The 57103-nt window shown below is 64.3% G+C and carries 50 protein-coding genes (2 of these 50 only partly in view); 28 read left to right on the forward strand and 22 right to left on the reverse strand.

From position 1 onward, the window contains the following. The 6 genes from AC3WLT_RS14055 to AC3WLT_RS14080 form a co-directional block, all read right to left on the reverse strand. Positions 1-830: the 5' portion of an ABC transporter permease gene (locus tag AC3WLT_RS14055; protein WP_492592319.1), read on the reverse strand. It extends 130 nt beyond the left edge of the window; the window shows 830 of its 960 coding nt (coding positions 1-830); the start codon lies at positions 828-830; its stop codon lies off the left edge, out of view. Further along, entirely contained in the window at positions 827-1780 is a 954-nt protein-coding gene (locus AC3WLT_RS14060; protein ID WP_492592320.1) for an ABC transporter permease, read from the reverse strand. Before AC3WLT_RS14060 ends, AC3WLT_RS14055 begins: the two co-directional genes overlap by 4 nt. Before the next feature lie 175 nt (positions 1781-1955). Beyond that, positions 1956-3572, reverse strand: a complete 1617-nt coding sequence (locus AC3WLT_RS14065) for an ABC transporter substrate-binding protein (protein ID WP_492592321.1) — start codon at positions 3570-3572, stop codon at positions 1956-1958. A 70-nt stretch (positions 3573-3642) separates the two neighbouring features. Beyond that, on the reverse strand, positions 3643-4917 hold the full coding sequence (locus AC3WLT_RS14070; RefSeq protein WP_492592322.1) for an NAD(P)/FAD-dependent oxidoreductase: 1275 nt from the start codon (positions 4915-4917) through the stop codon (positions 3643-3645). A 126-nt stretch (positions 4918-5043) separates the two neighbouring features. Next, the gene (locus tag AC3WLT_RS14075; RefSeq protein WP_492592323.1) at positions 5044-5712 is read right to left on the reverse strand and encodes a haloacid dehalogenase type II; all 669 of its coding nucleotides are present in this window, start codon (positions 5710-5712) and stop codon (positions 5044-5046) included. Positions 5713-6055: 343 nt separating this feature from the next. Next, positions 6056-7597: an aldehyde dehydrogenase family protein gene (locus AC3WLT_RS14080; protein ID WP_492592324.1), complete on the reverse strand. Its 1542-nt coding sequence runs from the start codon at positions 7595-7597 to the stop codon at positions 6056-6058. Between the two features lie 279 nt (positions 7598-7876). Between AC3WLT_RS14080 and AC3WLT_RS14085 the strand changes: the two genes are divergently transcribed. The 4 genes from AC3WLT_RS14085 to AC3WLT_RS14100 all read left to right on the forward strand — a co-directional run bounded on the left by AC3WLT_RS14085 (position 7877) and on the right by AC3WLT_RS14100 (position 11875). Continuing rightward, entirely contained in the window at positions 7877-8788 is a 912-nt protein-coding gene (locus AC3WLT_RS14085) for a GNAT family N-acetyltransferase (protein ID WP_492592325.1), read from the forward strand. 6 nt (positions 8789-8794) lie between these two features. Beyond that, positions 8795-9721, forward strand: a complete 927-nt coding sequence (locus AC3WLT_RS14090) for a 2-hydroxyacid dehydrogenase (protein ID WP_492592326.1) — start codon at positions 8795-8797, stop codon at positions 9719-9721. Between the two features lie 207 nt (positions 9722-9928). Beyond that, positions 9929-11326, forward strand: coding sequence for an aspartate aminotransferase family protein (locus AC3WLT_RS14095; RefSeq protein ID WP_492592327.1), 1398 nt, complete (start codon positions 9929-9931; stop codon positions 11324-11326). Between the two features lie 51 nt (positions 11327-11377). Further along, on the forward strand, positions 11378-11875 hold the full coding sequence (locus AC3WLT_RS14100; protein WP_492592328.1) for an Lrp/AsnC family transcriptional regulator: 498 nt from the start codon (positions 11378-11380) through the stop codon (positions 11873-11875). An 87-nt stretch (positions 11876-11962) separates the two neighbouring features. On the opposite strand, the gene AC3WLT_RS14105 is transcribed toward AC3WLT_RS14100, so the two are convergent. Both AC3WLT_RS14105 and AC3WLT_RS14110 read right to left on the reverse strand, forming a co-directional pair. Beyond that, the gene (locus AC3WLT_RS14105) at positions 11963-12283 is read right to left on the reverse strand and encodes a hypothetical protein (protein ID WP_492592329.1); all 321 of its coding nucleotides are present in this window, start codon (positions 12281-12283) and stop codon (positions 11963-11965) included. A gap of 23 nt (positions 12284-12306) precedes the next feature. Then, on the reverse strand, positions 12307-12540 hold the full coding sequence (locus AC3WLT_RS14110) for a DUF2866 domain-containing protein (protein ID WP_492592392.1): 234 nt from the start codon (positions 12538-12540) through the stop codon (positions 12307-12309). Positions 12541-12919: 379 nt separating this feature from the next. Here AC3WLT_RS14110 and AC3WLT_RS14115 point away from each other — a divergent pair, with 379 nt between their 5' ends. Further along, entirely contained in the window at positions 12920-14563 is a 1644-nt protein-coding gene (locus AC3WLT_RS14115) for an ATP-binding protein (protein ID WP_492592330.1), read from the forward strand. 4 nt (positions 14564-14567) lie between these two features. Then, positions 14568-15266, forward strand: coding sequence for a response regulator (locus AC3WLT_RS14120; RefSeq protein WP_492592331.1), 699 nt, complete (start codon positions 14568-14570; stop codon positions 15264-15266). On the opposite strand, the gene AC3WLT_RS14125 is transcribed toward AC3WLT_RS14120, so the two are convergent. Beyond that, entirely contained in the window at positions 15248-16255 is a 1008-nt protein-coding gene (locus AC3WLT_RS14125; RefSeq protein ID WP_492592332.1) for a LysR substrate-binding domain-containing protein, read from the reverse strand. The genes AC3WLT_RS14120 and AC3WLT_RS14125 overlap by 19 nt on opposite strands. Before the next feature lie 124 nt (positions 16256-16379). On the opposite strand from AC3WLT_RS14125, the gene AC3WLT_RS14130 reads away from it, so the two are divergent. The 8 genes from AC3WLT_RS14130 to AC3WLT_RS14165 all read left to right on the forward strand — a co-directional run bounded on the left by AC3WLT_RS14130 (position 16380) and on the right by AC3WLT_RS14165 (position 24668). Further along, a complete protein-coding gene (locus AC3WLT_RS14130) occupies positions 16380-17462 on the forward strand; it encodes a tartrate dehydrogenase (RefSeq protein ID WP_492592333.1) in 1083 nt (360 codons plus the stop codon). A 77-nt stretch (positions 17463-17539) separates the two neighbouring features. Continuing rightward, on the forward strand, positions 17540-19012 hold the full coding sequence (locus tag AC3WLT_RS14135; protein WP_492592334.1) for an NAD-dependent succinate-semialdehyde dehydrogenase: 1473 nt from the start codon (positions 17540-17542) through the stop codon (positions 19010-19012). A gap of 20 nt (positions 19013-19032) precedes the next feature. Then, the gene (locus AC3WLT_RS14140) at positions 19033-20010 is read left to right on the forward strand and encodes a M14 family metallopeptidase (RefSeq protein ID WP_492592335.1); all 978 of its coding nucleotides are present in this window, start codon (positions 19033-19035) and stop codon (positions 20008-20010) included. Between the two features lie 33 nt (positions 20011-20043). Further along, positions 20044-20388: a cupin domain-containing protein gene (locus AC3WLT_RS14145; protein WP_492592336.1), complete on the forward strand. Its 345-nt coding sequence runs from the start codon at positions 20044-20046 to the stop codon at positions 20386-20388. A gap of 382 nt (positions 20389-20770) precedes the next feature. Beyond that, positions 20771-22183 (forward strand): cytochrome ubiquinol oxidase subunit I, encoded by a 1413-nt coding sequence (locus AC3WLT_RS14150; RefSeq protein WP_492592337.1) that lies wholly within the window; start codon positions 20771-20773, stop codon positions 22181-22183. Positions 22184-22243: 60 nt separating this feature from the next. After that, positions 22244-23248 carry a cytochrome d ubiquinol oxidase subunit II gene (gene cydB, locus AC3WLT_RS14155; protein ID WP_492592338.1) on the forward strand — a complete coding sequence of 335 codons (1005 nt, stop codon included), beginning with the start codon at positions 22244-22246 and terminating at the stop codon, positions 23246-23248. Then, positions 23223-23402: a hypothetical protein gene (locus tag AC3WLT_RS14160; protein WP_492592339.1), complete on the forward strand. Its 180-nt coding sequence runs from the start codon at positions 23223-23225 to the stop codon at positions 23400-23402. Before cydB ends, AC3WLT_RS14160 begins: the two co-directional genes overlap by 26 nt. Positions 23403-23912: 510 nt before the next feature. Further along, positions 23913-24668: a response regulator transcription factor gene (locus tag AC3WLT_RS14165; RefSeq protein WP_492592340.1), complete on the forward strand. Its 756-nt coding sequence runs from the start codon at positions 23913-23915 to the stop codon at positions 24666-24668. A gap of 31 nt (positions 24669-24699) precedes the next feature. Here the strand turns inward: AC3WLT_RS14165 and AC3WLT_RS14170 are convergent, their stop codons facing one another. Further along, positions 24700-26667, reverse strand: a complete 1968-nt coding sequence (locus AC3WLT_RS14170; RefSeq protein ID WP_492592341.1) for an ATP-binding response regulator — start codon at positions 26665-26667, stop codon at positions 24700-24702. A gap of 443 nt (positions 26668-27110) precedes the next feature. Between AC3WLT_RS14170 and AC3WLT_RS14175 the strand changes: the two genes are divergently transcribed. Together AC3WLT_RS14175 and AC3WLT_RS14180 are read left to right on the forward strand one after the other, a co-directional pair. Beyond that, complete coding sequence (locus AC3WLT_RS14175) at positions 27111-27902, forward strand: hypothetical protein (protein WP_492592342.1); 792 nt, start codon at positions 27111-27113, stop codon at positions 27900-27902. A gap of 284 nt (positions 27903-28186) precedes the next feature. Then, positions 28187-31600 carry an alpha/beta fold hydrolase gene (locus AC3WLT_RS14180; RefSeq protein ID WP_492592343.1) on the forward strand — a complete coding sequence of 1138 codons (3414 nt, stop codon included), beginning with the start codon at positions 28187-28189 and terminating at the stop codon, positions 31598-31600. A gap of 24 nt (positions 31601-31624) precedes the next feature. Here AC3WLT_RS14180 and AC3WLT_RS14185 read toward each other — a convergent pair whose 3' ends face one another. After that, positions 31625-33025, reverse strand: coding sequence for an FAD-binding oxidoreductase (locus AC3WLT_RS14185; RefSeq protein WP_492592344.1), 1401 nt, complete (start codon positions 33023-33025; stop codon positions 31625-31627). Then, complete coding sequence (locus AC3WLT_RS14190) at positions 33022-33999, reverse strand: isopenicillin N synthase family dioxygenase (RefSeq protein WP_492592345.1); 978 nt, start codon at positions 33997-33999, stop codon at positions 33022-33024. Before AC3WLT_RS14190 ends, AC3WLT_RS14185 begins: the two co-directional genes overlap by 4 nt. A 284-nt stretch (positions 34000-34283) precedes the next feature. Here AC3WLT_RS14190 and AC3WLT_RS14195 point away from each other — a divergent pair, with 284 nt between their 5' ends. From AC3WLT_RS14195 to hutC (AC3WLT_RS14215), 5 genes are all read left to right on the forward strand, one after another. Further along, a complete protein-coding gene (locus AC3WLT_RS14195) occupies positions 34284-35111 on the forward strand; it encodes a transporter substrate-binding domain-containing protein (protein WP_492592346.1) in 828 nt (275 codons plus the stop codon). A gap of 86 nt (positions 35112-35197) precedes the next feature. Then, entirely contained in the window at positions 35198-35848 is a 651-nt protein-coding gene (locus tag AC3WLT_RS14200) for an amino acid ABC transporter permease (RefSeq protein ID WP_492592347.1), read from the forward strand. Positions 35849-35871: 23 nt separating this feature from the next. Beyond that, on the forward strand, positions 35872-36534 hold the full coding sequence (locus AC3WLT_RS14205; RefSeq protein WP_492592348.1) for an amino acid ABC transporter permease: 663 nt from the start codon (positions 35872-35874) through the stop codon (positions 36532-36534). 19 nt (positions 36535-36553) lie between these two features. Beyond that, positions 36554-37423 carry an amino acid ABC transporter ATP-binding protein gene (locus tag AC3WLT_RS14210; protein ID WP_492592349.1) on the forward strand — a complete coding sequence of 290 codons (870 nt, stop codon included), beginning with the start codon at positions 36554-36556 and terminating at the stop codon, positions 37421-37423. A 56-nt stretch (positions 37424-37479) separates the two neighbouring features. Beyond that, positions 37480-38283, forward strand: coding sequence for a histidine utilization transcriptional repressor HutC (hutC, locus tag AC3WLT_RS14215; RefSeq protein ID WP_492592350.1), 804 nt, complete (start codon positions 37480-37482; stop codon positions 38281-38283). A gap of 49 nt (positions 38284-38332) precedes the next feature. On the opposite strand, the gene hutC (AC3WLT_RS14220) is transcribed toward hutC (AC3WLT_RS14215), so the two are convergent. The 9 genes from hutC (AC3WLT_RS14220) to AC3WLT_RS14260 form a co-directional block, all read right to left on the reverse strand. Continuing rightward, the gene (hutC, locus tag AC3WLT_RS14220; protein WP_492592393.1) at positions 38333-39016 is read right to left on the reverse strand and encodes a histidine utilization transcriptional repressor HutC; all 684 of its coding nucleotides are present in this window, start codon (positions 39014-39016) and stop codon (positions 38333-38335) included. Positions 39017-39266: 250 nt separating this feature from the next. Beyond that, positions 39267-40904, reverse strand: coding sequence for an HAL/PAL/TAL family ammonia-lyase (locus AC3WLT_RS14225; RefSeq protein ID WP_492592351.1), 1638 nt, complete (start codon positions 40902-40904; stop codon positions 39267-39269). An 11-nt stretch (positions 40905-40915) separates the two neighbouring features. Next, a complete protein-coding gene (locus tag AC3WLT_RS14230) occupies positions 40916-41719 on the reverse strand; it encodes an ABC transporter ATP-binding protein (protein ID WP_492592352.1) in 804 nt (267 codons plus the stop codon). A gap of 35 nt (positions 41720-41754) precedes the next feature. After that, a complete protein-coding gene (locus AC3WLT_RS14235; RefSeq protein WP_492592353.1) occupies positions 41755-42510 on the reverse strand; it encodes an ABC transporter permease in 756 nt (251 codons plus the stop codon). Between the two features lie 15 nt (positions 42511-42525). After that, complete coding sequence (locus tag AC3WLT_RS14240) at positions 42526-43248, reverse strand: ABC transporter permease (RefSeq protein ID WP_492592354.1); 723 nt, start codon at positions 43246-43248, stop codon at positions 42526-42528. Positions 43249-43339: 91 nt separating this feature from the next. Beyond that, positions 43340-44164, reverse strand: a complete 825-nt coding sequence (locus AC3WLT_RS14245) for a transporter substrate-binding domain-containing protein (RefSeq protein ID WP_492592394.1) — start codon at positions 44162-44164, stop codon at positions 43340-43342. Between the two features lie 326 nt (positions 44165-44490). Next, positions 44491-45171 (reverse strand): methyltransferase family protein, encoded by a 681-nt coding sequence (locus AC3WLT_RS14250; protein ID WP_492592355.1) that lies wholly within the window; start codon positions 45169-45171, stop codon positions 44491-44493. A 4-nt stretch (positions 45172-45175) separates the two neighbouring features. Beyond that, a complete protein-coding gene (locus AC3WLT_RS14255) occupies positions 45176-46030 on the reverse strand; it encodes an arylamine N-acetyltransferase family protein (RefSeq protein ID WP_492592356.1) in 855 nt (284 codons plus the stop codon). A 216-nt stretch (positions 46031-46246) separates the two neighbouring features. Further along, on the reverse strand, positions 46247-46933 hold the full coding sequence (locus AC3WLT_RS14260; RefSeq protein WP_492592357.1) for a hypothetical protein: 687 nt from the start codon (positions 46931-46933) through the stop codon (positions 46247-46249). A 333-nt stretch (positions 46934-47266) separates the two neighbouring features. Here AC3WLT_RS14260 and AC3WLT_RS14265 point away from each other — a divergent pair, with 333 nt between their 5' ends. From AC3WLT_RS14265 to AC3WLT_RS14290, 6 genes are all read left to right on the forward strand, one after another. Beyond that, complete coding sequence (locus tag AC3WLT_RS14265) at positions 47267-48790, forward strand: carbohydrate porin (RefSeq protein WP_492592358.1); 1524 nt, start codon at positions 47267-47269, stop codon at positions 48788-48790. Between the two features lie 114 nt (positions 48791-48904). Next, positions 48905-50068, forward strand: coding sequence for an NHL repeat-containing protein (locus tag AC3WLT_RS14270; protein WP_492592359.1), 1164 nt, complete (start codon positions 48905-48907; stop codon positions 50066-50068). A 139-nt stretch (positions 50069-50207) separates the two neighbouring features. Further along, positions 50208-51500, forward strand: coding sequence for an iron uptake transporter deferrochelatase/peroxidase subunit (gene efeB / locus AC3WLT_RS14275; RefSeq protein WP_492592360.1), 1293 nt, complete (start codon positions 50208-50210; stop codon positions 51498-51500). A 77-nt stretch (positions 51501-51577) separates the two neighbouring features. Then, entirely contained in the window at positions 51578-52609 is a 1032-nt protein-coding gene (locus tag AC3WLT_RS14280; RefSeq protein ID WP_492592395.1) for an iron ABC transporter substrate-binding protein, read from the forward strand. After that, a complete protein-coding gene (locus AC3WLT_RS14285) occupies positions 52610-54214 on the forward strand; it encodes an ABC transporter permease (protein WP_492592361.1) in 1605 nt (534 codons plus the stop codon). Between the two features lie 40 nt (positions 54215-54254). Further along, positions 54255-55313: an ABC transporter ATP-binding protein gene (locus tag AC3WLT_RS14290; RefSeq protein WP_492592362.1), complete on the forward strand. Its 1059-nt coding sequence runs from the start codon at positions 54255-54257 to the stop codon at positions 55311-55313. 9 nt (positions 55314-55322) lie between these two features. Here AC3WLT_RS14290 and AC3WLT_RS14295 read toward each other — a convergent pair whose 3' ends face one another. After that, on the reverse strand, positions 55323-56216 hold the full coding sequence (locus tag AC3WLT_RS14295) for a LysR substrate-binding domain-containing protein (protein ID WP_492592363.1): 894 nt from the start codon (positions 56214-56216) through the stop codon (positions 55323-55325). A gap of 101 nt (positions 56217-56317) precedes the next feature. Here AC3WLT_RS14295 and AC3WLT_RS14300 point away from each other — a divergent pair, with 101 nt between their 5' ends. After that, positions 56318-57103, forward strand: the 5' portion of a protein-coding gene (locus tag AC3WLT_RS14300; RefSeq protein ID WP_492592364.1) for a DMT family transporter. 135 nt of this gene lie beyond the right edge of the window; the window shows 786 of its 921 coding nt (coding positions 1-786); it begins with the start codon at positions 56318-56320; its stop codon lies off the right edge, out of view.

Genomic DNA, 57103 nt, shown 5'->3' on the forward strand with positions numbered 1-57103 from the left:
TTCTCGCGCACGAGCGAACCCCAGTCGGCGTTCGGCGGTTGCACACCGAGGCCGAGGAAACTCAGTCCGCTGAGCAGCAGGACGATGAACACGAAGCGCAGGCCGAAATCGGCGAGCATCGGATGGATCATGTTCGGCAGCACTTCGACGCGCGCGATGTAGAAAATGCCCTCGCCGCGCGCTCGCGCCACCTGCACGTATTCGAGGCCCATCAGGTTCACCGCGAGCGAGCGCGAAATCCGGAAGGCGCCGGGAATATAGGCGAGCGCGGCGACGGTCGTCAGCATCGGGATCGACGAACCGAACGCGGCGACCACGACCAGCGCGAGGACCTTGCTCGGAATCGAAATGAGCGCGTCGAACAGGCGGCTCAGGATCTCGTCGACCCAGCGTGTGGACACGGCCGCCAGCAGACCGAAAAACGTGCCGATCACGCTGGCGAGAACGGCCGCCGCCAGCGCGAGGCCGACCGTGTAGCGCGCGCCATAGAGAATCCGGCTCAGCATGTCGCGGCCGAGATAGTCGGTGCCGAGCGGATAAGCCGCGCTGTAGGAGCCGAAAATTTCCGTCGAGGTCAGCGCGCCGCCCTTGTACGGCGCGACCAGCGGCCCGATGAACGCGACGATCAGCCAGAAGGCGACCAGCGTGAGGCCGATCAGGCCCAGCACGGAGAAGCGGTGGACCAGCCGTTGCAACGCGCCTTGTTTCGGCGCTGCCGGCGCGGCTGCCGACGCTGCTGCCGGCGGCTCGACGACGAGCTCGTCGCGGCTCACGTCGTACAGTTCCGTGCCGGCGTGAGGAACGTGGGGGTGGGTGGGTCGGCTCATCATTGACGCAGCCTCGGGTTGGATACGATTTGACACAGGTCCGCGATCAGCACGAGCGCGAGATACGCCGCGCAGAACACCATCACGCATCCCTGCACGAGCGGCATGTCGCGGTTCGTGACGGCGTCGACCATCAGGCTCGCGAGACCGGGATAGTTGAAGATCGACTCGACGATCACCACGCCGCCGAACAGATACGACAGGCTCAACGCCACCGCATTGGCGATCGGGCCGATGGTGTTCGGCAGCACATGCCGCAGCACCACGCGCACCGGCGAGGCGCCCTTGAGCACGGCCATTTCGACATACGACGAATTGAGCTGATCGAGCACCGCGGCGCGCGTCATGCGCGCCATCTGCGCGACGATCACGCAGCACAGCGTCATCACGGGCATCGCGTAGATCCGCAGCAGCGCGCCGAGCGAGTGCACTTCCGACAGATACGAGAGCGCGGGCAGCCAGCGCAGCTTGACAGCGAAGATCAGCACGGCGATCGTCGCGATCAGGAACTCCGGCACGGCGACCGTCGACAGCGTCAGCACATTGAGCACGCGGTCGAGCAGCGAGCCGCGGAACATCGCCGACGAGATACCGATTAGCAACGCGACCGGCACCGAGACCAGCGCCGTCAGACCGGCCAGCACCAGCGAGTTGGGCAGGCGTGTGGCGATCAACTGGCTGACCGGCAGGTTGTTCGACATCGAAGTGCCGAAGTTGCCGCTGACAATATGAACGAGCCACTCGAAGTAGCGCTGCAGCGCCGGCTGGTCGAGTCCGAACTGATGCCGCAAGGCCGCCACGGCTTCGGGCGTCGCCGCCTGGCCGAGCGCCTGTTGGGCGGCGTCGCCGGGAAGCAGGCCGGTGATGGCGAACACGACGGCTGAGACCAGCAGCAGCGTAAGCAGCGCGAGGCCGAGGCGCGCGGCGATGAGTCGTTGCGCGTGTGCTTTCATCGAGAGTCGCCTCCTGTGTCGACCAGAGTTAGCGCTTTAGCGCTTACTCCGATCCCATGCAAGATAGTTGCGGTTAAAACCGCACGCCGGCAAAAGCGGCGTGCGTGTTGCCGGGTTTGACTTTCCAGTTCGTCAGACTGGAAACCCTTCCTTCATGCAGCTCAGGCGTCAAAGCTCAGGCGTCGAGCCAGACGTTTTCCGCGAACATGAAACCCATCAGACCCGCGAGCGGGATCGAGCCGAGGCCCTTGAGCTTCGTCGTGTAGGCATCGAGCGAGCTCTGGAACAGCGGAATGCCGACGCCGCCGCTTTCATGCACCAGCACCTGCATGTCGCCGTAGATCTTCTTGCGCTTGGCGTCGTCCGGTTCGCCGCGGGCCGCGACCAGCATCTGATCGAACTTCGGGCTCTTCCAGTTCGCTTCGTTCCACGGCGCGTCGGACTTGAAGAACTGGGTGAAGATCACGTCGGCGCTCGGACGTGCGTTGATATTGCCGAAACCCAGCGGATGCTTCATCCAGTGGTTCGACCAGTAGCCGTCGGACGGCACGCGCGACACCTGCAGATTCAGACCGGCTTGCGGCGCCACCTGCTGCAGGAACATCGCCATTTCAACCGATCCTTCCGCCGCCGGCGACGCGAAGATCTGGATCGGCGTGCTGCCGATCTTGGCCTTCTGGAAATGGAACTTCGCCTTGTCCGGATCGAAAGTGCGCTGCGGCAAACCGGCCAGGTAGTACTTGTTGGTCGGATCGATCGGCTGGTCGTTGCCGATCGCGCCGTAGCCCTGGAAGATCGCGCGGCGCATCTGCTCGCGATCCTGCAGGTACATCATGCCTCGACGAAAATCGTCGTTGCCGGTCATGCCGCCTTCGTCGCGGACAATCAGGTCGGTGTACTCGCCCGTCTTGGTCTCCAGCACGGCGAAACCGCCGGCGCCCTTGATCTGCGCGGTCGAACGCGGGCTCACCGCGTTGATCAGCTGCACGTCGCCCGAGAGCAATGCGTTCACGCGTGCGGATTCGTCGCCGATGCCGATCAATTCGACTTCGTCGAGGTGCGGCAGGCCCGGCTTCCAGTACTTCTCGTTCTTCACGCCGACCGTGCGCACGCCCGGCGAGAATTCCTTGACCTTGAACGGGCCGGTGCCGACCGCCGTCTTGAAGTCCTTGGTGCCGTCCTTGATGATGAGGAAATGCGAGGTGGCGAGAATCACCGGCAGATCGGCGTTCGGACCTTCGAGCGTGATCGTCACTTCGTTCGGGCCGGTGGCCTTCACTTCCTTGATCTGGTCGGCCAGCGTCTTCGCTTTCGAGGCGGTCGCCGGATCCTTGTGCCGCATGATCGAATACACCACGTCGGCGGGCGTGAGCGACTTGCCGTCGTGGAACTGCACGCCGCTGCGCAGCTTGGCGACCCACACCGTCGCGTCGCTGGTTTCCAGCGATTGCGCGAGCGCCATCTTGGCGCCGAGATGCGAATCGAGTTCGGTCAGACCGTTGTAGAACATGTTGCAACGGACGTAGTCGGTGCCGAGCGCGCCCTTCGCGGGATCGACCGTATCGGCTGCGGACGCGGACTGCGTCGCCACCCGGATCTTGCCGCCCTGCTTCGGCTTGGCCTGCGCAAACGCGGCGCCGCTCGCGGTGAGCAGGCCGGCGCCTGTCATCGACATCATGCCGGCGGCGGCCATTGCACGCAGCACGTCGCGCCGCGCGGCGCCTTTGGCCGTCAACTGCTCCAACCCGGTGTCGAGTTGGACAGCGCCATGTTGCGAGTTTTCCTTATTCATCGAACGATTCTCCGCGAGGGTTGGCAGGGATGCTTGCGTGGTGTTGACTTACAGATAAAACAACGAGGACTCAGTAAAAAATGTCTTTGATGCGGTAATACGTCCCCACGAGCGGCAGGAACCAGGGTTTGCCGGTGTGGCCGGGAATGGCCGGCCACTCGGACGCACGCCACGGATTGCGCTCCTCGTGGCCGTCCATCACGTCGGCCATCACCTGGCCCATGTGCGTCGACATCTGCGTGCCGTGGCCGCTATAACCGATCGAGAAATAGATACCGTCGTGCTGCCCGGCATGCGGCAGCCGGTCGGCGGTCATGTCCACCAGACCGCCCCAGCAATAGTCGATGCGGGCGTTCGCCAGCATCGGGAACATCCCGGCGAGGCCTTGCTGCAGAATCCGCCCGCTCTTCGCGTCGGACGGCCGCTCGGACGCCGTGAAACGCGCCCGGCCGCCGAACAGCAGCCGTGCATCGGGCGTCACGCGAAAGTAGTTGTGCATCAGCCGCGTGGTGGTGTACGCGCGCCGGTTCGGGAACACCTGCGCCAGCAGTTCCGGCGGCAGCGGTTCCGTCACGACGATGAACGAACCGACCGGTGCGAGACGCCGCCGGTACCAGCCGAACGGACCATGCCGCGACGGTCCGGTGGCGATCAGCACCTGCTTCGCGCGCACTTCGCCGCGCGCCGAGGTGACGCGGTAGCCGCCACCGTCCTTCACGATCGCGGAGACCGCGGCGTTCTCGTAGAGCTTCGCGCCGAGGCGCACGGCGGCATCGGCGAGACCGACCGTGAACTTGCCCATGTGCATCTGCCCGCCATGCCGCTGCAGCAATCCGCCATGGAAGCTGTCCGACTGGATTTCGCTGCGAATCCGCTCACGGCCGATCAGTTCGATATCCGTATCGACTTCGCGCCGGATCAGCTCCGCGGTCTTCTCCAGATGCGCCAGGTGGTGCGGCTTCGACGCCAGTTTCAGCTTGCCGGTGGCCGCATAATTGCAATCGATGTTTTCTTCGCGAATCAGACGCTCGACGGTGTCGACCGCATCCGCATACGCCCGATAACAGGCGCTCGCCCGCTCCACGCCGAGTTGCGCGACCAGCGCGACGAAGTCCTGCGCGACGCCGGTATTGACCTGCCCGCCGTTGCGCCCGGACGCGCCGCCGCCGATGCGCCCGGCGTCGAGCACCGTCACCGAGGCGCCGCGCCGCCCGAGCGCCTGAGCCGCCGACAGCCCTGTGAAGCCGCCGCCGATCACGACCACATCGGCCTGGCTGTCGACCGGACCTTCACACGCCGAGAGCAGCGGCGGCGCGGTATCGAGCCAATAGGAGTCGAGCTTCATCCGGTCTGTCCTTGGGTTGGGCAATGAGCGAGGCGGTGAATGGGCAAACGGCTTGTGCAAACGGCTTCCGGGCAACGCGTGCAAACCGCGCGCAAACCGCGTGCGAACAACGCGCACAAACCGCGCTTACAGGCCGAGTTCCGACGCGAGATGCGGAATGTCGTTGACCTCGTAATACTGATAGTACGGGGTCGACGGCTCGTGGCCGCGTTTGACGAAGGCCTTGTGCCTGATACCCAGATCGTGCGCGGTCATCAGGTCGTAGCGCAGGCTCGACGACACGTGCAGCACGTCTTCCGGATTGCAGTTCAACTGGTCGAACATGTATTCGAAGCCTTGCATGCGCGGCTTGTACGACTGCGCCTGCTCGGCCGTGAAGACCGCGTGAAACGGCGCGCCGAGCTTGTCGACGTTGCTCTGGATCTGGTTGTTCGACGCGTTCGACAGGATCACCAGCTTGTACTTCTTCGCCAGCCGCGACAGGCCTTCCGGCACGTCCGGATGCGGACCCCAGGTCGGCACCGTCGTGTAGATCTTCTCGGCTTCCACTTCATCGAACTCGACATTCATGCGCTTGCAGGCACGGCGCAACGCGTTGACCACTACGTCGCGATACGGCTTCCATGCGCCGAGCACTTCGTCGCGGCGATAGCCCGCATAGAACGCGACGAGTTTCTCGAGGTCTTCGCCCTGCAGCACGTTGCCGAACATTTCGCGGGTCATGTCGGCCATGCGGAATTTCGTGAGCGTGCCATAGCAATCGAAGGTGATGTATTTCGGTTCGAATTCGATCATGGTGTCAGTCCTTATCGTTGGGATGAACTCGCGGCGAGTTCAGTGGCGAAAACAGCAACTATCTTGCATGGGATCGGAGTAAGTGCCAAAGCGCCAACTCCGATCGACAGCGTTGCATGGGACCGCAGTAAGCGCTAAAGCGCTAACTGCGGTCGACAGGGAAAGCTCATTCCTGTAAAAGATTTAATCAGCGCAAAAACATAGATGTTCCTGATTCGGGCGCCGCCGGTGACACAAAACGTTCGTTTTGAGGCCGTCGCACAGCAGAGTCTGCGGCGACCGGGCGGAAAGCCCCGCCGATACTGGCCCGCTGGTCTGCTCGGGGCCGCGCTCAGAGCAGGCTTCAGGGCCGCAGATCGATCAGCACGCTCTTGAACCGCAGATTCGCCTCATAGGCCTGGCGGCCGAGATCCTTGCCGATGCCCGAGCGCTTGTAACCGCCCGTGGGGATCATGAAGTCGGAGGTGCGGCCGTAGCGGTTGACCCACACCGTGCCGGCTTCGAGGCCGCGCACGAAGCGCAGCGCGCGGCCAAGGTCGGCTGTATGCACGCCCGCAGCGAGCCCGTACTCGGGATGCTGGGCGAGCGCGAGCGCTTCTTCTTCAGTGTCGAAGGTTTGCAGCGTCAGCACCGGGCCGAACACTTCCTCGCGCACGGCCTCGGAGTGGGCCGTGACGTCCGTGAGCAGCGTCGGCGTGTAGAACGCGCCTGCAAACGCACCCGCCGCACCCGCCGCACCAGCGCCGCCGTCGGCCCGCACGCCGCCAAAGCGCAGCGTCGCGCCCGCTTCCAGGGTGCGCCCGACAATGCCTTCAATGCGCGCCGCCTGCTGCGCGGAAATGATCGGCGAGAGCGTGGTGCCGGTGGACCACGTCGCGCCAGGCTTCAGTTCGGCGAAGATCTTGCCGATGCGCTCGGCCAGCGGTTCCGCGAGGCTTCGCTCGACCAGCAGCCGCGAGCCCGCCACGCAGACCTGTCCGGCGTTGCCGGTGATCGCGCCGGCGATGCGGCGCGCCACGTCATCGAGCCGCGGGGCGTCGGCGAACACGATCTGCGGACTCTTGCCGCCCAGCTCGAGCGTGACCGGCTTCGTGCCGCTGCCGGCGCAGGCCGCCATGATCGCGGCGCCCGTGCGCGTGGAGCCGGTGAAGGTGACCTTGCTGACCTTCGGATGACGCACCAGCTCGTCGCCGGTGACGCGTCCGTCGCCCTGCACCACGTTGAAGATGCCGGCCGGCACGCCTGCCTTCACCGCCAGTTCGGCAAGCCGCAGAGCCGAAAACGGCGTCATCTCGGACGGCTTGAGCACGACGGCGTTGCCCGCCGCCAGCGCGGGCGCGATCTTCCATGACGCCATCACGAGCGGAAAATTCCACGGTGCGATCGCGCCGATCACGCCGTACGGTTCGGCGATCGTCATGCCGAGGTGATCGTGATCGGTCGCGGCCACGTCGCCGCCCAGCTTGTCGGCGAACTCCGCGTAGAAGCGGATGCCTTCGGCGGTGAACGGCACGTCCCAGCCGATCGCCTGAGCGATCGGGCGGGTCGAGCCGAGCGCTTCCAGACGGCCCAGGGTCATCGCATCGGCTTCGACCAGATCGGCGAAACGGCGCAGGATCTTCGCGCGTTCGCGCGGCGCCATCCGCGCCCAGCCGCTGCTCCTGAACGCCTGCCACGCATTCTCCACCGCGCGATCCACCATCGCCGCGCCGGCGAGCGGCACGGAGGCGTAGATCACGCCGTCCGAGGGGCGCGCCACCTCGATACGGCGCTCGCCGCTGCGCACGCCGCTGCGCCCGCCTGCGTCGACACCTTCGTCGACATACTGGCCGCCGATGAAGTGCCCGCTGCGAACCGCGACGTCGTCCGGATTGAAACTGTCCATGAGAAAGTTTTCCTGAGTGGCTTGCTGATGGCCTCGGGCAGTGCGCCTGAACGGCGCCGCCGGCATGACGAAATCGTAGGGCCACGCGCGCGGCATATGTCGCCGACAAAAATCTCCGTTCAGCAGATCACGCTTGTTATGGACGCCCAGACCAGGCGTTTTGCGTCGAACTTCGCCGCGGGGCTTGCGAACGGCCGTGATAAAAAGATCGTCCTAGTCACGCTGCGCGCCGGATGACAAAGTGACGGCGTAAGTCTTCAGCCATTCAGGGAGTACGGCGTGTCCGAACCGATTACCTACAGACGCTTCACCAACGACGATATCGCCGCCGCGCACGCGCTGACGGTCGAGTTGAAATGGCCGCATCGCGCGGACGACTGGAGATTCGTCGCGCAGCTCGGCATCGGTTTCGTCGCGGAAGACTCTAACGGCGTGATCGGCACGTCGCTGTGCTGGAAGTTCGGCGCGGACCGGGCCTCGCTCGGCATGGTGATCGTGTCGCCCGCGCAGCAAGGGCGCGGCATCGGCAAAAAGCTGATGGAGCGGGTGCTGGAGGAACTCGACGGCCGGGTCACGTTCCTGCACGCGACCGCCGCGGGTCAGCCGCTGTATGAGAAGCTGGGCTTTCGCGCAGTCGGCACGCTCGATCAGCATCAGGGCGCGGCGTTCCAGCCGCCCCTCGTTTCTCTGCCGCCGGGCGAGCGTCTGCGCCCGCTCGGTTCGAGCGACACGGCGCGGCTCGTGGAACTGGCGTCGCAGGCGAGCGGCCTCGACCGCGGCGAAGTGTTGCCCGCGCTGTTGAGCTGCGCCGACGGCATCGCGCTCGACCGCGACGGCGAACTGGTCGGCTTCGCCCTGTTTCGCCGCTTCGGGCGGGGGTTTGCGATCGGACCGGTGGTCGCTCCCGGGTCGGCGGACTCGAGCCGCGCCAAGGCGCTGATCAGCCACTGGCTCGCGCTCAACGAAGGCGTATTCGTGCGGATCGACACGCCGGGCGAGAGCGGTCTGACTGAATGGCTGGAACAGCTGGGGCTGCCGCGCGTGGATACGGTCGTGAAAATGGTCCGCCATCCGGCGCCGGACGGCGCGGCTAATTCAACCGGTGCAGCCAACGCAGCCAACGCCACCCACGCAGCCGGCGAGGACGCGCCTTATCTGCAGTTCGGCATCATCAATCAGGCGCTCTGCTGATTCACCATGGCCTTCCTCTATAAAGCCGACCCGGCGCGCGGCGCGCAATGGGCCAGGCTGTTCGCGCAAAAAGCACCCGATTTGCCGTTCCACATCTGGCCGGATCTCGGCGACCCGGCCGCGATCCGCTACCTCGCCGCCTGGCAGCCGCCCGCAGACCCCACGCGCATCTTCCCGAATCTCGAAGTTGTGTTTTCGGTCGGGGCCGGCATCGATCAGTTCGATCTGTCGGGCGTGCCGGCTCATGTGCCGGTCGTGCGGATGATCGAACCGGGGATTGTCGAAGGCATGGTGGAATACGTCACGCAGGCCGTGCTGACGATTCATCGCGATCTGTTCGACTACGGTCTTCAGCAACAGCAGCAGGTCTGGCGGGAACAGCCGGTGAAGCCGGCCGGCGAGCGCCGGATCGGCGTGCTGGGACTGGGTGTGCTCGGCACCGCGGTGCTGGAACGGCTGCGCCTGTTCGGCTTCGCCTGCTCTGGATGGAGCCGCTCGCCGCGCGAGATCGAAGGGGTCGATTGCCATGCAGGCGAAGACGCGCTCGCTGAGTTTCTCGCCCGTACCGATATTCTGATCTGCCTGCTGCCGCTGACGCCCGCCACCCGCGGCCTGCTCGACGCAAAGCTGTTCGCGAAGCTGCCGCGCGGCGCGTCGCTGATCCAGACCGGACGCGGTCCGCATCTGAATCAGCAGGATCTGCTGGCGGCGCTGGACAGCGGCCACTTGCACAACGCGGTTCTCGACGTGACCGACCCCGAGCCCTTGCCCACCGGCCATCCGCTGTGGACCCATCCGCGCGTGCGGATCACGCCGCATATCGCCAGCGCCACGCGCCCCGAAACGGCCGTCGACGTGGTGCTGGAGAATCTGCGCCGGCATCGCGCCGGTCTGCCGATGATCGGTCAGATCGACCGGACTCAAGGATATTGAAGGGACACTGAAGGGACACTGAAGGGACTTCGAGCGCGGCATGGCCGGCCCACATCCGCTTTTCAGCGTCCGCAGCAGAAAATGCTAAGCACGTGCAGCAAAACGCGTCGCGCGCGCTTTTCAGACAATTGTTTAGATGAGCGGGCACTCGTCGCAGGTCAGTAGTATGGAACGGTCAACAGCCCCTTTCCGCGACGAGAAACCACCATGCCGATTCATTCGCTCATCGAAGCCGACCGCAAGCATCTGATTCACCCGGTCATCAACTACCGCGCGCACGAGGCTCGCGGCGTCACCGTTCTCGACTCCGCCAGCGGCGCGTTTCTGCGCGACGCGGCCGGCAACGAACTGCTCGACGCGTTCTCCGGCCTGTGGTGCGTGAACGTGGGTTATGGCCAGCAGAGCATCGTCGAGGCCGCCACCGAGCAGATGAAGAAACTGCCCTACGCGACCGGCTATTTTCATTTCGGCTCGGCGCCGGCCATCGAACTGGCGGAAAAGCTGGTCGAGGCATCGCCCGCTTCGTTGCAGCACGTTTACTTCACGCTCGGCGGCTCGGATGCAGTCGACTCCGCCATCCGTTTCATCACGCATTACTTCAACGCGACGGGCCGGCCGTCGAAGAAACACATCATCGCATTGCAGCGCGGCTACCACGGCTCATCGTCGATGGGCGCGGGGCTCACCGCGTTGCCCGCGTTCCATCGGAATTTCGATCTGCCGCTGCCGACCCAGCATCATCTGCCGTCGCCGTACGCGTACCGCAACGATTTCGCCGACGACGCCGCGCTGATCGCCGCTTCGGTCGCCGCACTCGAAGCGAAGGTCGCGGAACTGGGCGCGGATCATGTCGCGGCCTTCTTCTGCGAACCGATTCAGGGCTCGGGCGGCGTGATCGTGCCGCCGGTCGGCTGGCTGAAAGCGATGCGCGATGCCTGCCGCAAGCTCGGCATCCTGTTCGTCGCCGACGAAGTCATCACCGGTTTCGGCCGCACCGGTCCGCTGTTCGCGTGCCAGGCCGAACACGTCGAACCGGATCTGATGACGGTGGCGAAAGGACTGACCGCCGGCTATGCGCCGATGGGCGCGGTGTTGATGTCTGACGAAATCTACCAGGGCATCGCCGACGGCGACGCCGAAGCAATCGTCGGTCACGGCCACACGTACTCCGCGCATCCGGTCAGCGCGGCGATCGGCCTCGAGGTGATGCGCCTGTATCACGAGGGCGGCCTGCTCGCTAACGGCGTGGCGCGCACCCCGCGTTTCGCCCGCGGCCTGGATGCGCTGCTCGCGCATCCGCTGGTCGGCGACTCGCGTCACCGCGGCCTGCTTGGCGCGCTCGAACTGGTTGCGGATAAGGACAGCAAAGCGGGCTTCGCTCCTGCGTTGAAACTGTCCGACCGGATCGCCGCCGCCGCGTATGAAAACCGCCTGATCTTCCGCGCGTTTGGCGACAATATTCTCGGCTTTGCACCGGCGCTGTCGTACACCGAGGCGGAGTTCGATCTGATGTTCGAGCGACTCGAAAAAACCCTCGACGACGTACTCGCGCAAGCCGATGTCCGGGCCGCGCTCAGGGACAAAAGCCATGCCGCTGCGTGCTAGAGTAGAGGGCCCTTCGACCCATTCATCCATCGCCGGAGCGATAACGTTACGATGAGCAGCGACTGCAAGCTGGACCGGATTGACCTGCGCATACTTTCACAGTTGCAGAAGAAAGGCCGCATAACCAACGTCGAGCTTGCCGACGCGGTCGGCCTTTCGCCCAGTCCTTGCCTGATTCGGGTCAAGCGTCTGGAGAAGGCCGGCTACATCATCGGCTACGGTGCGCAGATCCAGCTCGAAAAGCTCGGCGACGTGCAGATCGTGTTTACCGAAGTGACGCTTGCCGATCATCGGCGGGAAGACTTCATCAAGTTCGTCAACGCGATCCGCGACGTCGACGAGATCGTCGAGTGTCATCTGGCGAGCGGCGGCTACGACTATCTGCTGAAGTTCGTCACGCGCAGCGTGAGCCACTATCAGAGCATCATCGAAGGCTTGCTGGAGCGCGATATCGGCATCGAAAAGTACTTCAGCTATGTGATCATCAAGTCGCCGTTCGTGAAGAGTCACTACCCGCTCGAAACGCTGTTCTCGCAGAACCACAACTAGCGCACTCATTCTGATCTTGAACGCCCGCGCTCATTGCATGAGGACCGTGGGCGTCATACGCACCATTCAGCCGCGTTCTCAGCGGCGCTATTCCCGATCTTCCGCCACCGCTAGCCGTGTCAAAGGCAACGTGATCGCGGCGTCGATCACATCGAAATAGTCGGCATACGGGTCACGGGTCGCAGCCAGGAGACCGCCGAGCCCGTAGTGGAAATCCGCCGCAACGATTGGCCTGAACCCCGACGCAGTGTGGGCTCTCGCCGTGCACGCGTTCAGATCATCCGCGGCGCCGTCGAAAACGCTGCCATTGTCGCGAGTGAAAGCATCGATGCTGTCCAGGCGCAAACCATGGCGGATCGCAGGACAACAGATCGATGCGGCGGCCAGCACGAGTATGAGGATGCGCATAAATGAAACCGGTTCAGCAGCGCTCAGGCGCGCCGCAGACGCACGCGGTCCGCAGGCGTGCTGGAGTCGTCCGTCAGGGTGTGACGCCGGCCGTTGCGGTGCATACGCACGCGCTCCCTGATCTCCGCCGCGGTAGCGGCGCCTCGCACAGCAATACAAGAGTACTCGCCATTGCGATCGATCCACTCGACGATCCGGCAGCACTCGCCCCATGGTTGGATGAGCGGCGCAGAAACGCGGCAGCCGCGTATCTTCACCGCGTCCGTAACCCGTGGCGTGCTAACACCGCTTTCAGCTTCGCCGCGAGTTCTGGCAGCGGTGACTGTGTTTCGGCCGGGCCGGAAACCGCGTGACACGGCACGGTTCACAGGTGAGGAGACTTGCATGGGAATGCTCCACTGATGGAACTGACCACAGGACATGGCCTCTTTGTCAGGCCACCGTAAAACTGCCACGCCATCGTATCCAGACATCGCGCAGACACGACGAAGAAAGGAAGGAGAAGTTATGGAGATTCGCCGGCAAGTGCGGATCGACGCAGCATTCATCTAGAATCCGGCCATGCAAAGCGAAACTATCCGCACTCGTCCGAGCCGCCCTTTCAGGACCATGCTCTCTCACGCGCGGCAACGGCGAATGAAGGTGCGCTTTGGCATTACCTGGAAAATGTTCCTCGCGGTATTGGTCGCCTGCCTGGCCATTTCCGTCACGATGGGCTACGCCGTGCGCGTGAGCTTCGAAAACGGTTTCCTGCACTATGTGCGAGAGCGCAACTCCGGGCGCATCAAAGCCGTCATGGCGAAAGTGACGGCGGAATACGCCGCTCACGGCAACTGGAATTTCCTGCGGGAGCACCCCGATGCATGGCTCGCGCTGCTGGACGGCGCCGCACACGACGCCCTGCGCGAAGAACTCGCCGCAGCGCAGTTGGGCAAGCTGCCGGGCTGGAGAACTTTCCCCGGCAGCGGAAGCGTTCAGCAACTGCTCGGGCCGCTCTCCGGCCCGTCTGAAGGACCGCACTGGGGCATGCGCCTGCCGCCGGCTCCGCCGCCGTCCAATCCGGGCATCATGATGGAGCGTGACCGTGTGTCCGCGAGCGGTGTCGCGGGCGGCGAGAATAACTATGAACGCCCTCCCCCTCTCCCTCCGTCCCCGTCGCATGACGGCACGAGCCGTGGCACGCCGCCCGAGGGTCCGCCCGTCACACTCTACGATGCCAGCCGCGAACTCGTGGCGAGCAGCGGCCAGCCTGCGCCGCCCGGCAGCCCGATGCGACCCGTCGTCTATAACGGCAAGCTCGTGGGCTGGCTCGCCGCGAACGGGCCCGATACCCTTTCGGACGCAGCCGACATCGCATTCCAGGCGCAGCAGGCGCGCGCGACCTGGGAAATCGCAGGCGTTGCTGTCGTGCTCGCGGCGCTAGTTGCGCTGGTGCTTGCGCGCATCGTTCTCGCGCCGGTCAGGCGCCTGATGAACGCGACCCACCGCCTTGCTGGCGGAGACTACACGACACGGGTGCCGGCCGGCAGACGCGACGAGCTTGGCAGGCTGGCGTGCGACTTCAACGTATTGGCCGATTCGCTTCAGAAAGCCGAGCGCTCCCGGCGCGATTTCATTGCCGATATTTCACATGAGTTGCGCACGCCGCTCGCGGTGCTGCGCGGCGAGCTGGAAGCCATAGAAGACGGTGTGCATGTATTCGACCGCGATTCGCTCACTTCACTGCAAACCGAAGTGAACATGCTCAACAAGCTCATAGAGGATTTATACGAGCTGTCCCTGAGCGATGTCGGCGCACTCAGCTATCGCAAAACGCCAACCCAGGTCGGGCAGCTGGCGCGGGCTTCGATCGAGGCCATGCGGGAGTCGTTCAAGGCAAAACGAATTGCGCTCGACCTGAGCTGCATGCCGGAAATCGCCAGCACAACGTTCGCGGTCGACTCCGCACGTTTCGTTCAATTACTGAAAAACCTGCTGCAAAATTCGTTGCGTTATACCGATCCGGACGGCCACGTACGCGTGTCGCTTTCGCAGAGCGCCGGCGGTTGGCAACTTGACGTGCAGGACTCGCTGCCCGGTGTGCCCGAGGCCGCGCTCGACAATCTGTTCGACCGCTTCTATCGCGTGGACGAATCACGCAGCCGGCAGAGCGGCGGCGCGGGTCTGGGCCTCTCGCTGTGCCGCGCTATTGTGACGGCGCACGGCGGCACGATCGACGCCAAAGCCTCGCCTCTGGGCGGCGTCTGGATCACTGCCCGCTTTCCACCGGAAGGAGGCTGACATCATGACCGAAGGGCGCGCTTCGCACATCCTGATCGTCGAGGATGAACCCAAACTCGCCGCCGTACTCGAAGCTTATCTGCACCTCGACGGCTTCAGCACCACGACCCTCGACGACGGCCATAACGTGATGCCATTCATCCGCTCGACGCCGCCGGCGCTGATGCTGCTCGATCTCATGCTGCCCGGGCGCAGCGGCATGGACATCTGCCGCGAGCTACGGCAATTTTCGGCGTTGCCCGTCATTATCCTGACTGCGCGCATCGACGAAATCGACCGTCTGCTGGGTCTCGAGATCGGCGCCGACGATTACGTCTGCAAGCCATTCAGCCCACGCGAAGTGGTGGCGCGCGTCAAGGCGATCCTGCGCCGTGCGATGCCTGCCGCCGTGGCTATGGACGGTTTGACCCAAGCGCCACGCGGCCTCGAAGTCGACGAGCAGTTTCATCATGCTTTGCTCGACGGCAAGGAGCTCAAGCTCACGCCTCTTGAATTGCGGCTCCTCGCGCTACTGATGAAATCGCCGGGGCGCATCTTTTCTCGCGACTATTTGCTGAGTCATCTCTACGCGGATCACCGGGTGGTCACCGACCGCACCATCGACAGCCATATCAAGAACCTGCGTCGCAAGCTGCAGGGAGCGCGGCCGGACAGCGAGCCGATCGCGTCAGTGTATGGCGTAGGTTACCGTCTGGAAATCTGACCGGGTTCAGTTGCAACCGCTATGGCGCGGCCTTTCGCCTCCAGGCCGCCTGGCCCGCCGCCGTTCGGCGTTGTTTCGGACGGCGGACTCCAATGCGCGAATTCCTCGCTCAGAAAGTCGACACACACCCGCACCTTCGCCGATTGCGCGAGCCGCGCCGGATACACCGCCCACAGGTTCGCGGGTTGGGTCACGTCGGGAAGAATCTGCTGCAACTGGCCGCTTTCAAGCAGCGGCCGCACGTCCCACATCGAGCGCAGCACGATCCCGCGGCCGGCCAACGCCCATTGCACGGCCACTTCGCCGTGATTGGTGGACAACGGCCCGGTAACCTTGATCGACACCGTCTCGCCACGCGTGGTCAGACGCCAGAGACCGAATGGATGATCGCGCTCCTTGATCGCCAGACAGGCGTGCGACGACAGGTCGGCGAGTTGCCGCGGCGTGCCGTGCCGCGCGAGGTAATCGGGCGACGCGCACAATACCCGGTGATTCGACGCGAGCCGCTTCGCTATCAGATGCGCGGCGATTTCGTCGCCGATCCGGATATCGAGGTCGAAGCCCTCGGTGCCCACGTCGACGAGGCGGTCGAACAGATCCAGCCGCACGCTCAGTTGTGGAAAGTGGTCCGAGAAACGGGCGAGTGCGGGCGCCACGAAGCGGCGGCCAAAGCCGAAACTGCTGGAGATGCGCAACTTGCCGGCCGGAATGCGGCGGGTGGTGGAGACGTCTTCCACGAGCTGCTCGACGTCGTCGAGAATTTTTTCGGCCCACGTGTAGACCCGCTCGCCCGCCTCCGTGATCGCGACTCGCCGCGTGGAACGGTGCAGCAGTTTCGTGCCGAGTGTCGTCTCGAGCACGTTGATTCTCTTGCTGACGTACGCCGCCGACACCGACAAAGCCTCGGCCGCCGCGCTGAAACTCGATTTGCGCGCCACCTCGCAAAACACGCGCAAATCGCCGAGATCGGGTGATGAGACGGCATTCATAGGCTATTTTGTTTGTACACGGATCGTGCACAGTGGCTTAACTAAAGCGACCATTTTAAGCTCAAATAGCAGGAATAAAATAGCCGCTGTCGAAACGTAGAAAGCCCCATGGAGGAGCAGGAACATGTCGAAGAAATATCGCATCGCAGTCATCCCGGGCGACGGCATCGGTGTCGAAGTGATGCCGGAAGCCATCCGCGTGCTGGACATCGTCGGCAAGCGCTTCGGCATCGAAATGGCGTACCAGCACATCGAATGGGCGAGCTGCGAGTACTACGCGAAGCACGGCCAGATGATGCCGGACGACTGGAAAGCCCAATTGCAATCCGCCGACGCGATTCTGTTCGGCGCGGTCGGCTGGCCCGACACGGTGCCCGACCACGTCTCTCTGTGGGGTTCGCTGCTCAAGTTCCGGCGCGAGTTCGATCAGTACATCAACCTGCGCCCCGCCCGTCTCTTTGCCGGCGTGCCTTCGCCGCTCGCCGGGCGCAAGGCCGGCGACATCGATTTCTGGATCGTGCGCGAGAACACCGAAGGCGAATATTCGTCGGTGGGCGGCGTGATGTTCGAAGGCACGGAGCGCGAGTTCGTGTTGCAGGAATCCGTGTTCACGCGGCACGGCAGCGAGCGCGTGCTGAAATTCGCGTTCGATCTTGCCCAGCGGCGCGAGCGCAAGAAGATCACCGTCGCGACGAAGAGCAACGGCATCGCGATCAGCATGCCGTGGTGGGACAAGTGCGCGGCCGGTATCGCGGCGCAGTACCCGGACGTGACGTGGGACAAGCAGCACATCGACATTCTCTGCGCGCGTTTCGTGCTGAACCCGGATCGCTTCGACGTGGTGGTGGCGACCAACCTGTTCGGCGACATCCTGTCCGATCTCGGTCCGGCCTGCACCGGCACGATCGGCCTCGCGCCCTCGGGCAACCTGAATCCCGATCGCAAGTTTCCTTCGCTGTTCGAACCGGTGCACGGCTCGGCGCCGGATATCGCCGGCAAGAACATCGCCAACCCGATCGCGATGATCTGGTCAGCGGCGATGATGCTCGACTTCCTCGGCCATCACGAGGGCAAGGAACGCGAGGCGCACGACGCGATTCTGGCGGCGATCGAAGCGACGCTCGTCGAAGGTCCGCATACCGGCGACCTCGGCGGCAAGGCGAGCACGACCGAGGTCGGTCAGGCGATCGCGGCGAAGCTGGCTTAAGCAAAACTGCACAAAACTGCGCGACGTCGCGCAGCGTTGAGCAAGGTCGAGCAATTGGGGAATCTTGAGGAACCGTTATGGCACGTACTTTTGAACTGAGCGAACTGATTCGCTCCGACAACTTCATCGACGGGCGCTGGACGCCGGCGCAAGAAGGCGCACGCTTTGCCGTCACCGATCCGGCCACCGGCAAGACGATCGCCCAGGTGGCCGACAGCAGCCCCGCCGACGCGCGGGCCGCCACCGACGCCGCGGCCCGCGCGCTGCCGGCATGGCGCGCGTTGCTGCCGAAAGAACGCGCGGCGGTGCTGCATCGCTGGCATGCGCTGATCGTCGCGCATCAGGAAGCGCTCGGCGCGCTGATCTCGCTCGAACAGGGCAAGCCGCTCGCCGAAGGTAAAGGCGAAGTGGCGTACGGCGCATCGTACGTCGCCTGGTTCGCCGAGGAAGCCACCCGCATCTACGGCGATCTGATTCCACAGCAGCAGCGCGGCAAGCGCATGACGGCCGTGAAGGAGGCGATCGGCATCGTCGCGGCCATCACGCCGTGGAACTTCCCGCTCGCGATGATCGCGCGCAAGATCGCGCCGGCGCTTGCCGCCGGTTGCACGGTGGTGGCCAAACCCGCCGAAGATACGCCGCTGACCGCATCCGCCCTCGTCCTGCTCGCGCACGAAGCCGGCGTGCCGGCGGGCGTGCTGAACCTGATCACCGCATCGCGCGATCACGCGGTCGCGACCGTCGCCGACTGGCTGCACGATGCGCGCGTGCGCAAGATCACCTTCACCGGATCGACGCCGGTCGGCAAATATCTCGCGCGCGAATCGGCGGAAACGCTCAAGAAGCTTTCGCTGGAACTGGGCGGCAACGCGCCCTTCATCGTGTTCGACGACGCGGACCTCGACGCCGCCGTCACCGGACTGCTCGCGGCGAAATTCCGCAATGGCGGTCAGACCTGCGTGTGTCCGAATCGCGTGTACGTGCAAGCGGGTGTGTACGAGCGCTTTGCCGGCATGCTGGCCGAGCGTGTCGGTGCGCTGAAGGTCGCGCCCGCCACCGATCCCGCCGCGCAGATCGGCCCGATGATCAACCCGCGCGCGCTCGACAAGATCGCCCGCCACGTCGACGACGCGGTGTCCCACGGCGCGCGCGTGCTGACCGGCGGCAAGCGCCTGCCCGAGCTGGGCGCGCACTACTACGCGCCCACCGTGCTCGCCGACGCCACCGCGGACATGCAGCTGAACAGCGAAGAGACCTTCGGCCCGATCGTGCCGCTGTTCCGTTTCGAAGACGAGGCGCAAGCCGTTCAGGCCGCCAACGACACGCCGTTCGGCCTCGCCGCGTATTTCTACAGTGAAAGCGTGAAACGCATCGACCGCGTGTCGCGCGCGCTCGAAGCCGGCATCGTCGGCATCAATGAAGGCGCGGTCGCGAGCGAGGCTGCGCCATTCGGCGGCGTCAAGGAATCGGGTTACGGACGCGAGGGCTCGAAATACGGTCTGGACGACTATCTGTCGATCAAATACCTCTGTCAGGGCAATCTCGAATGAGCACGGAAATGAGTACGGAAATGAGCACTGAGGCCTATCCCATCGAGGTCGAATTCCCGGACCTTTCGGTGCATGAACACTCGTCGTCCGGCATAGCCTACGTCCATACGTTCGACTCGGGCGTGCCTGGACCGCATGTGATGATCAACGCGCTGACGCACGGCAACGAGGTATGCGGCGCGATCGTCGTGGACGAATTGCTGCGCCGTGGCCTGAGGCCGCGCCGCGGGCGCCTGACGCTGGCCTTCGCGAACGTCGCCGCGTATCGCAGCTTCGATTCCGCCAGGCCCGACGCGGCCCGCTTCGTCGATCAGGACTTCAATCGCGTGTGGACCGCCGCGGTGCTCGACGATACCTCGCGTACGTCCAGCGAACTGGCCCGCGCGCGGCAAATGAGACCGGTGATCGACAGCGTCGACGCCCTGCTCGATCTTCATTCGATGCATGAGAAAAGCGCGCCGCTGATCGTGTCGGGACCGTTGCAGAAGGGGATCGACCTCGCAGTGCAGCTCGGCACGCCGGCCACGGTGATCTGCGACGAAGGTCATCCGGAAGGCCGCCGGATGCGCGACTACGAAGGCTTCGGTCAACCGGACAGTCCGAAAAACGCGCTGCTGATCGAATGCGGCCAGCACTGGGAGCAGAGCGCGGTTGCGGTCGCGCGCGACACGACCGCGCGCTTTCTGCTGCTGGCAGGCGTGGTCGACGAAACGGATCTGCCGGCCGGCTGGATGGCTCCGCTGCCGGCCAGTCAACACGTCGTGCGCGTCACGCAACCGGTGGTGGCCGAGAGCATGGATTTTCGCTTTGCGGCGCCCTACACCGGGCTGGAAATTTTTCCGCGGGCCGGCGCCGTGATCGGCTGGTCGAACGGAGAACCCGTGCTCACGCCGTACGACAACTGCATGCTCGTGATGCCGTCGCTGCGGCAACTGCGTCCGGGCGTCACCGTCGTGCGGCTGGGCAAGATCGAACAAACCATCGCAAACAGCCGGTGAGCCGGCTCCCGCACATTCAAAGGCAACGTCAGCATGAAGGTTCAACACATCAAACAAAGCGTGAATCTGCCGAACCTCGAGGCTTGGGGCACAGCCGGACTGCCCGGCACGACGCCGATTCAGGTGTCGGGCGTGCAGCGCGTGATCAAGGGCAGCGAATCCATCGACACCGGTATTTTCGAGTGCACGGCGGGCACCTACCGCCGTTCGGTGAAGCAGGCCGAAGTGATGCACTTTCTCGCGGGCCGCGGACGCTTCACGCCGGATAACGAAGAGACCGTGCATTTCGAAAGTGGCGACACGTTGTTCTTCGAAGCCAACACGGAAGGACTTTGGGAAGTCGAAGAGACCATGCGCAAGGTCTATGTGATTTTCTGAAACCGGTGCGGCGCGGCCGTACGCTCTGCTGCACCTCAGTACGACTCCGCCAGGCCCAATACTTTCCCCACGATGAAACACCTGGTCATCTGTGGGCTTACGGGCGCGAACCACGTTGTTGCAGCGCGGTCGATTGACGCAGTTGGCACTTCAAACAGTGAGAATGAGCACAAGCGCGTAATCAGGAAAACTTGATACCCATCAATGCCTTAGCGTCTCACAAATCGGATTCGGCACAAAACAACGCGGTTTTTTGACGCACGTCGCGCCGCAGCAAAACGTTCCGCCATCCCCTACTCTTGCGCCATCTGCCAAGCGCAGTGCGCACCGACAACGGTCGACGCGCGTAGTCCGCCCACGGGCATCACGCAACTTCACGCTCATGAACTCCGCACTCACGGCATTCGACCTCGCCCGCATTCAGTTTGCGTTCACCGTCTCGTTTCACATCGTTTTTCCGGCGCTGAGCATCGGCCTCGCCAGTTTCATCGCCGTGCTCGAATGGCGCTGGCTTAAAACCGGCAAGGCGTACTACAAAGATCTTTGCCTGTTCTGGTCGAAGATCTTCGCAGTCGCCTTCGGCATGGGCGTCGTCTCCGGCGTCGTGATGAGCTATCAGTTCGGCACCAACTGGTCGGGCTTCTCCAGTTTCGCCGGTCCCGTCACCGGACCGCTTCTGATGTACGAGGTGATGACGGCGTTCTTCCTCGAAGCGGGCTTCCTCGGCATCATGCTGTTCGGCTGGCAGCGCGTGAGTCCGCGCGCTCACTTCGGCGCGACGCTGATGGTGGCGATCGGCACGCTTATCTCGACCTTCTGGATCCTCGCGTCGAATAGCTGGATGCAGACGCCGCAAGGCTTCGAAGTCGTGAACGGCCGCGTCGTACCGCTCGACTGGTTCAAGATCGTCTTCAATCCGTCGTTCCCGTACCGGCTCGCGCACATGGCGCTGGCGGCGTTCATCGTCGCGGGGCTGGTGGTGTCGGCGGTGGGCGCGTGGCATCTGTTGCGCGGACGGCGCGATCCGGCTGTCAAGAAGATGTTCTCGATGGCGCTCTGGCTGCTGCTGATCCTCACGCCGATCCAGGCGTTCGTCGGCGATCAGCACGGTTTGAACACGCGCGAATATCAGCCGGCCAAGATCGCCGCGATCGAAGGTCTGTGGGAAACCGAGAAAGGCGGCACCGCGCTGAATCTGTTCGGCATCCCGGACATGCAAGCTGAAACCACACGCTATGCGGTGTCGATTCCGCATCTCGGCAGCCTGATCCTCACGCACAGCTGGGACGGCGAGATTCGCGGCCTGAAGGAATTCCCGCCGCAAGACCGGCCGAACTCGACCGTGGTGTTCTGGAGCTTCCGCATCATGGCCGGGCTCGGCGTGCTGATGATCCTGATGTCGGTGACCGCGTGGGCATTGCGCCGCGGCGACAGGCTGTTCGAAGCGAAGTGGTTCCAGCGGCTCGCGATCGCGATGGGCCCGACCGGCTTCATCACGCTGCTGGCCGGCTGGGTCACCACGGAGGCAGGCCGTCAGCCGTGGGTGGTGTACGGCGTGATGCGCACGTCGCAGGCGGTATCGCCGCTCACCACGCAACAGGTCGGCATCTCGCTGATGGCGTTCGTGATCGTCTACTTCCTGGTGTTCGGCACCGGCATCTACTACATGCTCAAGCTGATGCGCTCGGGCCCGGCGCTGCCGGGACAGACGCCGCACGGCGTGCCGGAGCACTCGCCGGATCAGACCGCGCGCCGCCCGCTGTCCGCCGCCGATCAGCTGATCGATGCCGCCTGACCGTAACGGCGTCCCTTCCCGCTTCACTACCAGCTTCACTACCCGCTGACGAGATAAAAAATGGATGTAACCGTAGTGTGGGCCGCGATCATCGCGCTGGGCCTGTTCATGTATGTGGTGCTCGACGGCTTCGATCTGGGCATCGGCATCGTGTTTCCGTTCTTCCCCGATGAACAGGAACGCGACCTGATGATGAACACGGTCGCGCCCGTGTGGGACGGCAACGAAACCTGGCTGGTGCTCGGCGGCGCGGGTCTGTTCGCGGCGTTCCCGGTGGTGTATTCGACGGTGCTGTCCGCGCTCTATCTGCCGCTGATCTTCATGCTCGCGTGCCTGATCTTTCGCGGTGTGTCGTTCGAGATTCGCGCCAAGGCCAAGCGCACGAAACATATGTGGGATCTGGCGTTCATCGGCGGCTCGGCGGGCGCGACGTTCTTCCAGGGCATCGTGCTGGGCGCCTTCCTGCAAGGCATTCCGGTAGTCGACGGCGCCTATGCCGGCGACGCCTTCGGCTGGCTCACGCCGTTCAGCCTGCTGACCGGTCTCGGCCTCCTCGTCACCTATGCGCTGCTCGGCTGCTGCTGGCTGGTTGCGAAGACCGAGGGCGATCTGCAACGCCGCCTGCATCGCGTGGTGTGGCCGCTGACGATCGTGCTGCTCGGATTCATCGCGATAGTCAGCCTGTGGACGCCGCTGCAAGATCCGAACATCGCGCAACGCTGGTTCGACGACGGCCTGTTCTACCGCCTGCTGCCGGTGCCGTTCCTCGTGGCCGTCTGCGCGTTCTTCATGCATCGCGCGGTGCGTGAACGGCATCACAACACGCCGTTCGTGCTGGCGCTGACGCTGGTGCTGCTGGGCTACGCCGGGCTGCTGGTGAGCCTGTGGCCGTATGCGATTCCGTCGAGCATGACGCTCTGGCAAGCGGCCGCGCCGCGTTCGAGCCAGATGTTCACGCTGGTCGGCGCGGCGGTGATTCTGCCGATCATCATCGGCTATACGACGATGGGTTATTGGGTATTTCGCGGCAAGGTGCGTCATGGCGACCAACATCACTATCACTAGGCAGGCGGGCGGCCATGCCGCTCGCCCGTCCTCGCGCAAACTGCCTGGCTGGCTGTGGTTCATCGCGCTGTGGTGCTTCGGCGTCGCCTCGGCGATGTCGCTCGGTTTCGCGTTCAAGCTGCTGATGAAGGCGACGTTATTCGCCGTCAGGTAGATGCCTGTTTTGTGTGATTTCATCCGACGTGCATAACCTGCGCCATCCTGTGTGGACGGCTTCAAAAAAGGCGCGTGCGGCTCGTCTACCTAGCAAGCCGGAACCTGGCGCGGGAGACCTGCCTTACCCAGGATGCTGGTCCATCGCACCAGCCGGCGATCGTTCAGAGAGTCACTGAGAGCCACTGAGAGTCAATTGCGCGGCAACCCGGAAGGCGCGCCGCGCCACCGATCGGCATATGATCGCGGGGTAGCAGGCAATGACGCGATGCACAGGGAGTGGCCTTCGCCTTCAAGGAGGCTCGCAGCAAAGAAAGCGCCACGCGCCGCGGCATGACGCAAAGCATGACCCAGCGTGCCGCGGACTGACGGCCGGGGGTGCGACGGGGGTCGCGCCATCCGCGCCGGCAGCAGCGCGGACGGCGTCACTGGCGAAGCGGCAAAATAGAAGTGCAACGAGCAGCACGACAGCGGTAGTCCACAACGCGCAGGCCCGACTCGCGGAGACATCATGAAGTTTCTTGTGGCCGACGACCATGAACTGATCCGGCAAGGCGTCAAGGGGCTGCTGCGCGGCCTCGATCCCGGCGCCCAATTCGACGAAGCCGACAGCTGGGAAACGCTCGCCGCCGCAGCACGGCCCGACGCGGATCACGATCTGGCGATCGTCGATCTGCATATGCCGGGCATGAGCGGCGCGTCATCGCTGGAATTGCTGCTGAAGGCGAACCCCGCGTTGCCGGTGGTCGTGCTTTCCGCCGAAGAATCGCCCGACGAGATGCGCGCAGTGCTGGCGGCCGGCGCGCTCGGCTTCGTGCCAAAGCGGCAGCCTGCCAGCGTCATGCTCAAGGCAATCGAACTGGTGTTGTCGGGCGGCGCCTATGTGCCGATGGAAGCGCTCAGCCTGCTAGGTTCGCGCGACGCGCAAGCCGCGCTGGTGCATCCTGTGCATGCTGAAGCGTCTGCCGACGCGTCGGCTCAAGCGTCCTGCCATGCCGGCGCCGCGCTGACGGAACCCATCGCGCAGATCCAGGCGTTGCAGCCGCACCAGCAGCATCTGCTGGAGAATTTGTCGCCACGGCAGCAGGACATCATGCGGCTCGTCCATCGCGGCTGGACCAACAAGATGATCGCGCGTGAGCTGGGTGTCGCCGAAGGTACGGTCAAAGTGCATCTGTCAGTGATTTTCCGGGCGCTCGGCGTGCACAACCGCTCAACGGCGATCGCCGTGATCAACGGCTGGCTGGAAGCCGGGAAAACCCTGTAGCGTTCGTTCAGAAGCAGGCGGCGCGCGCCGCCTACTGTTGCGACTCGCTTTGGGATTGGCTCTGTGTCTGGCTGCGTAGCGGGTTCCACGGTGGATTCTGCGGCGGGCTCTCCGGCTCGCTCCCCACTTCGTTGCGTTCGTTCCCTTCGTTCCCTTCGTTGCTTTCGTTCAGCTCGCTCTGCGCTCGCCGCGGTTCGCCCGCGCACCGCTCGACGGCGGCCGCCGCCCGCCCCTTGTCCAGCTCCGCCTGCCGCCACAGCATTTCCAGCGTGCGCCGCAAACGCGCCGGCGTAACCGGCTTATGCAGCACCGGAATCCCCTGCAAAGCCAGCGCCGCCAGTTCCGCCGACGCCATATCGCCGGTGATCAGCAGCGTCACCACGCCTTCATGGCCGGCTTGCGCGAGGACATTGCGCACGGCCGTCAGCGCCTGCGCGCCGGTCCGATGGTTCGCCAACTGGTAGTCGCATAACACGGCATCCGGCACGAAGCCGTCGTCGAGCGCCTTGAGCGCGTGGATTTCGTCGTGTGCGCCGCGCACGCTGCAGCCCCAGCGCGCCAACAGGCTGGCGAGGCCTTCGAGAATCGACGGGTCGTCGTCGATGCACAGCACGCGCCGCCCTTGCGCCGACGGGCCGCCCGCCACCGCTTCGTTCAGGCTCGCGACAATCCCGCCGGCATCGCCCGCCTGCACCGGAAAGCGGAACACCGAGCCACGGCCCGGCGCCGAGCGCACCTGCAATTCGCCGCCGAGCAAACCGACCAGCCGCTTCACGGTCGGCAAGCCGAGGCCATGCCCCTGGCGCGCGTCGCGCTGCGGATTGGCGACCTGATAGAACTCCTCGAAAATGTGCTCATGCTCTTCGGCCGGGATGCCGATGCCCGAATCGCGCACTTCGATATAGCCTCCCGAACGCTGCCCCGCGCGGCGCAAGCCCATCCAGATCGCGCCTTCCTCGGTATAGCGCACCGCGTTCGAGAGCAGGTTGCTCAGCACCCGTTCGAGCAGCACCGGATCGTCGTGAACCACCATCGTGGTCGGCGCGATCCGCAGCGCCAGCCCCTTGGCCGCGGCCTGCGGCCGGTATTGGCTGCCGACCCGCTCGAATAGTTCGGAGAGCCGGAAATGCAGGCGGATCACCTGGGTCACGCCGCTTTCGAGCCGCGCCAGATCGAGCACCTGATTGAACAACTGGTTCAGCGCCTCGACGTTATAGACGATGTGCTCGGCGGTCTTCGCATGCTGTACGGGCGTCGCCGCCGCATCGTTGAGCGAGGCCGCCAGCAGGCCGATCGCATGCAGCGGCTGGCGCAGATCGTGGCTCGCGGCGGCAAAAAAGCGCGTTTTGGCAAGACTGGCTTCTTCGGCGACACGCTTTTGCGCGGCTAGCGACTCCGCCAGATATTGCTGATCCACCCGCGCCTGCACGACGCGCCGGAACAGCTTGCGGTAACTCAGCGCATAGACGTTGATCGCGCAGAAGAAAAACGCGAGGACAATCGCCAGAATCGTGCGGTCGAACGTATGCGAGCCGAAATGCAACACGATCGACGGCAATAGCAGGAACGGAATCGAGGTCGAAAAATTCAGCAGATCGAAGCCGTTCGACATGAACACGCCCGCCGCCAGGGTGACCAGCATCACGGTATGCAGCAGCGGCAGATCGGTTTGCGGACTCTGGAACGCGAACCAGATCGCGACGCCCGGCGCGCTATACAACAGCACGCCGCGCAATGCGTGCAGGTAGATCCATGCGCGCGGCGTGACGAGGTTCGGGTAGCGGCGATTGCAGATCCACAGCCCGAGGCAGCCGCAATTGGCTGCGGCGTAGAACCCGAAGCACGCGATGAACAGCCGCGGCGACGGGATATTCGGCCAGTAGATCGCTACCAGTACGGCAATCGAAAACCAGTGCGAAAAGAATGCGATCGGGTCCTGGGCGTACAGCACGCGCACCAGGTCTTCGTCGATCGCACGCTGCATAGGGTCGGCCCGCATCCTGCGGTCTCCTTGTCGTGCACGGCAAATTCGATGGCGTAGCGCGGGGGGCGGCGAAGCAGAGGTCGCGGGCCGGGCGTGCTGCGCAAAAGGTGCTGCATTGTTCTGCTGCGCCGCCGCAGCATTCTGGTGCGGCGCCGGTTTTTTTTGACAGTGAAGCGAACGATGAAACGCGCGGCGAGCCGGATGGCGGGTCAAATGGCGAACCGGACGACGAACCGGACGACGAACCGGACGGCGAACCGGACGGCGAACCGGATGGCGAGTCGGATGGTTTACCCGGCAGTTTACCCATCAGCTACCACTTAATCCATATAGGCGAAGCCGTCGCCGGAAACCATACTGCCTTCACATTCCAGCGCGGCTTCAAATCTTCGAACACCCTTCCCCGCCCGCAGTTCAGGCTCACCGCGCTCCTTGCCTTACCCCTTATGGAGGCTTTCATGGGCGCCGTTCCGAGCCACGAGTTCGTCCGCAATCTCGACGACGCGATCCTGCCCAACCTGTGGCGCCGGCGAACCCAGCTGTCCGCCGACGAAATGGTGTCGATGGTCGAGCTGGTCAGGCGGGCGCTGCAGACCTATCACCCGTCCGAATTGCAGGCGCTCGGCGAAGACAAGGAAGAACTGGTCGCGCAGTTCATCTACGCGAAGGTGCTGCGTCTCGCGCCCGGCCACACGGAAACCAACGCCTGCGCCGACAGCGCGCCGTCCAACGGCTACGCACTGTGCGCGTACTTTCGCCGCTATCTGATCGACTGCCTGCGCAGCGCCGGCCATCAGCGCAACGTGTCGATGGAAAACGAAGGCATGGCGCAGGAAATCGATCTGCACGCGCAAGCGCTGGAAGATCCGGTCGAAAGCGTGTTGTTGCAGTACGGCCTCGACGAACAGCGCGTGCGGCTCGCGGCGCGCGCATTTATCGAAAGCCTCGACGAACCGGAGCGCATCGTGCTGGCCGGCAGCCTCGGCTGGTGCTCGGAAGGCAAAGGCGGCCTGTCGGCAGTCGCAGCTCAGCATCGGGTGCCCTCCTATCACTATCGCGCCGTCAAGCTCGGCGTCACCATGAAAAAGACGGCCAACGCCGGCGATTTTTCCAACACCAAGATCGGCCGCTGGCTCACCGACGTGCTCGGCATCGAGATCGACCTCGACAATCGCGCGGCGATTCTGCTCGTCCTGAACCTGCTCGCCGCCGAATCGAGCGACAGCGAGATGAATGAAGTGGCCGCGTAATTGCGCCTGAACCACCGGATCGCCGGCCGCCGGATATGACCGGCCGCCGTCCGTCCTGAGCGAGACACAAGCCGCGGAAGCGGCGGAAGCGACGCAAACGACGCCAATCGCGCCAATGACTCCAATAACGCAAGCGCGGCGCATACGGCCCGCGCGCCACGTACGATGCGCCTTTTTTTGTCGTTGCGCACCGCCTACGATAAAAAACCGGCGGCCGCGCACCGTCTTTCTTCCGAACTCCGGGCTCCCCCGCCCGGCATCCAACTCCTGACGAGGTGGTCGTGATGAACCGCTTATCGAGCGCCATGACGGCGCTGAAGTCGCATTACGAGGTCGTAGTCGTGGGTTCGGGTTACGGCGGCGCGATTGCCGCCAGCCGCATGGCGCGCGCCGGCCGCGAGGTGTGCGTGCTGGAACGCGGGCGGGAGTTCATGGCCGGCGAATTTCCGCGCACGCCGCTCGAAGGCGCCGCTCAGGTGCAATACAACACCAGCCTCGCGCAAATCGGCTCACCGCTCGCGCTGCTCGAAGTGCACGTGAATTCGGAGGTGAACGCGGTCGTCGGCTGCGGGCTGGGCGGCACCTCGCTGATCAACGCGAACGTCGCGCTCGAAGCCGATCCGCGGCTGTGGGACGATCCGCGCTGGCCAGCCGCGTTGCGTGCCGACAAGGCGGGCCGCGACACCGGCTACAAGCTTGCCCGCGCGATGCTGCAACCGTCGCCGGTGCCCGACGATTTTCCGCCGCTGCCGAAACTGCAGGCGCTCGAACAATCGGCGCGAGCGCTCGGTATGCAGGACCGCTTCTACCGGCCGCCGATCACCGTCACTTTCACGACCGGCAAGAACGCGGCGGGCGTCGACCAGAACCGCTGCGTCGGCTGCGGCGATTGCAATTCCGGCTGCAACTACGACGCGAAGAATTCGACCCACATGAACTATCTGCCGGATGCCGTCGCGCACGGCGCGCAGATTTTCACGGGCGCCGCGGTGCATTCGGTGGTGCGCGACGAGGACACGCAGAAATGGATCGTGCGCTACCAGCTGGTGAGTCTCGGCCGCGAGAGCTACGGCGCGCCCGATCTGTTCGTGAGCGCCGATATCGTGATCGCGGCGGCCGGCACGATCGGTTCCACCGCGCTCCTGTTGCGCTCGAACAAGGCCGGGTTGCCGGTGTCGAAACAACTCGGCGAACACTTCACCGGCAACGGCGACGTGCTCGCCTTCGCGTACAACACCGACGAGACGATCAACGGCGTCGGCTGGGGTGCGCACGAGCCGGGCGAGATTGCGCCGGTCGGGCCGACCATCACCGGCATCATCGACCACCGCAACACGGAACACGTGAAAGACGGCTTCGTGATCGAAGAAGGCTCGCTCGCCGGGCCGATCGGCGTGGCGATGATCGGCCTGCTCGGCGGCGCCGCGCCGCTCGAAGGCGTGGACATTCCCGAGCCGCGGCCGGCGGGCGAACCGCTCGGCGCGTCCGCGCGCGTGATCGAGAGTATCCTGCGCGGGCCTTATCATGGCGCGCTCAACCACACGCAGACCTACCTCGTGATGGCGCATGACGACGAAAGCGGCCAGATCCGCGTGGATGAAAAAGGCAGTCCGCGCATCCATTGGCCGAACGCCGGCAAGCAGCCGGTCTTCGAAACGGTCGAGCGGACCCTGATCGACGCGACAGCGCCGCTCGGCGGCGAATTCCTGCGCAATCCGATTTCCGCCGATATGATCGGCAACCGCGTCGTCACCGTGCATCCGCTCGGCGGCTGCGGAATGGGCGAAGACGCGGAGCACGGCGTGGTCGATCACGCGGGCCGTGTGTTCAGCGGCGACGCGGGCAAGGCGGTGCACGAAGGCCTGTATGTGATGGACGGCGCGGTGATGCCGATGTCGCTCGGCGTCAATCCGCTGCTGACGATCTCCGCGCTTGCGGAACGCAATTGCGCGCTGCTCGCGGCGGCGCACGACTGGCACATCGACTACGAGTCCAGGGGCGATGCCGACACGCCGCCGCCCAGGAAAATCGGCTTGCGTTTCACCGAGACGATGGTCGGCACCTATACGCCGGCGGTCGCGGGCGGCGCAGTCGCGACAAGTCCGATCCAGTTCACGCTGACGGTCGAATCGGACGATCTGGCCGACATGCTGGACAATCCGCGACACGAGGCGCGCACGGCCGGCACGCTGACCTGCCCAGCGCTCTCCGCGCAACCGATGACGATCAGCGACGGCACCTTCAACCTTTTTGTCGTCGATCGAGCGGACGTGGATCAGCGTGACATGAACTATCGCATGACGCTCGATTCCACCGAAGGCAAGACGTACTACCTGAGCGGGCGAAAGATCATCACGCGCACCTCGCCAATCAATCTGTGGGAACAGACCAACACGCTCTACGCCGAGCTTCGCGAGTCGTCGCAAGCCGACGCGCCGGTGCTCGGCAAAGCGACGCTGATCATCACGCCGGAAAATTTCCTCAAGCAGCAACGCACGCTGGAAGTCACCAACGCGCCTGACCTGAAGACCCGCCTCGAATGGACCTTGAAGTTCGGCAAGTTTTTTGCGGGCGTGCTGTTCGCCGAATATGGCGGCGTGGCCGCGCCGCTGCAGTTCTTTGACCCGAAGATGTCACCGCGCCTGAGACGGGCACTGCGTGCGCCGGCGCCGCAAGTCTTCTTTTTCGAAACGCCCGACAAGACGCAACTGAGGCTCACCCGCTACGTCGACAGTGCCAACAAAGCGGCGCGTCCGGTGCTGCTGATCCACGGCTCGGGGGTGTCGAGCCGAATCTATTCCACCGATCTGATCGCGACCAACCTGGTCGAATATCTCTGCGCGGCCGGCTACGACGTGTGGCTCGTCGATCTGCGCGTCAGCATCGAAATGCCGAGCGTGCTGGTGCCGACCAACGTGGACAAGGTCGCTCGCGAGGACATTCCGGCCGCGGTCGCGAAAGTGCGGGAACTGACCGGCGCGCCAAAAATCCAGGCGCTCGGTCACTGCATGGGCGGGCTGGCATTGAGCATGTCGTTGCTGTACGGCCTCGAGGGCGTGCGCTCGGCGGTCATATCGCAAGTCTCGGCGCATCCGGTGCCGGGCACGCTGGAACGCATCAAGGCCGGCCTGCATATACCGGACATCATGGAGCATCTCGGCGTGCTCGACCTGAGCGCGTACACGCAGCACGAGAAGTGGCCCCACAACCTGCTCGATGAAGCGTTGCGGCTCTACCCGCTCAACCACAAACAGGGCTGCGGCAACCCCATCTGTCATCGCGCGACATTCCTCTACGGCCTGCTCTACGAACACGAACAATTGAACGAGAAGCTTCATTCGAATTTGCAGGAACTGCTCGGTGTGCATGACGTCGAGGTGTTCAAGCATCTGGCCACCATGGTGCGGGCGGGCAAGGTTGTCGATGCCGCCGGGAAAGACGTCTACCTGGGGGGGATGAACGGCATGAAGGGTCTCGAGGGCATGCGCCTGCCGATCGGTTTCATCCACGGCGACAAAAACGAAACCTATTTGCCGAAAAGCACCCAGCTCACCTACGACATGCTGGTCGAGCGTTTCCCCGAGCAGCCTTATGAACGGCACGTAATTCCCGGCTATGGGCACATCGACTGCATCTTCGGCAAGAACGCGGCTGTGGATGTCTACCCGGTGATCGCGAGGTATCTCGATGCGCACTGACGGGTGAGTGTTGCCCCCCGCTGCTCAGAACAGCTTGCCTGGGTTCAGGATGCCGTGCGGATCCAGCGCGTGTTTGATCGCGGCCATCGCGGCCAACTCGGCAGGCGAACGCGAGATCGGCAAGAACTCTCGCTTGAGCAAACCGATCCCATGTTCCGCCGACACTGACCCGTTGAGCGGCCCGAGCATTTCGTAGACGAACGCGTACACCGCGTGATGATCGACGCCCGGTATCGAACGACCGTCGACGGTCAGGTGCAGATTCGAATCGCCGATATGGCCGAAGAAATATGACTCGTTACCCGGCCAGCGCTGATCGAGCGCCGCGCGGCAACGGTCGACGAATGCGCCGATCTCGCCGATCGGCAAGCTCACATCGAAGTTGACCGGATCGAGCCGCACCGGAAACTCCGCGGTGCACTCACGAATCGCCCATAAGGCCCGCACGTCGGCGACCGATTGCGCGATCACCGCGTCGCGGATCGCCTGCGCGTCGAGCGCTTCGGTCAGCGCAGCGGAGAAGCGTTCGCCGTCGTCGTTGGCATCGAAGCTCGCGTGTTCGATCAGTGCGTAGAGCGGGTGTGCGTCCGCGAACGGCGAGCGCGCGCCGGTCAGCTTCACGCCGAAATCGTAGAAGTCCGGCCACATGATCTCGAACGCACCAATGTCGTTGCCAAAGCGCGTCGACAAGCGGCGCAGCAGGTTCACCGCGGCCTCGTAACCGTCGAGCGCGACCAGCGCCGTGTGGCGCGCCGCGCGTGGCGGCTGCAATCGCAACACTGCGCGCGTAATCACGCCGAGCGTGCCTTCCGAACCGATGAACCAGTGTTTGAGGTCGTAGCCGGTGTTGTTCTTGACCATCTTGCCGAGCGAGCTCAGCACGTCGCCGTTCGCCAGCACGACTTCCAATCCAAGCACCTGGTCGCGCGCAGTGCCCGACTGGATCACGCGATTGCCGCCCGCATTGGTGGCGAGATTGCCGCCGATCTGGCACGAGCCGCGCGCGCCGAGATCGAGCCCGAGTTCGAAGCCTGCCTCGGCGGCGGCTTCCTGCGCGGTTTGCAAGGTGGTGCCGGCGCGCACCGTCAATGTGGCCGAGGCGGCATCGATTTCTTCGATACCGCTCAGACGTTCGAGCGACAGCGCGATATCCGTGGCGCGCGCGATCGCGCCGCCGGCGAGCCCGGTCATGCCGCCCTGCGGCACCACCGGTTGATGCGCTGCGTGGCAGATGGCCAGCGCGCGCGAGACTTCTTCGGTGCTGCGCGGCAAGAGCAACGCGGCGGGGCGTGTCGGATCGTGGCGCGTCCAGTCGGTCATCGCGCGTTCGCCGATCTGTTCGCCGACGCGCACCGCGTCGTCCCCCAGCGCGGCGCGCAGTGCATCGAGCGTCGCGGAAAGCGGCGCGGGGTGGTTATTCGTCATGCAGTGGTTCCTTGTGCCGCCTTCTTCCGGTAGCCCATCGAATCGTTGATGCGCCCGAGGATGTAGTCGCCCGCGGCGACCGGCTGGTATTTGAGGTCGGCCTCGCCGGTACCGAGTTCACGCGGATCGACTGTCGCGCCGTAGGTCGGATCATAGAACGTCGCGATCGAATAGCGCTCGCGCCCCGACGCATTGATCACGCGATGCAGCGTCGAACGAAAGCGGTCGTTGGTCCAGCGCGCCAGCAGATCGCCGACGTTCACGACGAAGCTGCCTTCGATCGGCGGCGCATCGATCCACGTAGCGTTGGCGATTTCGCGCACCTGCAAGCCACCCACCTGATCCTGCCACAACAACGTAATGCAGCCGTAGTCGGTATGCGGCGCGACGCCGAACTGATCCGCGTCCGACTGGGGCGGCTGCGGCGGGTAGTAGACCATCTGCGTGCGCTGCATCCGCTTCGTATAGCGCGGCACAAAGAAGTGCTCGTCGACGCCGAGGCTCACCGCCACCGCCCGCAGCAGATCGGCGCCGCATGCCGCCACCGCTTCGTAATAGCCGTAGAGCGCGGGACGCAACCCGGGCATGAAGTCCGGCCAGTTGTTCGGCCCGCGCAGCGCCTGGCCGGCGAGCACGTCGGGATCGTCCTCCGGCAACTCCAGGCCGATGCTGAAGAACTCCTTGTAGTCGGGACGCTTCGCCTGATACATGGTCGCGTCGCCGAGCGCGTTGAAACCGCGATGCCGTTGATTCACCGCCGCGCGCCGTTTGGTCTCCACCGGAAACGCAAAGAACTTGCGCGCCGCCTGTTCGGCTGCATCGATCGAAGCTTGCGGCACGCCATGATTGACGATGTAGAAGAAGCCGATCGTCGTGCACGCTTCGCGGATTTCGCGGGCCACGCGCTGCAAAGCTTGCGGGTCGCCGGCACGCACGCCGGCGAGATCGATGAGCGGAATACGGGTCACGGGCATCGCTTGGTTCCCTGAAGTCCCCGAAGGGTCGGACTGTTCAACTGACGAAAGAGGCCCGCCGATCACCCTCCAGCGCGGCATGGGCCTCATGCATCCCAGTTGTATATACCGCCAAAAGCACGCCCGCAAGTTACATGGCGACGCCTCACGTAAGGGCTTTTCTCTACTCGCGTGTTTATTTATTTCGCGGGAAAACTGCGGTATATACTGCCTCGCATGACTCGCGCCGAGCCCGTCTTACTAGCCGCTTTCGCGCAATACCGCTGTGCCAACCGGAGAATCCCATGAGCATCCTTGCAGGCTGGAAGTGTCGTTTGGTCATGCTGGCGTTGTGCGCGGCAAGCGTCAGCGCGCACGCGGAAGACCAGCTCGCCAAAGTGAAGAAAGCCGGTGAACTGGTGGTCGGCACCGAGATGCAGTTCGCGCCCTTCGACTTCCTCGAAAACGGCCAGCAAGCGGGCTTCAACAAGGATCTGTTCGCCGAGATCGGCAAGGAAATGGGCGTGAAGGTGCGCTTCATCGACCTGCCGTGGCCGAGCGTGCTGCCGGGTCTCGAAGCAGGCAAGTTCGACATGGTCGGCGGCCCGCTCACGGTGACCAGGGCGCGCATGGAACGCTACACGTACACGCTGCCGATCGCGGACGCCACCGACGCGCTGCTCAAGCGCGCCAACGATTCGTCGGTCATGCAATCGTCGGACATCGCCGGCAAGACGGTGGGCGCGGGCAAAGGCTCGGCGCAACTCGACCAGTTGAAGAGCTACGTCGCCACCTTGCCCAAGCCGCCTGAAATCCGCGAATACGTCGACAACAATCAGGCCTATGCCGATCTCGCCGCCGGCCGCATCGCAGCCGTCGCGAACTCGATGACCAACATTGCGTATGTCGCCAAGCAGCGCCCGGAAACGTTCGCGGTCGTGCAGCCGCCGTTCGGCGCGAAGGTGTACTTTGCCTACTGCCTGCGTAAAGACGCGGACAGCAAGCCGCTCGCCGACGCCTTCAACACCGCGCTAGTGAAAATGCACAACGACGGGCGCCTTGCGACCTTGCAGAAGAAATGGTTCGGCGTCGCGATGGATGCACCGACCACAATGCCCACGCCGAATTACTGATGTCCTGACGCACGCGATGTGATGGCCGCGATGCTGGCTCCGTCGCGAGCCGCATCGCCCTTCCCGTTCTAGCGAGTGCGACGCTTATGTTCAGCACGACCGTCTTCGTCCAGGGCTTGCCGCTGCTCTTGCACGCGGCGCTCGCCACCATCGGCATTTCGTTGACCGGTCTCATGATCGGCTTCTTCGTCGCGATCGGCGTGTGTGCGGCGCGGCTCTCCGCGAACCGCGCGGCGCGCATGTTCGGCGGCGCCTATGTGTTCTTCTTTCGCGGCGTGCCGATGCTGGTGCAACTGCTGCTGGTGTATTACCTGCTGCCGTTCGCCGGGATCAACGTGTCGCCGGTGGTCGCGGCGATCAGCGCCGTGTCGCTATGTTCCGCGTCATATATCGCCGAGATTCTGCGCGGCGGTTTTCTGAGCATTCCGCCGGGTCATATCGAAGCCGCCCGCATGCTCGGGCTTTCGCCGTTCGATATGCTGCGGCGGATTCTGGTGCCGCAGGCGTTTCGCCTGACGCTGCCGTCGCTCGTCAACGAAATGGTGCTGCTGATCAAGGCTTCTTCGCTGATCTCAGTGGTGGGCGTGGCCGAGTTGACCCGCACCGCGCAAAATATCGCCGCCAGCACTTATCGGCCGCTCGAAGCGTACCTTGCTGCCGGGCTGATTTACTTCGTGATCTGCGGCGCACTGGCGCTGGTTGCGCATGCCGCCGAATATCGTTTGCAACACGCCTGACGGAACCGCTGTGCGATAAAACCATGCAAAAGCTCGACCCCGCCGTTATCACGCACAACCTTCAACCGATCGCCGCCGGCCTCGCGACGACGCTCGGCACGTGGGCCGCGGGCGTCGCGATCGGCATCCTGATCGGCTTTCTGATCGCCGTGCTGCAGCTCTTTTGCGGACGCTGGGTGCGCGGCCTGTTGCGCCTCTACATCGAGGTGTTTCGCGGCACGCCGTTTCTGGTGCAGCTGTTTCTGCTGTACTACGGCGGTCCTTCAATCGGTGTCACGCTCGAACCGATGACGGCCGGCGTGCTCGGTCTCGGCCTGTACGGCAGCGCCTATTTCGCCGAAGCATTCCGCTCGGGTTTTCAATCGGTGCCGCCGGGACATCTCGAAGCGGCGTCCTGTCTGGGACTCACGCGCTGGCAAGCCGTGCTGCGCATCCAGTTGCCGCAAATGCTGGTGCTGATCGTGCCCGCGCTGACCAATCTGATCATCGTGCTGAGCAAGGAAACCGCGGTGCTGTCGATCGTCACCGTGCCCGAACTCACGTTCGTGCTGACCGGCATCGGCTCGGCCACCTTCGCTTTCGTCGAAACACTGCTGGTGCTGTGCGTGTGCTATCTGGCGCTGGTCGAACTGACCTCGCGCGCCGGCATGTGGGCCGAAGCCCGCATCGCGCGCTTCATGGCATGAACGGAATCCGGACCACTCTATGAACGCCATCGCCGACATGCCCTCCTCCGCGTCCACCGCTGCCGTCGATACGCCGCCCGGCGCGCCGCTGATCGAAGTACGCGACTTGCGCAAACGCTTCGGCGAAGTCGAAGTGCTGCGCGGCGTGGACCTCGAGATCGCCCGTTCCGAAGTGGTCTGCATCATCGGACCGTCGGGCTCGGGCAAGAGCACGCTGCTGCGCTGCCTCGCCGCGCTCGAAACCTACGATCAGGGCGACGTGCGCATCGAAGGCGAACTGCTCGGCTATAGCGAGCGCAACGGCAAGCGCGTGCGGGCTTCGCAGGGCGAAATCAATCGCGTGCGGCGCAACGTCGGCATGGTATTTCAGCAGTTCAATCTATGGCCGCATATGACGGCGCTCGGCAATGTGATGGAAGCGTTGCTGCGCGCGCGTCATCTATCGCGCGACGAAGCGCGGCGCCGCGCCAATACGATGCTGGAAACGGTCGGCCTCGCGCACAAGGGCGATGCATACCCTTCGAAGCTCTCGGGTGGCCAGCAGCAGCGCGTCGCGATTGCACGCGCGCTGGCCATGGAGCCGCACATCATGCTGTTCGACGAGCCGACCTCGGCGCTCGATCCCGAACTGGTCGGCGAAGTGCTGCAAGTGATGAAGCAACTCGCGCGCGACGGCATGACGATGGCGGTAGTCACGCACGAAATGGGTTTTGCCGCGCAAGTCGCCGACAAGGTCATGTTCATCGACCAGGGCCGCATCGCTGTACAGGGCAAACCGCGCGACGTCTTTCACGACGCCGGGCAGCCGCGCTTGCGGCAATTCCTGCAAAACTACTTCGACCGCAACGCCTTCTGGGCGCGCGGTCCCGACGACGCGGAGCCGGTATGAGCGCGTCCCCGTCTGCCCCGGCCTCGCGGCACGGACCGTAAGCGCGAGGGCCGCCGATGTCCGCCACTGTTCGCAGCAAAGCTCACGACAAGCCGCTTCCCGCCGCGGCGATGAAAACCGCGCGCGTGGCATCCGACGCGCCGGCCGCGCGCTATGAACAGGTCAAAAGCCACATCCGCCAGATCATCGAATCGGGTGCGCGGCAAGCGGGCGACCGTCTGCCATCCGAACTGGACCTGGTGGCGACGCTGGGCGTGTCGCGCATGACGGTCAATCGCGCGCTGCGCGAACTCGCCGACGAAGGTCTCGTCACGCGCGTGTCCGGCGTCGGCACGTTCGTCGCGCAATCCAAGCCGCAATCGACGCTGCTGATGATCGCCCATATCGGCGACGAGATTCGCTCGCGCGGCCACGAATACAGCTATGACACCGTGCTGGCGCAACGCGAAACCGCGCCGGTGACGGTGTCGAACGCGTTAGGCCTCGCGCCCGGCGCTTCCGTATTTCATGTGATCTGCGTGCATCGCGAGAACGGCCTGCCGGTGCAGCTCGAAGACCGCTACGTCAATCCGGCGATCGCGCCGGCGTTCCTGCAGCAGGATTTCGCCGCGATTAGGCCGTCGGAGTATCTGTACGATATCGTGCCCGCGCATGACGTCGAGCATGTCGTCGACGCGGGTCTGCCGACGCGCGCCGAAGCCGAGTTGCTGGAAATCCGCGCCGAGGAGCCGTGCCTGACGCTGATGCGCCGGACCTGGACGAGCGGCGTCGCGGTGACGTTCGCGCGGTTCGTGCATCCGGGCTCGCGCTATCGGCTGGGTTGCCGCTTCTCGCCGGATATCTCGCAGCGGCAAGGCTAACGGCAGCGGCGCAAACGCCGCGAGCGTACGCGGCGTTGGCTAAAGTTGGCTAAACGTTCCCCGCCAGATGGAAACGCGACGCCGGATGCCACAACTGCACCGAAGTCGCGACCGCGTCGCCCACCCACGTGCGGCGCCATAGCTGCAGGCACGGCTCGCCGATCTCCATCATCAGATGCCGCCGCACATACGCGTCGGGCTTCTGCGCGTAGATGCGAAACTCCGCGCGCTGGATCGGCGCGAGCCGCACCATGTAGTGATTCGGCGTCTCGACGGTGAAGTCCTGTTGCAGGTACTCCGGAAACACCAGCGGATTCACATAGCGATCCTCGTACTGGATCGGCTCGCCCTCTTCGCTGTGCACGATGCACGAGTGAAACGCCGGGCGGCCGGCGAGGCCAAGCGAGTCGAGCGCCTGGGGGTCGTCGCTGGTTTCGAGCGTCAGCACGCGCGCCGAATGACGATGCCCGCGCGCGGCGATTTCGTCGGCAATATTGCGGATTTCCAGCACCGTCGATTCGTAGCGTTGCGGCGCGACGAAGGTGCCGGAACCTTGCACGCGCGTCAGCACGCGTTCGCTGGTCAGCTCGCGCAGCGCGCGCGACACCGTCATGCGCGCGACGCCGAATTCCTTGACCAGTTCCATTTCGGACGGAATCAGCCCGCCCGGCTTCCAATCCCCTTCGCTGATGCGCTTGAGCACATAGCGCTTGATCTGCTCATAGGCGGGCATCGCCTTGGCTGGCGTGTCCTGGCTGCGGTTAGGGCGGTCCTGCGTGTCTGCGGTTTGCGCGTTTGTGTTTGTAATAGTGTTCACGTCGACCTCGTGGGTGGTACGCGGGGGTACACGTCAGGCCGGTTCACCGGCGGATAAGCCTGCTCACCAGCGCTGTCTCCGTCATCTCAAGTCCAGCAACTCTGTCTCTTCAACCTGCTGATTCAACCTGCTTATTCAACCTGCTTATTCAACCTGCCTGGTCAACTTATATGGCGGCCGCCAAACCATCGTTGGCCGCGCGGCCTGCGCCGGGGCTCTCCGGGGCGGCAAGGCCGGCCACACTCGCCAGATCGGCAACGCCCAGGCTGCGGGCAGCGGTCGTGAGCGCAGGCCGCATCTTACCCGGGTTCGGCAGCGGCGGCGGCGCGCCGTCGGCGATCATGCAAAACGCGATGCTCATGTCGTCGGCAAGCGGCCGGTCGTCGCGATAGGTCGGCACGACGCTGCGCACGCGTTGCCAGAGCGCGTCGGTGTACGGCGCGCGCGGAGCCTCGATGATCTGCAGGTCGTAGGCCTGCGCCGCGGCCAGCAATTCGATCGCGACGATGCGCCCGGCGTTGTCGACGATCTCCAGCGCTTTGAGCGCGGCGGGCGTGGCGTGGCACAGGTGGTCTTCCTGCAAGCCGGACGTGATGCCGCCGTCGAGGCTCGCGGGCATCGCCAGACGCCGGTTCTGCGCAACCAGCGAGGCCGCCGTGTACTGCGCGATCATGAAGCCCGAGCAGGTGCCGCCCGGCTCCGCGAGAAACGCCGGCAAGCCGCTCACCAGCGGATTGACGAGACGATCCAGCCGCCGCTCGGCCATCGCGGCGACTTGTGCGATCGCGGTGGCGAGGCTGTCCATGGCCAGCGCGATCGACGCGCCCACCGCATGCGCCTGCGAATAGACGCGCGGCTCGTCCGGCATGCCGGCGACGATCGGGTTGTCGGTAATCGACGCGAGTTCGCGGTTGACCACGCCGGCGGTCGCGGCCAGCACGTCGCGCGCGGCGCCGTGCACGTGCGGAATGGTCCGCATGCTCAACGGATCTTGCGTGCGATGGCCGGCCACCGCGGCGAGAATGCCGCTGTCGGCGAGCGCCGTACGCATCCGTTCGCCGACCAGGTTCAGGCCGGGCGAGATGCGCAATGCCAGCGAATCGGCGTCGAACGCGGCGAGTTGGCCACGCAGATTCTCGAAGCTCATCGCGGCGACCATATCGGTCCAGTCGAGCAGGCGTTCGGCACGCGCCAGCGCCAACGCCGCGAGACCTGTCACGCACGGCGTACCGTTGATAAGGCTCAAGCCTTCCTTCGCTTCGAGCACCAGCGGTTCGAGGCCGAGCATCTGCAACGCGTCGCGCCCTTTGAACCGTTCGCCGCGATAACGCACATAGCCTTCGCCGATGCAGACCAGCGCGATATGCGCCATATGGCTCAGATAACCGACCGAGCCGAACGCCGGCACTTCGGGCAGGCAATCGGCATTGAGCAACGCGACGAGCCGGTCCGCGACCTCGAGACGAATCCCCGAGTGTCCATGCGCAAAGTTGTTGACGGCCGCCGCCATGATCGCGCGCGTCCCGGCGACACCGAGCGGCGCGCCGACGCCCACGGCGTGGCTCATCAGAATGTTGCGCGACAGCGTGCGCTGCTCGGCCGGCGAGACGATCACGTCGCACAACGCGCCGACGCCGGTATTCACGCCATACGCGCGAATTCCGCGCTCGACGATCTGTTCGACAAGCACGTGCGCCGCCGCGATGCGCGCGCGGGCGTCGGCGGAAAGTTCGAGCGGCTCGCCGGCGGCAACGGCCGCGACCTGAGCCCAGTCGAGAGGACGATCGGAACGGATCACGGCCATGATATTGCCCGTCACGTGGTGAGTGAGTTAGTGGTGCGGTCGTGGTGGCTCGACACGAATTGCCTGAAGCGCTCGGATTTGCACTCGACGAACACTTCGTCAGGCGTGCCGTCTGCTTCCACCCGGCCTTGATGCAGGAACAACACGCGATTCGACACGTGGCGCGCGAAGCCCATTTCGTGCGTGACGACCAGCATCGTGCGGCCCTCTTCGGCGAGCGAGCGCATCACGCGCAGCACTTCGCCGACCAGTTCAGGATCGAGTGCCGACGTCGGCTCGTCGAACAGCATCACCTTCGGATGCATCGCGAGCGCACGCGCGATCGCCACACGCTGTTGCTGGCCGCCCGACAGATGCGCCGGATAGTGGCCGCGCTTTTCCGCGAGACCCACTTTCGCGAGCAGCGCTTCGGCTTCTTCAACCGCTTCGGCGCGGCTGCGCTTTTGCACGCGCATCGGCCCTTCGATCAGATTCTCCAGCACGGTCATATGCGACCACAGGTTGAAGTTCTGGAACACCATGCCGAGTTGCGAGCGCACCCGGTCCACCTGGCGGCGGTCGCTCGGATGCAGCTTGCCGTCGCCGCGGCGCTTCATTTTCAGCTCTTCGCCGGCCAGCGCGACCGAGCCGTCGTCGGGCGTTTCGAGCAGATTCAGGCAGCGCAGAAACGTGCTCTTGCCCGAGCCGCTCGCGCCGAGAATCGAGATCACGTCGCCTTGATGGGCGTCGAGCGAAATGCCTTTGAGCACGTGATGGTCGCCGAACGACTTATGAATGTTCTTGACCGACAATGCAACGGGTGCCGCAGCGTTCATGGGATTCTCCAGATTCATCCAGGATGGGCGGCCGTTCAGTGCGCGGCGCGGCGTGCTTCGGTAGTGGCGGAAACCGGGCGGCTCGGTGCGGCTTGCGTGGGCGCCGCGCGCAGATGGCGCGACAGACGCGTTTCGAGCATGCCGAGCAAACGCACGATGATGAAGTTCAGGAACAGATAGATCAGCGCGGCGCAGATGAACACTTCAGTCGTGCGATACGTTTGCTGAATGATCTGTTGCGCGACGCCGGTCACTTCCCACACAGTGACCAGACTCGCGAGCGCGGTCGATTTGACGAGCAGCACCGCTTCTGTCGAATACGCGGGCAAACATTGGCGCAGTGCAATTGGGCCGATCACGCGGCGCAGCAGTGCGAAACCCGACAGGCCGATCGAATAACCCGCTTCGATCTGGCCGACCGGCACGGCCATCAAGCCGCCGCGGATGATTTCAGCGGTATATCCGGCCGTGCACAGCGCCAGCGATAAAACCGCGCACAGGTACGGCTCGCGCAGCACCGGCCACAGGAAGCTCTCGCGAATCACGCCGAACTGGCCCATCCCGTAGTACACGAGGAACATCTGGATCAGAAGCGGCGAGCCGCGGAAAACGAGAATGTAGGCGCGCGCAAAACGGTTCGGCAGCCAGTGCGGCGACACGCGCATCGTGACGATCACGAGCGAGAGCAAGCCGCCGAGAATCAACGAACAGAAGAACAGCCCGAGCGTGGTCGGCACGGCCGCAAGCAGTTGCCGCAGCGTGTCGAGCAGGAAATCGAAGTCGAAATTCATGATGTCCGTGGTTCGTCAGTTGCGCGCGAAGTTGCGCTTGAAGGACCGGCCCACGCGTGCTTCAGCGCGGTTGAAGACCCGGTTCGAGATACTAGTCATCAGCAGATACAGCGTGCCGCCCACCACGAAGAACGTGAAGTACTGGTGCGTCGAACCCGCCGCAACCTGGCTCGCACGCAGCAATTCGGCCAGACCGGTGACGGAGATCAGCGCCGAGTCTTTCAGGCTCAGTTGCCACACGTTGCCGATGCCGGGCAGCGCGAAGCGCAGCACTTGCGGAATCAGGATGCGGCGCGCCATCGTCAGCGTCGGCATGCCGATCGAGCGCGCCGCTTCGAGTTCGCCGCGCGACACCGCCAGCACCGCCGAGCGGTACACCTCGGCCTGATACGCGCCGGAAATCATGCCGACCGCGAGCGCGCCGATCACGAACGGCGGCACGCCGACAAAACCCTCGGCGCCGAACCATTGGCCGACGGCCGTCACGAGCGTCGAGCCGCCGAAGTAGAACAGATAGATGACGAGCAGTTCAGGCACGCCGCGAAACACGGTGGTGTACAGATCGCCGACGACGCGCAGCGTGCGAAAGCGCGACAGCTTGGCCGCCGCGACGAGCGCGCCGAATACGGCGCCCACCGCGAGCGCCGCCAGCGTCAGCGCGACCGTCATCAACGCTGCCAGCAGCAGCACGCCGCCCCAGCCTTGCGGCCCGAAGCCGAGCACCTCTATCAGAGCCATTCCCTACCCCTCATTCACTACGACGGATCGAACCGGCCGGCAGGCGCAGCGTGACAGCGCACCTGCCCTTACCTCTATGCGCGACGGCGAATCAAGGCGTGACGTCGGTCTTGAACCACTTGCCGGAGAGTTTCTTGACCGTGCCGTCGGCGAGCGCGGCGCTGATCGCCGTGTCGAACTTCGCTTTCAGATCGGCGTCCTGCTTGCGGAACGCAAGGCCTTCGCCCGGGCCCCAGATCGGGCCGCCGATCTTCGGACCGGCCATCACGATCGACGCAGTTTCTTTCTTGTCGATGCTGGCGGCGTAGTAGGTCACGTCGTCGAACGAGGCGTCGATGCGGCCGTTCGCCAGGTCCAGATCGCGCTCAGGCGAAGTCTTGTAGACGCGGATCGTGGCGACGTCCTTGAAGCCGTCGTTGATGAACCTGGTGTAGACCGTGCCCGACTGGATGCCGATGGTCTTGCCCTTCAGCTGCTTGCGCAAAGCGTCGACGGTGGGCTGATCGGTTTTCGGATCGCCCGTCAGCTTGACGACGCCGGCGGTAGGCACAGCCTTCGGCAGCACTTTCGCGTCAGTCACGGCGAAGGTCGCGGGCGTGGCCGCATACGGCTTCGAGAACGCGATGATCTTTTCGCGCTCGGGCGTGATCGAGATCGCGTCCATCAGGACGTCGAACTTGCCGGCTTGCAGACCGGGGATCATGCCGTCCCAGTCTTGCGCAACGAGGTTGCACTTCAACTTGATGCGCTCACACAGATTGGCGACCAGATCGGGCTCGAAGCCGCCCAGCTTGCCGCCCGGCAAGGTCAGGTTCCACGGCGCGTAGCCGCCTTCCAGTGCGATCGTCACCGTCTTCCAGTCTTTCGCCTGCACCGGTGCCGCGAAAATGGCCGCGGCGCCGAGGACGGCGCCCATCAATGCTTTTGCTAACGTCGTGCGCTTGAACTTCACGTCGAAACTCCTTTGATTGAGGAAACCGCCGAGACGGATTTTTTAACTGCCGCTTAATTTGTATAGACAAGTCTGCATGAGTCAAAAAATCGTCGCAAGTGGATTGGCGGAAAATCACTCGAATCATCGGGTAAGCCCCTAGTCATCCCCACGGGATGGGGCTTTTCGGGAGTTTTGAAAGGATGGAGGCCATGCACCGCTCGCAGCTTCGTGCATCAGCGTAGTGCATTTTGTCTAGACAGGTTGGTGCAAACTGGCCGGATGCGTGTCGCGATAACGCATCCGCGCGCCTACCAGACGAACGGTATGAAGCGGTAGCGCACGCGGGTGATGTAGTCGGCGTAGCCATCGAGTTGCGCGGCCAGCAGGCGCTCTTCGCGCACCGCGCGCCAGCCCAGCGCGATCACCATGACCGGCACGCAAGTGAAACCCCACCACGAACCAAGCAACAAAGGCGTGCCGATGAAGAACAGCAGCGCGGCGGCATACATCGGGTGACGGACATACGCGTAAGGGCCAGTGTCGGCGACTTTGTGACCACGGCTTGCCTGAATTTTCACGACTGGCGCGGCATAGCTGTTCGCCTGGAACACGAAACGGCACATGAAGATGCAGAGGAACACGCAAAGCGAACCGAAGCTCGCCAGCGGCACCGGCAGCGGCGCCGACCAGTGGAAGCGCATGGCGTCGAGTCCCATCAGGATCAGCCAGCCGCACCACACCAGCATGACGCCGATCAGGAAGAAGCGGTCCCAACGGCTTTGTTGCTTCTGCACGAGCGGCGCCAGACGCTCGGCGAGCAAGCCGGGATCGTGGCGCGCGAGCCAGAATCCGACCCACAAACTCAGTACGCCGATCTCGATCAGATACCACCAGGCGGCCGGCCACGCGAACGTGCCCGCCGCGCCGAACAACAACACGCCCATGCCGGCCAGCGAGATCAACGTTTGGAGGACGAGGCGCTTGATCATCGTGTCAGGCGACCGCCGCCGAGGGCTTGCGCACCCTGGCGAATATGTCGGCGATGTCGATGTCGCCAGTGTTCAGGCGGAACTGATCGCGCAGGCAGGCGGCCAGTTCGGCCGCGCTTTTGAGTTGCCGCTCGCTGATGATCTGGCCGTCCGCGGCGCGTTCGTTCAATTGATCGTTGAGCAGCGTCAGTCGCGATTCCGCCAATACGCGGCAAACAATCAGGTTGCTGGCGAAGATCGAATCCGGCGAGGTCGAGGTGTACCAGTTCGAGGTTTCATAGTCGATCCACTCCACTGGATGCAGATCGAAGCGGTAGATGCGTGACCAGGTTTCGTCTCCTGCTTGCACTTCGAGGTAGAGCGCGTCGTGCGACGCGTCGGCCAGGCGAAAGGCGCCTAGCTGAGTCTGCTGCGCGATGCCTGGGGTCAGGCGCAAGGGCGCTGTCAGAGTGACGCTGCCGAAGCCTACGTCGGCGATCCACGGTTCGTTGCTGTTTTTGTCCTTGTCGATCTCGATGCGTAGGACCATGTGCGTGCGAGGCGGTATTGCGTCAGGTTCGCGGCCCCATAGCACTCGGCCTAGCAGTGGCGTGACTTTGAAGCCTAACTGCTTGAGCACGTTCGCGAATAGCGCGTTTTGTTCGAAGCAGTAGCCGCCGCGGTTTTGCGTGATCAGCTTTTGTTCTATTGATGCGAGGTCCAGGTTGACCGGTCTGCGCGTCAAGGGATTCAGGTTTTCGAAGGGAATCGATTGAGGGTGAAGCTTGTGAAGCTCTCGCAGCACTTCCAGCGTCGGCGCGCGCGGGCCTGTGTAGCCTATGCGGGTGAAGTAGGTGTCCAGATTTACTGTGTCTGACATTGGTATCGTCCTTTTTGTCGCTGGGCGCTTGGGGGCTCTGCCTCTGCGGTGCGGCTCAGGGGGATGATCATATGCTTTTTTGTTGTCTGCCTACGGCGTTGACCTGTCCTTGTTTTCGTAGTGGTTTATTGGTGTTGCCGCGCGTGCCGAGCGGCCCTTCCCCATCCCTCTCGCGGGGTCTCGCCCTGCCGGGCGAACCCCGCCGATTGATCTGCGTTACTGCCCACCCCCTAACGCCGCCGTCGCTATCGACGGCACACTGATACCGTGGCTCGATGCAAACTGGACGGCGGAACTCAAGGTCGATATCAGCGATTGCAACTGCCCCGGCGCGGACTGCGCGATATACGACGCGGCCTGCGCTGTCTGCGCATTCATCCCCGCCTGCAATAGCGACGATGGGTTCATCTGCCCAATCCCGCCCAGCCCCGACTGCAAGTTCGAATACTGACTCACGCCCTTGCCCAGCGACGCCAAACCATCCGTGAACGCCTGCTTGTTCACCGGCGTCGCCGGGGCCGCCCCGCTCGCGCGGTTCACGAATGCCTGGGTCAGCGTCTGCGATAGCGACTGCTGCGTGCTGCCCGCCTGCGTCAGTTGACTCACCGACGGCGTGCCGTCACTCAGCAATCCCGCCGCCTGTTGCGCCTGACCCGCGGCGCTGCTCAATCCCATCGCCGAGGCCAGACTCGATTGGCCACTCAACACCTGCTGGTTCGCGCCGACGTACGTCTGCAGCAACTGCGACACACCACCCGATGACGCCGTGGCGCCAGCATCCGCCGAACTGTTGTTGCCGCCGCCTATGCCGAACTGCTTCAGATTCAGCTGCGCGTTCGATACGCCACTCGCCAGCAATCCACCGCTAGCCAGCAACGAAAGCAAAAGGATGCGTTTGTTCATATCTATCTCCTGACATTGGCCTTCCGAGGTACTCGTGCGCTTCGACACCCCTCTGCACCAGGCGTTCGATATGGCCAAAACCATACTATTGCATTACGTATTTATTCGATTTTAATTACGTTTAAATGCCTTTTAGCAGCAGTCTGTAAATATCGGAATTACATCTCAGTAATATTGATGCGAATCGTTCTCATTTGTATTGACGCACCCATTCCGCATGCGTACGATCTCGCCATCTGCTGCATCCGGCGTCGCGAACCGATGCGGCAAATCGCAGGCACGTTCATCTAACGCCGCGATGATCAGATTCGATACAACACAATAAGGATTTCGATGAAGTTCGCCCAATCCAACGGAGCCGCCGCTCACGCGCGCTCGCTCCGGGATGCCAATCCGTACGGCCGCGCCGCGCGCCGTTCGCGCCTGCCCTCGATGCGCCGCGCCGCCCTCTGCACTGCTTTCGCATGGGCCTCGTTGACAGCCGGCGCGGCCATGGCCGAAGCCAATCCCGATGCCGCACCGGAAGCGCCCGAAGCCGACCTGAATATCAAGGCGACCCAAACGAGTCAGTGGACCGGCTTCTGGAATCGCCAAACGATGCTCGGCGATATGGGCGGTCTGCGTCCCTGGCTCGGCAAATACGGCGTGACCTTCGCGCTGACCGAAACCAGCGAACTTCTCGGCAACGTGCGCGGCGGTCTCGATCGCGGCGTCGCCTACGACGGTCTGACGACCGCCACCGTACAAGTCGATACGCAAAAAGCATTCGGCTTGCCGGGCGGCCAGTTCAACGTCAGCGCGCTGCAAATCCACGGCCGCAATCTGAGCGCGGACAAACTCGGCACGCTGAATACGGCGAGCGGTATCGAAGCGCAGGACACGACCCGTCTGTGGGAGCTGTGGTATCAGCAGTCGTTCCTGAACAAGCGCGTCGACGTCAAGATCGGTCAGCAAAGCATCGACCAGGAATTCATCACCAGCACGTATTCGGCATTGTTCGTCAATACGATGTTCGGCTGGCCGGCCCTGCCTTCCTACGACATGCCCAACGGCGGTCCGGCTTATCCGCTGTCGGCCCTCGGCGTGCGCGTGCGCGGCCAGATCACGCCTTCGTTGACGGCGCTGGCGGGCGTGTTCGACGGCGATCCGCTCGGCAACAACCCGAACAACAAGAGCGGCACCAACTTCAACCTGCATAACGGCACGCTGTTCATCGGCGAATTGCAGTACGCGATCAACCAGCCTGCCGACGGCGAAATGGTCGGCGCGGGCCGCGGCGGTTTGCCGGGCACCTACAAGATCGGCGTCTGGTACAACAACGGCAGCTTCGCGGATCAGCGCTACGACAACACCGGTTTGTCGCTGGCGAATCCGGCCAGCACCGGCATCGCCGCGAATCATCACGGCGACTACAGCTTCTACGCCGTGGCCGACCAGATGATCTGGCGTCCGAACCCGGACGAAGCGCGCAGCCTCGGCGTGTTCGCCCGTGTGATGGGCGCGCCCGGCGACCGCAACCTGGTGAGCGTCGCGGCCAACCTCGGCATCGTGCTGAAGGCGCCGTTCGAAGGCCGCGACAATGACAGCGCCGGCCTCGCGCTGACGTACATCAAGGCCGGCAGCCACGCGCACGGACTCGATCAGGATAACCTGGCATTCAGCGGCGGCCCGTACGGCGTGCGCACCAGCGAAACCGCACTCGAAGCGACCTATCAATATCAGGTCAACCCGTGGTGGACGCTGCAAGCCGACGCGCAATACACGTTCAACGCGGGCGCCGGCCAGAACCCGAACAACCCGACGCAGCCGCTGCGCAACACGTTCGTCATCGGCGTGCGGACTAACATCACGTTCTGACGCCGTCAGCGCCCATTACACACATTGCACACGCCAATTCGCACGCTCCCAATCCATCATGCTTTCGAACATGACCGCATTCACCGCTTTGTGCGCAGGCACGGAGGCCCACTCATGAACAATCCCACGCGCCAGTTTTCGCCGCGCGCCGCGCGGGCTTTCGTGCGGACCCTGATCGCCGCCACCGTCAGCACCGCCGCATTCGCGACGGCCGGCGTCGCGCACGCCGAGCCGCAAGGTTTCCTCGAAACCGTCAAGCACCACACCACGCTGATCAACACCGTGCCGGAAAACGGCGACCAGAACCCGTACGCGGTCGTGGTCGCGCCGGTCACGGCAGGCACCGTCAAGCAAGGCGACGTACTGGTCGGCAACTTCAACAACTCGACCAATCTGCAAGGCACCGGCAGCACGATCGTCAACTATCACCCGGACACGAAGCAGATGACGGTGTTCGCGACCGTGCCGCGCGATCTGAAGGAATGCCCGGGCGGCATCGGCCTCTCGACCGCGATGACGATGCTGAAGTCCGGCTACGTGATCGTCGGCAGCACACCGAGCAACGACGGCACCACCGGCACCAAGGGCGCCGGCTGTCTGATCGTGATCGACCCGCAAGGCAAGATCGCCTCGACCATCGTCAGCCCGAACATCAACGATCCGTGGGGCAACATGGCGGTCGTCGATCACGGCACCAGCGCGACGCTGTTCGTCAGTAACGCCGGCTTCGGCGTGGGCAGCGCGAACGGCAATCCGCCGGTGTTCAAGCAGGCCACCGTGCTGCGCCTGGACCTCGACGTGCCGGCCGGCAAGCCGCCGGTCGTGAAGAAGGAAACCGTGGTGGGCAGCGGCTTCGGGGCGCAGGCGGACAAAGGCGTATTCCTCGTCGGTCCGACCGGCCTCGCGCTGTCGGCCGATCAGAAACTGCTCTACGTGTCCGATGCGATCGGCAACCGCGTCACCGAAATCGACGAGCCGATGACGCGCGACTCCAGCGCTGGCGTCGGCCGCCAGTTGACCGCCGACGGCCTGCTGCATCGTCCGCTCGCGATGGTCACCGCGCCCAACGGCCACCTGCTGGTCACGAATGCGCTGAACGGCCAGGTCGTCGAAATCGATCCGGCCAGCGGCAAGCAGCTTTACGCCCGCTGGATCGACACAGACAAGGCGCAATCGCCGCCGGGCAACGGCGACCTGTTCGGCATCGCGATGACGCCGGAAGGCGACGGCTTTTACTACGTGCAGGACGACGTGAACACACTGGTGCTGGCGAAGTAAGCGACGCCTATACGTGACGCAAATACGTGACACAAATACGTGACACAAATACGCGACGCGGATAAGCAACGCAAATAGGCAACACAAGTAAGCAACGCCAACCCGGCAATACCCAAGGCCAAATGAAGGCGAAGTAACCATGGCAAACGATCATCCGTCGCGCCCCACAAGGCGCGGCTTTCTCAAGGCGGGCGGCGCGGCGGTAGCGGCCGGCGCGAGCCTCGGCGCGGGTCTGGGCACACCCCAGGCCGCGCTCGGCAAGACGCCCGCGCACAATGCCGATCCGCACATGGCGGTCGAGCCGTTTTATGGCGCGCATCAAGGCGGCATCGTCACGCCGCAGCAGAGTCACACCTACGTTGCCGCACTCGATCTGACGACCGACAAGCGCGACGACGTGATCGCGCTGCTGCGCGCGTGGACCGAGGCCGCCGCGCGCCTGACGCAAGGCAGCACCGCCGCGCTGCTGCCGCCGGGCGACGACAAACCCGCACCCGATTCCGGCGATGTGCTCGGTCTCGGCCCATGCGGTCTGACGATCACGTTCGGCTTCGGCCCCGGCCTCTTCACGCACGAGGGCAAGGACCGCTACGGCCTCGCCGTGCGCCGCCCTGCCGCGCTCGTCGATCTGCCGCGCTTCAACGGCGACCAGCTGATCGCCGAGAAAACCGGCGGCGATCTGTTCATCCAGGCCTGCGCGAACGATCAGCAAGTGGCTTTCCATGCCGTCCGGCAACTCGCGCGCCTCGGCTACGGCGTCGCGACGATGCGCTGGGGCCAGTCCGGCTTCCTGTCCGGTCCGCGCGGTCAAACGCCGCGCAACCTGATGGGCTTCAAGGACGGCACCAACAATCCGTCGACCGCCAAGCCGCAGTTGATGAACGAGTTCGTCTGGGCCGGCGCCGCCGACGCACCGTGGATGGAGGGCGGCACCTATACGGTGGTGCGCCGGATCCGCATCACGCTCGAACACTGGGACAACACCGAGCTGGGTTTCCAGGAACAGGTGTTCGGCCGCCACAAGTACAGCGGCGCGCCGATCGGCAAGAAGAACGAGACCGATCCCGTGGATCTCAAGGAAGTGGACAAGGACGGCAATCCGGTGATTCCGGAAAACTCGCACGTGCGTCTGTCGAATCAGGCGAGCAACAACGGCGCGCAGATTCTGCGCCGCTCGTACTCGTACAACGAAGGCACGAACTTCTACATCGAGCGCTGGCCGCCATGGCGCCAGGAAACCGAGTACGACGCGGGTCTTATCTTCGTCGCTCACCAGAGCGACCCGCGCACCGGCTTCATTCCGATCAACGACAAGCTCGCGAAATTCGACATGATGAACCAGTTCACGACGCACGTCGGCAGCGCGGTTTTCGCCGTGCCGCCGGGCGCGAAGCCGGGTTCGTATATCGGCGCGGGGCTGTTCGAGACGTAATGCAAGCCGCGCAGCAAGCAAAACACCGATCAACTGCAACATCATCAACGGACTTTAGGATCATGGCTCATTCCTGCATGGCTCACTCCTGGTTTGGCACCCGCCTGCGCCTCCTCAGCAGCGCCGCCGCGCTCACGCTGGCCGCGCTCGGCACCGCACCGACGGCGGCTCACGCCGCGTCGATCACGCTGTACAACGCGCAGCACGAGCAGGTGGTCAATCAGCTCGCCAAGGACTTCGAAAAACAGTCGGGCATTTCGGTGAAGATCCGCAACGGCGAAGGCCCGGCGATGGCCGCGCAGCTCGTCGCGGAAGGCGCAGCCACGCCCGCCGACGTGTACTTCACGGAAAACTCGCCCGAGCTGACGCTGCTCGAAGAGAAAGGTCTCCTGAACAAGGTGGACGGCTCGACCCTCGCCACGGTGCCGGCGCGTTTCAACTCGCCGACCGGCGTGTGGGTCGGCGTGACCGCGCGTGAAAGCGTGCTGGCCTACAACACGACCAGGCTGCAGGCATCGCAGCTGCCGCAATCGCTGTTCGACCTGGCCAAGCCGGAATGGAAAGGCAAGGTCGGCATTGCCCCGAGCGACGCCGACTTCCTGCCGCTCGTGAGCGCCGTGCTCGCGTCGAAAGGCGAAGCGCAAACCGTGCAATGGCTGAAGGGCCTGAAAGCCAACGCGCAGATTTTCGACGACGAAGAAGGCGTGGTCGCCGCCGTCAATCGCGGCGGCGTGGCCACCGGCGTGATCAACAACTACTACTGGGACCGCCTGCACGCGGAACTCGGCGACGCGAAGACCCGCAGCGCGATCCATCACTTCGGCAAAGGCGACATCGGCGCACTGGTGAACGTATCGGGCGCAGCGGTGCTGAAGTCCGCTCACAACGCGGACGGCGCGCAGAAATTCCTCGCGTATCTGGTCAGCGAACGCGCACAGCAGTTGATGGCGAACAGCCATGTCATGTTCGAATATCCGCTGCACGCCGGCGTGGCACCGGACCCGATCCTCAAACCGTTCGCCGAGCTGAACCCGCCATCGCTGACGATCCAGCAACTCGGCGACGACAGCCAGGCCGGCAAGCTGCTGCGTCAGGCAGGTTTGCTGTAAATGAGCGATGCCGTGTCAGCCGCTCCACCGGCTGTGCCCCCCGCCCCGGGGCGCGCCCGTTCGCGCGCGCCGCGCGGTCTGTTCGCGGCAGCAGCACTCAGCGCTTTGCTGGTGTTGCTGCCGATTGCGTTTACCTTCTGGCGGGCGGCGAGCTTCGGCATCGGCGAAGCGGTCGAACTGATATTCCGGCCCCTGGTGGGTGAACTGCTGGTCAACACGCTGCTGATCGCCGTATCGACCACACTGGCGTCGGCGGTGATCGGCACGGCGGCCGCATGGTTCGTCGAACGCACGCATTTGCCCGGGCGCCGCGTGTGGGCCGTGCTCAGCGCCGCGCCGCTGGCGATGCCGGCTTTCATCTCGAGCTATGCGTGGGTGTCGTTGAGTCTCGATTTGCAGGACTTCGCGGGCGCGTTGCTGGTGCTGACGTCCGCCTATTTCCCCCTCGTCTATCTGCCGGTGGCCGCCGCGTTGCGCGGCATGGACCCGGCGCTCGAAGAAAGCGCGCGCGCCCTCGGCTGCAACCGCTGGGCCACGTTCGTCCGCGTGGTGCTGCCGCAATTGCGCCCGGCGCTGCTCGGCGGCATGTTGCTGGTCGCGCTCGGCGTGCTGTCCGAATTCGGCGCGTTCACGCTGCTGCGTTTTCGCACCTTCACGACGCAAATCTACGCGGACTACCGCACCAGTTTCGACGGCGGCGGCGCCTCGCTGCTCGCCTGTCTGCTGATCGTGATCTGCCTCGTCGTGCTGGCGTTCGAGTTCCGCGTACGCGGCGCGGCGCGCTATGAACGCGTCGACCGCGGCACGCGGCGCGCGGTGTTGCGCTACGACCTCGGCGCATGGCGCTGGGTCGTAGCGGCCGGTTTCGCCGCGCTGGCGATCGCGACGCTCGGCGTACCGCTCGGCATGATCGGCTATTGGCTCACGCAGCCGGGCGCTGCCGCCGTCACGCCGGCTGACGTGTCGCCCGAACTGCTGTTCAACGCGACGATTTCGTCGCTCGGTTTCGGCCTCGCCGCCGCCGCGCTCACCACGCTGCTGGTCGTGCCGCTCGCGTTCCTGCTGGTGCGCTATCCGACGCGTTTCGCGATGCTGTTCGAGCGCACGGTATTTCTTGCGCAAGGCATTCCGGGTCTGGTGATCGCACTGGCGATCGTGTCGCTCGCGGTGCACGCGCTGCAACCGCTTTATCAGAGCGCGACGCTGCTGGTGATCGCGTATGCAATGCTGTTTATGCCGGTCGCGCTGGTGAGCGTGCGCGCCGCCTTCATGCAGGCGCAACCTCGCCTTGAAGAGACGGCTCGCGCGCTCGGCCTCAGCTGGTCGCAGACCGTGTTCCGCGTGCTGTTGCCGCTTGCCGGCCCGGGACTCGGCGCGGCGGCGGCGATGGTGTTCATCTCGGTCGTCACCGAACTCAACGCGACGCTGCTGCTGTCGCCCCTCGACACCCAAACGCTCGCGACGCAAGTCTGGGCCGACACATCGACGATGGCGTTCGCCGCCGCCGCGCCGTATGCTGCGCTTCTGACCGGCATTTCGCTGTTCGCCTCCGGCCTGCTGTTCGCGCTGCTCGGCAAATCGGCGCTGCTCGGCGAGCGCGGTTGACGGCAACGCTGAGGCCGCGCGTTTTATTCATCGGATTTTCATGAGCGAACTTCATATCCGCGGACTGCAAAAATCTTTCGACGGCCACCCGGTGCTGCACGGCATCGATCTGTCCGTCGAACGCGGCACGCTGCTCGCGCTGCTTGGGCCGTCCGGCAGCGGCAAAACCACCTTGCTGCGCGTGTTGTGCGGCTTCGAACACGCGGACGGCGGCAGCGTCGAAATCGACGGCCGCCGCGTGGCCGGCAAGAACCTGCATGTGCCGTCCGAACAGCGCCGCATCGGCTATGTGCCTCAGGAAGGCGCGCTGTTTCCGCATCTTTCCGTGGCGGACAACATCGTGTTCGGCCTGCCGCGTGCGCAACGCCGCGCGCGTCATCGCGTGGCCGAATTGCTCGAACTGGTGGGCTTGCCGGCGAACTTCGGCGAACGCGCGCCGCAGCAACTGTCCGGCGGCCAGCAGCAGCGAGTCGCGCTGGCCCGGGCGCTGGCGCCGTCGCCCACCCTGGTGATGCTCGACGAGCCGTTCTCGTCGCTCGACGCGGCCTTGCGGCTCGAGACGCGGCAAGCGGTGGCGAGCGCGCTGGCCGCGACCGGCGCGACGGCCGTGCTGGTCACGCACGATCAATCGGAAGCGTTGTCGCTCGGCCATGAAGTCGCCGTGCTGTGGCAAGGCAAGCTGATCCAGAAGGCGACGCCGGAGACGTTGTACCGGCGGCCGGTGACGCGCGAACTGGCGTCGTTTGTCGGGGAAGCGGTGCTGCTGCCGGGTGTGGTCGAACAGGATCGCGTGACGTGCGAACTGGGCGATTTGCCGTTGTGCGCGCCGCTGGGCAATGGCGCCGTCGACGTGATGGTGCGGCCCGAGCAGATCCGTCTGCTGCGCGCGGACGAAACGATCGCGAATGGGACGGCAGCGCATGACGCCGTCGTGCAGGACGTAGTCTTCCAGGGGCAGGACGCGGGTGTCGCGCTGCAATTGCAGTCGGCCGCGCGGACCGTGGTGCGGGCTCGCGTGCCGGGCTATCTGACGCCGCGGCCGGGCGAGCATGTCAGGCTCGCCGTCGATGGCGATGTGACGGCCTATCCTCGCGATTAGCAGACGCCGTTACGCGGACGCCGCCGCACCCTGAGTGCGCGTCTGCGGACGCAGCGACAAGTCCTGCACCATCTGCGCGGCCAGATAGTCGCACGTGGGCCGGTCCGATTTGGCGCTGCGCGCCACCACGATTTCCAGCGGCGCGATTTTCGGCAAACCTTGCGCTTCGCCGAGAATCGCCAGCCGCGACGGCACGCTGCAACGCGTCAGCGCAATCACCGACAATCCTGCATCCACCGTCGCCACGAGACCCATCAGGCTTGCGCTGCTGAACGCGGCCCGATAACGGATCCGCGCGCCGTCCAGTGCGGCCAGCGTATGCTGGCGCGCGACGCAACCCGGCTCGTAGAGTCCCACCGGCAACGGCGACGCCGCCAGCACCGGCGTATCCACAGAAGCCCCCACCCACACCATCGGCTCGCTGCGCACGAATTCGCCGCGCAACTTGCGGTCGCGCGTGGCGAAGGCGAGATCGATCTTGTTATCGGCCAGCATCGGCGCAAGCGACGTGCTCTGCGCGCAGACGATCTCGATCTCCACGTGCGGATACAGATTCGAAAAGCGCCGCAATACCGGCGACAGCAACGACGATACGTAGTCGTCCGGTGCGCCGAGCACCACCCGCCCGGTCACTTCGGGCCGCACGATCGCCGACCACGCTTCCTCATGCAAAGCCAGCACTTGCCGCGCGTACACGAGCAGCGTATTGCCGGGCCGCGTAAGCGAGAGATTGCGCGTGTTGCGGGCGAACAGCGTGGTGCCGAGCATGGTTTCGAGCCGCTTGATCTGCATGCTGACCGCCGCCTGCGAGCGGTGAACGGTGACTGACGCCTTCGTGAAGCTGCCCGCCTCCACCACCGCGACGAAGGTGCGCAGCAAATCGACGTCGAATTCGGGGTGCATGATTTATCAATCCGGCTTATGGAATTTCTCAATTTAATTCGTTTGCCGGTGCCATGCAAGCCACGCAATACTTGGGACTCACTGTCACGGAGCCGCTTCGCATGTCCCTCACCCAACGTCAACAAGGCGCCATCACGCTGGCCGGTGGCGGGCTGTTGATGGGCACGCTCGGCGTGTTCGTCGAGGAAGCGCGGCTCGACGCGCTCTCTCTGGTGTTCTTTCGCTGCCTGTTCGGTTTTCTTGCGCTCGCGGCCTATTGCGCATGGAAGGGTTTTTTCACGCGCCAGCACTTCACGCGGCGCACCGTCGTGCTGGCGCTGATCTCAGGCCTGTTGATGGTCACGCAGTGGGTCGGTTTCTTCGATGCGATTCATCGCACCAGCATCGCCGTCGCGACCGTGGTGTTTCATGTGCAGCCTTTCTGGGTCGTGCTGATCGGCGCTGCGCTCTTCAACGAACGGCTCGGCATGGACCGGCTCGGCTGGATCGCGACTGCGTTCGTCGGGCTCGTGCTCGCGTCGGGCGTCGCGGCCACCGGCAATCTGCAGGGCCACGCGAGCTATCTGATCGGCATCGGCGAAGCGTTGGCGGGCTCGGTGCTGTACGCGAGCGTCACGCTGATCGCCAAAGGGCTCGGCAATTTGCGGCCGCACTTGCTGACGCTCGCGCAATGCTTCGTGGGCGTGGTGTGCCTGCCGTTCATCGCACCGCTCGGCGCCGTGCATATCGGGCCGATGCAGTGGTTCTGGCTGGTCGGCATGGGCGTGTTGCACACAGGATTGTCGTATGTGCTGATCTACGGCGCGCTACCCAAGCTGACGACGCCCGTCATCGCCGTGTTGCTGTTCGTCTATCCGTTGACGGCGATCGTTGTCGATGCGGTTGTG

The organism is Paraburkholderia sp. FW306-2-2C-D06C, assembly GCF_058781505.1.

Bases quoted from the DNA above. Each gene is read 5' to 3' on its own strand.
- AC3WLT_RS14070 (WP_492592322.1), bottom strand. From the start codon at position 4,917: ATGAAGCTCGACTCCTATTGGCTCGATACCGCGCCGCCGCTGCTCTCG.
- AC3WLT_RS14080 (WP_492592324.1), bottom strand. From the start codon at position 7,597: ATGGACAGTTTCAATCCGGACGACGTCGCGGTTCGCAGCGGGCACTTC.
- AC3WLT_RS14135 (WP_492592334.1), top strand. From the start codon at position 17,540: ATGGCACGTACTTTTGAACTGAGCGAACTGATTCGCTCCGACAACTTC.
- AC3WLT_RS14090 (WP_492592326.1), top strand. From the start codon at position 8,795: ATGGCCTTCCTCTATAAAGCCGACCCGGCGCGCGGCGCGCAATGGGCC.
- AC3WLT_RS14285 (WP_492592361.1), top strand. From the start codon at position 52,610: ATGAGCGATGCCGTGTCAGCCGCTCCACCGGCTGTGCCCCCCGCCCCG.
- AC3WLT_RS14205 (WP_492592348.1), top strand. From the start codon at position 35,872: ATGCAAAAGCTCGACCCCGCCGTTATCACGCACAACCTTCAACCGATC.
- AC3WLT_RS14190 (WP_492592345.1), bottom strand. From the start codon at position 33,999: ATGCCCGTGACCCGTATTCCGCTCATCGATCTCGCCGGCGTGCGTGCC.
- AC3WLT_RS14140 (WP_492592335.1), top strand. From the start codon at position 19,033: ATGAGCACTGAGGCCTATCCCATCGAGGTCGAATTCCCGGACCTTTCG.
- AC3WLT_RS14245 (WP_492592394.1), bottom strand. From the start codon at position 44,164: ATGGGCGCCGTCCTCGGCGCCGCGGCCATTTTCGCGGCACCGGTGCAG.
- AC3WLT_RS14130 (WP_492592333.1), top strand. From the start codon at position 16,380: ATGTCGAAGAAATATCGCATCGCAGTCATCCCGGGCGACGGCATCGGT.
- cydB (WP_492592338.1), top strand. From the start codon at position 22,244: ATGGATGTAACCGTAGTGTGGGCCGCGATCATCGCGCTGGGCCTGTTC.
- AC3WLT_RS14065 (WP_492592321.1), bottom strand. From the start codon at position 3,572: ATGAATAAGGAAAACTCGCAACATGGCGCTGTCCAACTCGACACCGGG.
- efeB (WP_492592360.1), top strand. From the start codon at position 50,208: ATGGCAAACGATCATCCGTCGCGCCCCACAAGGCGCGGCTTTCTCAAG.
- AC3WLT_RS14095 (WP_492592327.1), top strand. From the start codon at position 9,929: ATGCCGATTCATTCGCTCATCGAAGCCGACCGCAAGCATCTGATTCAC.
- AC3WLT_RS14295 (WP_492592363.1), bottom strand. From the start codon at position 56,216: ATGCACCCCGAATTCGACGTCGATTTGCTGCGCACCTTCGTCGCGGTG.
- AC3WLT_RS14075 (WP_492592323.1), bottom strand. From the start codon at position 5,712: ATGATCGAATTCGAACCGAAATACATCACCTTCGATTGCTATGGCACG.
- AC3WLT_RS14260 (WP_492592357.1), bottom strand. From the start codon at position 46,933: ATGAACAAACGCATCCTTTTGCTTTCGTTGCTGGCTAGCGGTGGATTG.
- AC3WLT_RS14290 (WP_492592362.1), top strand. From the start codon at position 54,255: ATGAGCGAACTTCATATCCGCGGACTGCAAAAATCTTTCGACGGCCAC.
- AC3WLT_RS14145 (WP_492592336.1), top strand. From the start codon at position 20,044: ATGAAGGTTCAACACATCAAACAAAGCGTGAATCTGCCGAACCTCGAG.
- AC3WLT_RS14280 (WP_492592395.1), top strand. From the start codon at position 51,578: ATGGCTCACTCCTGGTTTGGCACCCGCCTGCGCCTCCTCAGCAGCGCC.
- AC3WLT_RS14105 (WP_492592329.1), bottom strand. From the start codon at position 12,283: ATGCGCATCCTCATACTCGTGCTGGCCGCCGCATCGATCTGTTGTCCT.
- AC3WLT_RS14150 (WP_492592337.1), top strand. From the start codon at position 20,771: ATGAACTCCGCACTCACGGCATTCGACCTCGCCCGCATTCAGTTTGCG.
- AC3WLT_RS14160 (WP_492592339.1), top strand. From the start codon at position 23,223: ATGGCGACCAACATCACTATCACTAGGCAGGCGGGCGGCCATGCCGCT.
- AC3WLT_RS14125 (WP_492592332.1), bottom strand. From the start codon at position 16,255: ATGAATGCCGTCTCATCACCCGATCTCGGCGATTTGCGCGTGTTTTGC.
- AC3WLT_RS14255 (WP_492592356.1), bottom strand. From the start codon at position 46,030: ATGTCAGACACAGTAAATCTGGACACCTACTTCACCCGCATAGGCTAC.
- AC3WLT_RS14100 (WP_492592328.1), top strand. From the start codon at position 11,378: ATGAGCAGCGACTGCAAGCTGGACCGGATTGACCTGCGCATACTTTCA.
- AC3WLT_RS14240 (WP_492592354.1), bottom strand. From the start codon at position 43,248: ATGGCTCTGATAGAGGTGCTCGGCTTCGGGCCGCAAGGCTGGGGCGGC.
- AC3WLT_RS14235 (WP_492592353.1), bottom strand. From the start codon at position 42,510: ATGAATTTCGACTTCGATTTCCTGCTCGACACGCTGCGGCAACTGCTT.
- hutC (WP_492592350.1), top strand. From the start codon at position 37,480: ATGTCCGCCACTGTTCGCAGCAAAGCTCACGACAAGCCGCTTCCCGCC.
- AC3WLT_RS14170 (WP_492592341.1), bottom strand. From the start codon at position 26,667: ATGCGGGCCGACCCTATGCAGCGTGCGATCGACGAAGACCTGGTGCGC.
- AC3WLT_RS14060 (WP_492592320.1), bottom strand. From the start codon at position 1,780: ATGAAAGCACACGCGCAACGACTCATCGCCGCGCGCCTCGGCCTCGCG.
- AC3WLT_RS14230 (WP_492592352.1), bottom strand. From the start codon at position 41,719: ATGAACGCTGCGGCACCCGTTGCATTGTCGGTCAAGAACATTCATAAG.
- AC3WLT_RS14270 (WP_492592359.1), top strand. From the start codon at position 48,905: ATGAACAATCCCACGCGCCAGTTTTCGCCGCGCGCCGCGCGGGCTTTC.
- AC3WLT_RS14115 (WP_492592330.1), top strand. From the start codon at position 12,920: ATGAAGGTGCGCTTTGGCATTACCTGGAAAATGTTCCTCGCGGTATTG.
- AC3WLT_RS14180 (WP_492592343.1), top strand. From the start codon at position 28,187: ATGAACCGCTTATCGAGCGCCATGACGGCGCTGAAGTCGCATTACGAG.
- AC3WLT_RS14195 (WP_492592346.1), top strand. From the start codon at position 34,284: ATGAGCATCCTTGCAGGCTGGAAGTGTCGTTTGGTCATGCTGGCGTTG.
- hutC (WP_492592393.1), bottom strand. From the start codon at position 39,016: ATGCCCGCCTATGAGCAGATCAAGCGCTATGTGCTCAAGCGCATCAGC.
- AC3WLT_RS14265 (WP_492592358.1), top strand. From the start codon at position 47,267: ATGAAGTTCGCCCAATCCAACGGAGCCGCCGCTCACGCGCGCTCGCTC.
- AC3WLT_RS14225 (WP_492592351.1), bottom strand. From the start codon at position 40,904: ATGGCCGTGATCCGTTCCGATCGTCCTCTCGACTGGGCTCAGGTCGCG.
- AC3WLT_RS14210 (WP_492592349.1), top strand. From the start codon at position 36,554: ATGAACGCCATCGCCGACATGCCCTCCTCCGCGTCCACCGCTGCCGTC.
- AC3WLT_RS14175 (WP_492592342.1), top strand. From the start codon at position 27,111: ATGGGCGCCGTTCCGAGCCACGAGTTCGTCCGCAATCTCGACGACGCG.
- AC3WLT_RS14185 (WP_492592344.1), bottom strand. From the start codon at position 33,025: ATGACGAATAACCACCCCGCGCCGCTTTCCGCGACGCTCGATGCACTG.
- AC3WLT_RS14250 (WP_492592355.1), bottom strand. From the start codon at position 45,171: ATGATCAAGCGCCTCGTCCTCCAAACGTTGATCTCGCTGGCCGGCATG.
- AC3WLT_RS14200 (WP_492592347.1), top strand. From the start codon at position 35,198: ATGTTCAGCACGACCGTCTTCGTCCAGGGCTTGCCGCTGCTCTTGCAC.
- AC3WLT_RS14120 (WP_492592331.1), top strand. From the start codon at position 14,568: ATGACCGAAGGGCGCGCTTCGCACATCCTGATCGTCGAGGATGAACCC.
- AC3WLT_RS14165 (WP_492592340.1), top strand. From the start codon at position 23,913: ATGAAGTTTCTTGTGGCCGACGACCATGAACTGATCCGGCAAGGCGTC.